Source organism: Ignavibacteriales bacterium (genome assembly GCA_026390815.1).
In the GTDB taxonomy this organism is placed as follows: domain Bacteria; phylum Bacteroidota; class Ignavibacteria; order Ignavibacteriales; family SURF-24; genus JAPLFH01.
In genome coordinates this window covers 1-57,671 of sequence record JAPLFH010000015.1, presented here as the reverse complement: position 1 = coordinate 57,671, position 57,671 = coordinate 1, and the positions used below count along the sequence as shown (strand labels likewise).

General features: G+C 33.2%; 44 protein-coding genes, 1 tRNA gene and 1 pseudogene (1 of these 46 running past the window's edge). 2 read left to right on the top strand and 44 right to left on the bottom strand.

Annotated features, from left to right (window positions below):
* From NTX22_06385 to NTX22_06355, 7 genes are all read right to left on the bottom strand, one after another.
* Positions 1–1,537, bottom strand: partial view of a T9SS type A sorting domain-containing protein gene (locus tag NTX22_06385; protein ID MCX6150131.1) — the 5' portion only. The gene continues 1,499 nt to the left of window position 1, outside the view; 1,537 of the gene's 3,036 nt are visible here — the first part of the coding sequence; the start codon lies at positions 1,535–1,537; its stop codon lies beyond the left edge, outside the window.
* A 5-nt stretch (positions 1,538–1,542) separates the two neighbouring features.
* On the bottom strand, positions 1,543–2,754 hold the full coding sequence (porV, locus tag NTX22_06380) for a type IX secretion system outer membrane channel protein PorV (protein ID MCX6150130.1): 1,212 nt from the start codon (positions 2,752–2,754) through the stop codon (positions 1,543–1,545).
* A 36-nt stretch (positions 2,755–2,790) separates the two neighbouring features.
* Positions 2,791–6,780, bottom strand: a complete 3,990-nt coding sequence (gene porU, locus NTX22_06375; protein MCX6150129.1) for a type IX secretion system sortase PorU — start codon at positions 6,778–6,780, stop codon at positions 2,791–2,793.
* A gap of 164 nt (positions 6,781–6,944) precedes the next feature.
* A complete protein-coding gene (locus NTX22_06370; protein ID MCX6150128.1) occupies positions 6,945–7,511 on the bottom strand; it encodes an HDIG domain-containing protein in 567 nt (188 codons plus the stop codon).
* An 8-nt stretch (positions 7,512–7,519) separates the two neighbouring features.
* Positions 7,520–8,179: an endonuclease III gene (gene nth / locus NTX22_06365; protein MCX6150127.1), complete on the bottom strand. Its 660-nt coding sequence runs from the start codon at positions 8,177–8,179 to the stop codon at positions 7,520–7,522.
* Positions 8,169–8,507 carry a (2Fe-2S) ferredoxin domain-containing protein gene (locus NTX22_06360; protein MCX6150126.1) on the bottom strand — a complete coding sequence of 113 codons (339 nt, stop codon included), beginning with the start codon at positions 8,505–8,507 and terminating at the stop codon, positions 8,169–8,171. Before NTX22_06360 ends, nth begins: the two co-directional genes overlap by 11 nt.
* An 81-nt stretch (positions 8,508–8,588) precedes the next feature.
* Positions 8,589–8,662 (bottom strand) — tRNA-Glu (locus tag NTX22_06355).
* Positions 8,663–8,815: 153 nt separating this feature from the next.
* Here NTX22_06355 and NTX22_06350 point away from each other — a divergent pair.
* Complete coding sequence (locus NTX22_06350; GenBank protein ID MCX6150125.1) at positions 8,816–9,748, top strand: SMP-30/gluconolactonase/LRE family protein; 933 nt, start codon at positions 8,816–8,818, stop codon at positions 9,746–9,748.
* Here the strand turns inward: NTX22_06350 and NTX22_06345 are convergent.
* The 22 genes and pseudogenes from NTX22_06345 to NTX22_06240 form a co-directional block, all read right to left on the bottom strand.
* Positions 9,717–11,153 (bottom strand): HAMP domain-containing sensor histidine kinase, encoded by a 1,437-nt coding sequence (locus tag NTX22_06345; GenBank protein ID MCX6150124.1) that lies wholly within the window; start codon positions 11,151–11,153, stop codon positions 9,717–9,719. The two genes, NTX22_06350 and NTX22_06345, sit on opposite strands and share 32 nt — an antisense overlap.
* Positions 11,154–11,318: 165 nt before the next feature.
* Positions 11,319–13,196, bottom strand: a complete 1,878-nt coding sequence (locus NTX22_06340) for an NADH-dependent [FeFe] hydrogenase, group A6 (GenBank protein MCX6150123.1) — start codon at positions 13,194–13,196, stop codon at positions 11,319–11,321.
* The gene (locus NTX22_06335) at positions 13,186–14,400 is read right to left on the bottom strand and encodes an iron hydrogenase (GenBank protein ID MCX6150122.1); all 1,215 of its coding nucleotides are present in this window, start codon (positions 14,398–14,400) and stop codon (positions 13,186–13,188) included. The genes NTX22_06340 and NTX22_06335 overlap by 11 nt, the downstream gene beginning before the upstream one ends.
* Positions 14,401–14,408: 8 nt before the next feature.
* Positions 14,409–14,882 (bottom strand): NADH-quinone oxidoreductase subunit NuoE, encoded by a 474-nt coding sequence (gene nuoE / locus NTX22_06330; protein ID MCX6150121.1) that lies wholly within the window; start codon positions 14,880–14,882, stop codon positions 14,409–14,411.
* A gap of 3 nt (positions 14,883–14,885) precedes the next feature.
* The gene (locus NTX22_06325; protein MCX6150120.1) at positions 14,886–15,269 is read right to left on the bottom strand and encodes a response regulator; all 384 of its coding nucleotides are present in this window, start codon (positions 15,267–15,269) and stop codon (positions 14,886–14,888) included.
* Positions 15,270–15,353: 84 nt separating this feature from the next.
* Positions 15,354–16,832, bottom strand: coding sequence for a response regulator (locus NTX22_06320; GenBank protein MCX6150119.1), 1,479 nt, complete (start codon positions 16,830–16,832; stop codon positions 15,354–15,356).
* 117 nt (positions 16,833–16,949) lie between these two features.
* Positions 16,950–17,366: a response regulator gene (locus tag NTX22_06315; protein ID MCX6150118.1), complete on the bottom strand. Its 417-nt coding sequence runs from the start codon at positions 17,364–17,366 to the stop codon at positions 16,950–16,952.
* Positions 17,367–17,379: 13 nt separating this feature from the next.
* Entirely contained in the window at positions 17,380–19,371 is a 1,992-nt protein-coding gene (locus NTX22_06310; GenBank protein ID MCX6150117.1) for an ATP-binding protein, read from the bottom strand.
* A 152-nt stretch (positions 19,372–19,523) separates the two neighbouring features.
* Entirely contained in the window at positions 19,524–21,260 is a 1,737-nt protein-coding gene (locus tag NTX22_06305) for an NADH-dependent [FeFe] hydrogenase, group A6 (protein ID MCX6150116.1), read from the bottom strand.
* 25 nt (positions 21,261–21,285) lie between these two features.
* Positions 21,286–22,794 carry a 4Fe-4S binding protein gene (locus NTX22_06300; GenBank protein ID MCX6150115.1) on the bottom strand — a complete coding sequence of 503 codons (1,509 nt, stop codon included), beginning with the start codon at positions 22,792–22,794 and terminating at the stop codon, positions 21,286–21,288.
* A 396-nt stretch (positions 22,795–23,190) separates the two neighbouring features.
* A pseudogene (locus NTX22_06295) lies at positions 23,191–23,271 on the bottom strand (hypothetical protein).
* Positions 23,268–23,759, bottom strand: coding sequence for an NADH-quinone oxidoreductase subunit NuoE (gene nuoE / locus NTX22_06290; protein MCX6150114.1), 492 nt, complete (start codon positions 23,757–23,759; stop codon positions 23,268–23,270). The pseudogene NTX22_06295 and the gene nuoE (NTX22_06290) overlap by 4 nt, the downstream one beginning before the upstream one ends.
* 233 nt (positions 23,760–23,992) lie before the next feature.
* Complete coding sequence (locus NTX22_06285; GenBank protein ID MCX6150113.1) at positions 23,993–25,798, bottom strand: O-antigen ligase family protein; 1,806 nt, start codon at positions 25,796–25,798, stop codon at positions 23,993–23,995.
* A gap of 105 nt (positions 25,799–25,903) precedes the next feature.
* Complete coding sequence (locus NTX22_06280) at positions 25,904–29,530, bottom strand: right-handed parallel beta-helix repeat-containing protein (GenBank protein MCX6150112.1); 3,627 nt, start codon at positions 29,528–29,530, stop codon at positions 25,904–25,906.
* 65 nt (positions 29,531–29,595) lie between these two features.
* Positions 29,596–30,717, bottom strand: a complete 1,122-nt coding sequence (locus NTX22_06275; GenBank protein MCX6150111.1) for a hypothetical protein — start codon at positions 30,715–30,717, stop codon at positions 29,596–29,598.
* Positions 30,718–30,729: 12 nt separating this feature from the next.
* Positions 30,730–31,887 carry a hypothetical protein gene (locus NTX22_06270; protein ID MCX6150110.1) on the bottom strand — a complete coding sequence of 386 codons (1,158 nt, stop codon included), beginning with the start codon at positions 31,885–31,887 and terminating at the stop codon, positions 30,730–30,732.
* Between the two features lie 12 nt (positions 31,888–31,899).
* Positions 31,900–33,003 (bottom strand): hypothetical protein, encoded by a 1,104-nt coding sequence (locus tag NTX22_06265; GenBank protein ID MCX6150109.1) that lies wholly within the window; start codon positions 33,001–33,003, stop codon positions 31,900–31,902.
* 328 nt (positions 33,004–33,331) lie between these two features.
* Positions 33,332–34,036 (bottom strand): ubiquitin-like protein Pup, encoded by a 705-nt coding sequence (locus tag NTX22_06260; GenBank protein ID MCX6150108.1) that lies wholly within the window; start codon positions 34,034–34,036, stop codon positions 33,332–33,334.
* Positions 34,037–34,146: 110 nt separating this feature from the next.
* On the bottom strand, positions 34,147–34,536 hold the full coding sequence (locus NTX22_06255) for an endonuclease domain-containing protein (GenBank protein ID MCX6150107.1): 390 nt from the start codon (positions 34,534–34,536) through the stop codon (positions 34,147–34,149).
* A gap of 65 nt (positions 34,537–34,601) precedes the next feature.
* Positions 34,602–34,763, bottom strand: a complete 162-nt coding sequence (locus NTX22_06250) for a hypothetical protein (GenBank protein ID MCX6150106.1) — start codon at positions 34,761–34,763, stop codon at positions 34,602–34,604.
* Positions 34,764–35,524: 761 nt separating this feature from the next.
* The gene (gene purE, locus NTX22_06245; GenBank protein ID MCX6150105.1) at positions 35,525–36,022 is read right to left on the bottom strand and encodes a 5-(carboxyamino)imidazole ribonucleotide mutase; all 498 of its coding nucleotides are present in this window, start codon (positions 36,020–36,022) and stop codon (positions 35,525–35,527) included.
* A gap of 341 nt (positions 36,023–36,363) precedes the next feature.
* Positions 36,364–37,011 (bottom strand): DUF2807 domain-containing protein, encoded by a 648-nt coding sequence (locus tag NTX22_06240; protein MCX6150104.1) that lies wholly within the window; start codon positions 37,009–37,011, stop codon positions 36,364–36,366.
* Between the two features lie 313 nt (positions 37,012–37,324).
* Between NTX22_06240 and NTX22_06235 the strand changes: the two genes are divergently transcribed.
* On the top strand, positions 37,325–41,197 hold the full coding sequence (locus tag NTX22_06235; GenBank protein ID MCX6150103.1) for an AAA family ATPase: 3,873 nt from the start codon (positions 37,325–37,327) through the stop codon (positions 41,195–41,197).
* Positions 41,198–41,212: 15 nt separating this feature from the next.
* On the opposite strand, the gene NTX22_06230 is transcribed toward NTX22_06235, so the two are convergent.
* From NTX22_06230 to NTX22_06160, 15 genes are all read right to left on the bottom strand, one after another.
* Positions 41,213–41,719, bottom strand: a complete 507-nt coding sequence (locus NTX22_06230) for a hypothetical protein (GenBank protein MCX6150102.1) — start codon at positions 41,717–41,719, stop codon at positions 41,213–41,215.
* Positions 41,720–41,771: 52 nt separating this feature from the next.
* Positions 41,772–42,560, bottom strand: coding sequence for an SDR family NAD(P)-dependent oxidoreductase (locus tag NTX22_06225; protein MCX6150101.1), 789 nt, complete (start codon positions 42,558–42,560; stop codon positions 41,772–41,774).
* Positions 42,561–42,577: 17 nt separating this feature from the next.
* A complete protein-coding gene (locus NTX22_06220; GenBank protein MCX6150100.1) occupies positions 42,578–43,810 on the bottom strand; it encodes a PP2C family protein-serine/threonine phosphatase in 1,233 nt (410 codons plus the stop codon).
* 95 nt (positions 43,811–43,905) lie between these two features.
* Positions 43,906–45,174, bottom strand: coding sequence for a M64 family metallo-endopeptidase (locus NTX22_06215; GenBank protein MCX6150099.1), 1,269 nt, complete (start codon positions 45,172–45,174; stop codon positions 43,906–43,908).
* A gap of 76 nt (positions 45,175–45,250) precedes the next feature.
* Positions 45,251–45,832, bottom strand: coding sequence for an orotate phosphoribosyltransferase (gene pyrE, locus NTX22_06210; protein ID MCX6150098.1), 582 nt, complete (start codon positions 45,830–45,832; stop codon positions 45,251–45,253).
* Positions 45,833–45,973: 141 nt separating this feature from the next.
* Positions 45,974–47,770, bottom strand: a complete 1,797-nt coding sequence (locus NTX22_06205) for a hypothetical protein (GenBank protein MCX6150097.1) — start codon at positions 47,768–47,770, stop codon at positions 45,974–45,976.
* A gap of 485 nt (positions 47,771–48,255) precedes the next feature.
* Positions 48,256–48,603, bottom strand: coding sequence for an endoribonuclease MazF (gene mazF / locus NTX22_06200; protein ID MCX6150096.1), 348 nt, complete (start codon positions 48,601–48,603; stop codon positions 48,256–48,258).
* Complete coding sequence (locus NTX22_06195; GenBank protein ID MCX6150095.1) at positions 48,597–48,839, bottom strand: AbrB/MazE/SpoVT family DNA-binding domain-containing protein; 243 nt, start codon at positions 48,837–48,839, stop codon at positions 48,597–48,599. Before NTX22_06195 ends, mazF begins: the two co-directional genes overlap by 7 nt.
* Positions 48,840–49,181: 342 nt before the next feature.
* On the bottom strand, positions 49,182–49,355 hold the full coding sequence (locus NTX22_06190) for a hypothetical protein (protein MCX6150094.1): 174 nt from the start codon (positions 49,353–49,355) through the stop codon (positions 49,182–49,184).
* Between the two features lie 11 nt (positions 49,356–49,366).
* Complete coding sequence (locus NTX22_06185; GenBank protein ID MCX6150093.1) at positions 49,367–50,611, bottom strand: T9SS type A sorting domain-containing protein; 1,245 nt, start codon at positions 50,609–50,611, stop codon at positions 49,367–49,369.
* A gap of 416 nt (positions 50,612–51,027) precedes the next feature.
* On the bottom strand, positions 51,028–52,161 hold the full coding sequence (locus tag NTX22_06180) for a DNA-processing protein DprA (protein MCX6150092.1): 1,134 nt from the start codon (positions 52,159–52,161) through the stop codon (positions 51,028–51,030).
* 9 nt (positions 52,162–52,170) lie between these two features.
* Positions 52,171–54,207, bottom strand: coding sequence for a RecQ family ATP-dependent DNA helicase (locus tag NTX22_06175; GenBank protein MCX6150091.1), 2,037 nt, complete (start codon positions 54,205–54,207; stop codon positions 52,171–52,173).
* A gap of 214 nt (positions 54,208–54,421) precedes the next feature.
* Positions 54,422–55,117 carry a hypothetical protein gene (locus tag NTX22_06170; protein MCX6150090.1) on the bottom strand — a complete coding sequence of 232 codons (696 nt, stop codon included), beginning with the start codon at positions 55,115–55,117 and terminating at the stop codon, positions 54,422–54,424.
* Positions 55,118–55,365: 248 nt separating this feature from the next.
* Complete coding sequence (locus NTX22_06165) at positions 55,366–56,019, bottom strand: hypothetical protein (GenBank protein ID MCX6150089.1); 654 nt, start codon at positions 56,017–56,019, stop codon at positions 55,366–55,368.
* Positions 56,020–56,185: 166 nt separating this feature from the next.
* Entirely contained in the window at positions 56,186–56,908 is a 723-nt protein-coding gene (locus NTX22_06160; GenBank protein MCX6150088.1) for a hypothetical protein, read from the bottom strand.
* Between the last annotated feature and the right edge of the window lie 763 nt (positions 56,909–57,671).

The following is a 57,671-nucleotide window of genomic DNA, read 5'->3' as shown; positions in this document are numbered from 1 at the left end:
AACTCAACTTAAAACTCATCCTGTTGCTTATTGGAGAAAATTCTGTAAAACTAATTAAGCTATTTGCACCTGAGTATGAGTTTGTGTTTGGCTGTGTGTCTTTAGTAAACTTATTTTTATAAAGTTTTGCTTTGTTTCCTTTATACCATAAATCCTGCTCGGTTCCCTCTCCAATTACTTCATAACCAAAAATCGTTTGAAATTTTTCACCAATATCTTGTACTCCATCTGCTTCTTCTACATCTACTCCACGATGAAATTTATCTATATTGATTTTGTTATCAGCTAAATTTGCATTTATCACATTTTCATCAATATGCCAGATAATAATACCACTACCCGGCAAAGCCCAATCATATTCATCTACATCAGTAATTACTCCACTTAAGGAATCAATATTCCAGCTATAGAATCCCGTCATATCATTTGGAAATATTTTTGTTCTAAGTTCATTACCAACAACATAGGAAATCTTTGAGCCATCTTTATTTACATCCCGGTTTCTATTTTCCACAAGAAAATATTCTGTAGAGTTGATTGGCACTTTTAAAATGGTAGTATCGTTTAATGTTGCAGCAAGGTTTGCTACAATGCTAATTGATTTGCTGTCAATACCTGATTCAATCGGTTGCTCCCAGCCCAAATAAATTTTTTCCCAGGCAGATGGTTCCGGAGGGAATGCCCCGGAATAAGTAAAGATTGATTGTCCATCCATCAACCCAAAGCGCCCAATAGCACTTAAGCCTGTTTTTGTATCAAACAAATCCGGTAATCCAATATGGCTGGCAATGCTTGATACGATCAATCCATTAATTGAAAGCTGAAGTAGAGAACTAATATCAAAACTTGTACTCTCCCTGCTTTCAGTTTCAGGGATGATCATTGTATTATATTTTCCTTCCTTGTTTTGCGGAAGTCCTGTCAAATCACCATTAAATATATTTTTTAAAGCTTTATCGCTAAGATAAACTGAAGGTAAATCTTTTTCAGTACCAAGACTTCCGGTGGAAGATATATCTCTTCCAACACCAGAATGGAAGATTAAGAAAATATTATAATCAGAAAATTTAATTGAAGGATTAGAAGCAGCAACAATTTGCCAGATTTCTTTAGAGAAATTACCCAAAGCTGATAAATCGTCAGAATTAGTTGGTGGAGAATAATTTCTCATTGTTTTGGAAACAGTGAAAATATCCGGAAGCATTTCGTATCCAATTGTAACTTTACCTTTGGATACTTTTCTAAAATAATTTTTTGCAAATTCTAAATGATTCTGAAAGTAATTTTTATCGTGTGGTAAAGGATCTAATATTTTTGTTCCATAATCCGAAGAATAAATTGATCCGAATTTTCCAGTTCCATAAGTTGCTGCATCCTTATCTTCCTGGAAATCTGCCATTACTGCTAAAATTTTTAGCGTATCACCAAAAGATATTTTAGATGGTGCTGATTCCGGAAAAGGATTGATTCGTCCAATAAATGTTTGGGCAGATAAACTGCCCAAACAAATTAGAAAAGTTAGAATGAGTGATCGCATAATTATTATATTCCGCGTGGTAATCCTTTTGGTTGTACAGTTGCGCCCCAGCCTATTAGTAAAGTAAATCGCATTGTATCATTCAAAGGATGATTTTCTGCACCTTTAAAAACTGAAGTAGTTAGATAACTGAAATCAAATCCATACAAATCATAACGGATACCAGCACCAAATGTTATGAATTTTCTATTGCCATAAGCTGGATCTTCATAAAAATAACCGGCTCTTAAAGCAAAAAGAAAATCACCTGGCTTTCCATAATTAAATTCTAATCCCATCGAAGTTATAATATCTCTAAGTTCTTCACTAAATGGCTGGTCTCCCCAAGCTGTAAAAATAGCTTTATAAAACTCATCTCTATCGCCTATCGTTATTGTGGAATCTTTACCATCTACTCCCACACCAACAACTTTAGTTTTAATTTTATTTACCAGCAATTTGCTAAAGTCCAGTGTATAAATTAAGGAGTTATATTCATCATCAAGAATTTTATAAGCAAAACCTAACCTAAAATTTGTTGGGATTGGATCCGCCTGAGCTTTGTTGATGTAATAAATTTTGGGTCCAATGTTGCTTAAATTAACTCCCATACTAAATCGATTGCCAAGATCTTCATCAGTAAATGGAATAACTAAACTTGATGGTCTCCACATTCCTCCAATATCAAAACTAACTGATGTTGCACTTCCTTCTCCAAGCTGTTCGCCGACTTTAATTTTTCCGGAAAGCCTGCTGTGAATTACTCTGAAGTTTAAACCAAGTCCCCAGTCTGGGTGCAATTTTGTTGCATAACCAAGAGTTAATGCAGCATCAAAAGATCTGAACCTTCCAATTTCATCTGGTCCTGTTTCCCCGGTTTGAATGAATTCGCCAAAATTCATATAAGTAATACTGCCAGAAATTGTACCATCAACTTCTTCCATATATTGCTTGTAGGTTAAATAATCGTAAAACAAATCCAACTTAAATTGAGGAAGCCAGTTACTATGTGTTATGCTCAATTCAGTACCTGTCTGGAAAGCAAGTCCAGCAGGATTCCAGAAAATTGCTGAAGAATTATCAGCTAAACCAGCACCCGATTCGCCTAATCCACCAGACTTTGAATCCGGGGCAAGAAGCAGAAATGGGACTGCTGATTCTCCGCCTTGAGCAAAGGAAATTTTATTGAATCCAATTACAATTATTCCAACTAAAACAAGTCTTAATAAGACTTTCATATCGATCCTCCAATAATAATCTAAATAACAAATTAACTATTTAATAACCGCCAGTTTACCCAGCACTTCTCTATTTAATTTTCCGTCGAGAGTTTTAACAATAAGTTTATAAAGGTAAACCCCATTAGAAATTGTGTTTCCATCATCATCACGTCCATCCCAATCAACCTTTACAAATTTATCAGAAATATTTGATTCCTCCAATGCTTTAATTAATCTGCCAGCTACTGTATAAACTTTTATTTTTAGACTAACAGGTTGAGATAAATTGTGTTGAAAGGTAAACGTTGTGTTTGATCTGAATGGATTTGGATAATTAACAACATCTCTTAATACAAGGTCGCTGCCATTTACAACTGTAAAAGTTTTTTCTGCAGAAGAATAATTATTAAAAACATCCCAGGCTTTTACCTGAATTTTATAATCACCAAAATCCAATCCATAGAAGTTATATTTGATAAAACCTGATTTACCATTAGCATTCAAATCTCCAACAAAATAATTTGTAAAATCCAATGGTGCATTTTCATTCTCATTCAATATTCCAGAAAGTGTATGACCAATACCATTACCGGTTGTATTAAGTCCGGTTTGATCTTTAAGCTTAACCAACAAAGTGCAATCTGAATTTACTAAATAAGAATTTTCAGATGCAGCATTATCAAAGGAAATTTCCATTTCTGGTCCTTTTTTATCATCAGTAATTGAGTAATCAGTACCTCCAACAATTATACTGTCTGAAAAACTAATTGCATCGCTTGAAGAATTACTTAAATAACCAACAATTTTCCCAGATTTATTTTCGTAGGAAATATCTTTAGGAACTATGAACGAAGTTGAATATTTCCCGTTGATTACTGATACTCTTCCTTTATAAATCACACCACCCTGCACAGTCATCGGGTAATTATGCATATTTGTTAATAGTACTAACCTTTCAGAATCATAAACGCTTATTACTGCCTCACCATTAAAGTTATTATCCAATTGCCCGTGCGGAGTTCTAACAGTTCCATCAATTTTGATATTTGATAATGCTTTGATATTTATTTTAGAAGTTAATGCAGATCCATTTATAGAATCAACTTTTGACGGTAATTGCGGGACCAATAATCTTAATGTTGGATCACCAAATAAATGAAATTTTAAATCATTATTAGAAATTCCTGCGAAATATTCAAGTTTTGTAAGGTAATAAGCCTTACCAATTGTAGAGATGAGATTCAAGGAATCTTTCCGGAACAGATTTGAATAAAACTCCTGGTTGATGGCTGCATTATCTTGAGCGTAAACTGTACGCGCAGCACTAAAAGTACCAATAGAACCGCCATCAGGTTTAAGAATCATTAATTCTGTGGAGCTTTGGATTCCAGGGACATCATACCTTCCAAAATCGCAAGTAGCCGCTGTTAAAAAGAAATATTTATCGCTTAGCATCTGTGGAATAGTAACACTCTTTTCAAACACATATTCGTGAGCCCAAACATCGGGATTACCATGACCTATCCAATTCATAATAACAGTCCCTTCATTAGCAGCTTCTATTATAGCTTTATTAACAGAAGGTTTTCTTCTTCCAATTGCTGTTTCAACTGTTGGATAAACTGTCAAATAAATTTTCTTTTGATCATAAGATGAAGGAATGTAGGAAGAACTTAAAGATTCTGATTGACCTGTGTGAAGTGAACTTTCATCAGTTTTTTTTGCGCCAATCTCATCATCCGCCACCAGCGTAATAAGATTTCGCCATAAACCAAACTCTGATTGAGTTTCGTAACGGATTATCTTATCAACCATATCTTTGGCTTCTGATACAGTTGTTACATTCAGCCTTCCAATTGCTAAATCCACTTTCCTGTCGTTACCCGATACGTACACGTAAAAATCGTCTGAACAATATGAACCAATTGCGCTAAAAGAATCAAGTGATTCATAAGGAATTACAAAATTCTGACTTTTCTCTTCAACATTTTTATAATCATAATCGCCATCACCAAAAAGAAGAACATATTCCGGTTTTATATTCCAGTTATCATATGCATATTTAATAAAATCACGGATGGCGCTCACATCCTGCAAACCACCGGAAAATTCATTAAAAATCTTATCCACTTCCACTACAACTGTGGACATTTTTGTAAGAGAATTTGATTCTTTATAAACCTTGTATCTTTCAGCTTGCTCTTTAAATAAGCTATTTGTAATAATGATAAACTTTGCTCCATCTGCAATTCCATGCAAATTGGAATTATCAATTGAAGTAAAATTGATTGGTGTTTTGTAAACTGAATTACCAATTGCTAAATATTTGCTAATTGAATTATTAACTTCAGAAGATTGAAAAACGCAGTCGCCTCCACTAATGTGTGTTTCAGAAATTAATTTCGCGTCAGAAAAATTAGTTATATCAAAAATTTTAATGTCGCTTGATGGAAATCCGGATAAATGATACTCAGTAATTCCGGGAGTCGGTTGTGAATAAAATTGTAATTCATTATTTGCAGCAGTTAAATTCCTATTGTAATAAATTTCATAATAATTCAAGTATCCAATCGAAGGAGAACGGGTTGGTTCATAATCCATCCTAAGCAAACTTCTATCATCTGGTAATGCCCCGTGAAAAGAAGTATTGATTGTTAATTGAGTTCCATGTAATCCTTCTGCGTTTTCAAGATTCCCTATACCAAGTCCAAACAGAGTTCCAAAATAAATATTTGTTCCGTTCTCATCAATTTTTAATGGAACATCCAGTTCGGATCTGTTGGCAAAATTGAAACGATAAGAGACTGTTGAACCGCTTACAATACCATCCAGTTTAATTGGATATTGCCTCACTCTTTGAACCTCAGTAAATTCATCTCCAACATATAATCTGCCGCTAGGCAGTATTTTTGCTTTATCTTCTTCCCAACTGTAATAAGCATCTGTAGTTAGTTGTGTATTGTCCGGTGTGGAGTTTAAACTTGATTTGGATTCCATTCTTTTACCGGTATTACCACCATATGTAATCCAATAATAATTTTGCCTGGAATAATTATGATAAAACCGAATAACTTTTTTAGTAGTTGCATCATATTCCCAAAAATTTATTCCTCTGCCATAAAAAAGAATATAATCACCATCATCAAATTTCCCGTCAGATTCCCCATTAACAAAAATTGCATTTTCAACTAAATCCTGTGGGCGAGCTGTTAAAATATTTTCTGATAAAACCTTGCCACCGTTATTATAAATTTTTATTGTTCGTGGGTCCACTGTTGCAGGATCAATTCCAATTGCTGCCAGAGTTGTTTTGTTAATTATATAAATTCCTTCATCCGGGGTTTCAAACCGATACCACTTTCCGGAAGATAGCACACTGTTATTAACAATTTGTTTCTTTAATAATGAAGATGTTTCAATCTGCCAATTTTTAGCTACACCATAATTTATTACTGCATCTTTATTAAAATCATCTGTGCCAACATTAGCAGCAGATTTTGAAGCTGCAAAGTTTATCCTAAAAATAATTTTCGTATATAATCTTATTACATATTGTATAGGCTCAAATTGAACTGGAGAAATAGTGATTGATTGAACAGGAAGATTTCTTGTTAAACCAAAATCACTAAAACTAACTAATTCACTTGCAGACTTCTGAGAATAATTTTCCTTCACATCATAAGAATAATACAACAAACCATCTTCCATAATTGCTTTAGGAACTGGCGAAAGTTTTGCATTTTTTTCTACATATGAAGATCCAATAACTTGAATTGTATTTCCGGTTTCTGAAGGTACACCAACAGTCATTACCCTAACAGGTATTTCTGGCAAACCAGGTTCACTATTCAACTGTTGGTTGCCAATTTTTAAACTTAACTTAAGATATTTTTCATTGTTAATTTGAACGTAAGATGAATCGTAATGCGGTTTATATTCAATGATCAATGAATTTTTCGATGAAGATATTACTTTAAAATCTTGTTGAGCACAAAGAATAGTAAATAAGAATGGTAAAAATATTAAAGAGATTTTGCTTTTCATGATTATTACAACTATAATCCAATAACTTGGAGTTTTAGATGATAAACTAACTCAACTGTTGAAAGATAGTAGCAAAATTCTCTATGCGGTCCTTTATGTTTTGTTCAAAAATAGCAAACAATGGTAGTCAATGTCAAGTCATAATTTATAAATTCTAAAGAAAATTAAAGTCCCAACAACTCTTTTTTCCCCTTCATTGCATTTATACAGAATTGAATGTGCTCGTCAATCGGAACACCTAACTCTTCAACACCTCTCTGAATATCCTCCCTGCTGACTGTACGAGCAAACGCTTTATCTTTTAATTTTTTCTTAACAGATTTTACTTCCACTTCATCAATTGATTTGCTTGGTCTAACATAAGCAACAGCAGTTAAGAAACCGGAAAGTTCATCGCAGGCATAAAGTACTTTTGCTAATATAGTTTCTCTTGGAACATTTGTATAATCGGCATGCGATAAAATAGTTTTTCTGAAGTTTTCATCAAAACCTTTTTCAGCTAAAATTTCTGAACCTTTATATGGATGTTCAGTTGCAGATGGAAAACGTTCATAGTCAAAATCGTGAAGCAACGCAACATTCCCCCAGTACAATTCATCTTCATTATATTTAGCAGCATAAGCTTTAACACAAGTTTCTACTGCAAAAGCATGTTTCAACAAACTTTCACTTCTTGTGTATTCTTTTAATAATGATAAACAAAAATCTCTGTTAGATGCTGGATTTTCCAAATAAACCTCTATTTAACTTTTGTGGTTGGTAATGGATTAAAACTTGGACATATTTTTCCAATAATACAATCAACACATTTTGGTTTTCTTGCAATACAAATATTTCTTCCGTGTGTTACAAGATAATGTGAAGAATTTATCCAATCTTTTTCTGGGAGCATTTCCTTTAGTTTGAGTTCTATCTTCTCCGGATCATTTGTATTTACCAAGCCGAGTAAATTAGAAAGTCTGATAACGTGAGTATCTACAGCAATAGCAGGAATTCCAAAACCATTTCCAGCAACAACCGATGCAGTTTTTCTTCCAACTCCAGGTAACTGAATTAGCAACTCAAAATTTGCTGGAACTTTTCCTCCAAATTTATCGATTAAAACCTGGCAGCAATTTCTAATACTTTTTGCTTTTTGTTTGTAGAATCCAGTTGAGAAAATATCTTTTTCCAACTCCTCCTGCGGAGCAGATACATAATCCTTTGGTGACTTATATTTTTTGAATAGGTCATCCGTTACAATGTTTACTCTAACATCTGTACTTTGTGCGGAAAGTATTGTTGAAATAAGCAACTCGAAAGGATTTGCAAAATCGAGAGCAACTTTTACAACCGGATATTCTTTCTTTAGCTGATCAAATATTTTTTTTGCGTGAAGTATTTCTTTTTTATTCGCCATCTCTATTAAATCTTTTATCTATTATTTTTAATCTTTCAACAGGTTTGCTTTTCAAAATATGGCTTTGGATTATTTCTTCAACATCTTCCAGTTTAACTCTGCCATACCAAACCTGCTCAGGATAAATTACAACAGAAGGTCCAAATTCGCAAGCATCCAAACAACCGGAAGTATTGGCACGAACCGTTGCATTTAATCCCAATTCTTTCAATCGGGATTTAAATTTTTCTTTTATTTCGTGCGAACCTTTATCTGAACAGCAACCACGTGGATGATCAATTGGTCGTTTATTTTCACAAATGAAAATATGTTTTTCAAATCGTTTCATTTATCATCTATAAAAAAAAGATTCCTGCTTAACCCATAAATAAACAGGCATAAGCAGGAACAATAAAAGTTAAATACTTAGTAGCGCGTGCGGGATTCGAACCCGCGATCTCCGCCTTGAGAGGGCGGCGTCCTAAGCCTCTAGACGAACGCGCCAAAGACAAATGTTTGTCTTCTTCTTTCTTACGGGTGTAAAGTTAGTAAAAGCTATTTTCCTATACAACACCAATATAATATTTTTAATTTCTTATTATGCAACGCAATTCATATTTTTGCACTAAGTAATAATATTAATAAAGAAATAATTTTATGAATACAAAAATTCTTATTATGTTTTTAACCATAATAATATTTTCAATTACAATCTCATTTGCACAAGATAGTTTACCGGAAAACCACCATTTTATAAAAGTAGCTGATAGTTTAAAATTTCCTGAAGGACCGGCATGGGATGGAAGAGGAAGTTTATATGTTTCCAATTGTAATGGAAATTGGGTAACGAGAATAAGAAATGGAAAACCCGATACATTTATTGTGGCTCCCTCTTCCCCATTCAGTTTTGAAAAAACTAATGGATTAACTGTGAATAAAGATGGCTGCCTTTATGCCTGTGAATATGGAAAAGGAGCCATATTAAAATTTACAATGGATGGGAAATGTTTTTCATTAGCTTCTGGTTATAAAGGAAAAAAATTTAACCGTCCGAATGATTTAGCATTTGATAGTAAGGGAAATTTATATTTTACAGATCCTAAATCTTATGATAAAAACAATCCTGATGGAATTGTTTACCAGATTTCCAGGAAAACACAAAAGGTAAAACCTGTTTACACTGGATTATGTTTCCCAAATGGAATTGCTATTTCTCCCGATGCTAAATTTGTTTATGTCTGTGAATCCGCAAAAGAAAGAGTATTAAAATTTAGATTAAAAAAGGATGGTACTTTTGGTGAGCCGGAAGTTTTTATTATTCTTCCTGGTGGTGATCCGGATGGAATTGCTTTTGATGTTGAAGGAAATTTATATGTGGCACACTTTGGTGGTAAAGCAATTTACGTGGTTAAACCTGATGGTTCAATTAAACAAAAAATAATTACACCGGGTAAAAAACCCAGCAACCTGGAATTTGCAGATGCTGATATGAAAACTCTCTACATTACTGAAGATGAAACAAACGCAGTTTACAAAATTCGTGTGGATACAGCAGGGTTTAGATTATTTTGCTCTCCAAATTCAGATTAGAATTAGTAAATACTACTTCTTCTGATGGTAATTTTTTAACAGGTATTTTAATAGTAAAACAAGTTCCAGGTCTATCTTTGTCTTGAAGTCGAGAAGGACTTTGTACTGTAATATTTCCGTTGTGGCGTTTTACAATTTGATTTACAAGAGACAACCCAAGACCGGTTCCTTCATATCCCTTATGTTTAATATTTGAAGCACGATAAAACTCTTCGAATATTTTTTTCTGATCAGTTTCTGGGATACCAATTCCGTTATCGCAAACTTCAATAAGGCAATAATCTCCATCTGGTTTTAGACTTATTTCAACTCGTCCACCTGAACTTACATATTTTAATGCATTGTTAATGATATTTGAAAGCGCCAATTCCAGCAGCACAGCATCACCAAAAATTTTGGAATTATTATCGCAATATTTTTCAAACTCTAATTTTATATCTTTTGATTCTGCAATAATATTTTGTTTGGATAATAATCCTTCAACTATTTCTACAATATTTATTTCATCATCATAAATTTCATCAAGCAACTTTAGCTTGGATATATGAAGCACATTATTAATCATTTTGATAGCTTCATTTGTTCTTATTTTAACTCTTAATAGTTTTTCCTCTACTTCTTTGCTTATTGGACCAACATAATTTTTTAGTATCAATTCAATAAAAGATTCTACAGCAGCAATTGGAGTTTTAATTTCGTGCACAACTCCAATTACATATCTTTGTTTTGCTTTTTCTGCTTCGTTCAATTTATTCAGTGATTCTCTCAATTGCTGCTCCCTTTGGTAAAGTTGATGAGCGATCCTGTTGGCAATTGCTACACTCAGGTACATCATAATTGTAAAAACGAAAAGAATCATCAGCAAATAATTGTGATTGGTATAAATTGGTTGTGAAAATAGCCCAGCAATACCATGGTGGATTAAAATTCCATTATATTCCAATAATGCTATCATCCAAAGAGAAATAACAACTACTGTAGCAATTGTATAAATAACCGCCCCAGGTAGTATCAAGCTTCCTATGATCATATGAAATATATAAAACATATAGAGCGGATTTTCTATGCCACCGGAATAGTAAATTAGTAAGGTAAGAGCAAGCAAATCTAAAATCATTTGCATAAGTGAAAGATGCAGATTATTAAATTTTCCTGTTGGTTTTATCTTGGGTCTGATCTTATGAATCAAAACATTATAAATAAGAATGCAAATAGTAATTGAAATGATTGCGGTAAGCTGTGTTTCTGTTAATTGTAGTTGAAGAATAAATTTTACACCAATTAAAAGAAATACAAGAAGTACAACAGCACCATATCTTAGCTGAATAAACCATAGGTTACGTTTTTTTATGGCATTCCAAAATTCATCATTATGTTTCGCCCAGGATGGTACAAGTGAAACCATTTTCTACCTATTGCAATGAATTTAACAATAAAAGTACTAACAACTGCCAAAGAGCACTGGAATAATAGAATATTGGATGCAGCATGTCAAGTTTCCATCAATCGATAATTCATTTATTTTACCAAAAAGAAAGCCGGAAGATTTTTCTTCCGGCTCTTGTTAAAGTTAAGCAATATACTTTCCACGCTTAATATAATGCGTGTGCAATAGTTTATGCGATAAATGTCCGCAAGGTCCATCTGTTAAGAATGTCTCATAAATACTTTTTACATGTTCGTTTTCATGAGATTTTCTAAGTGCAAGAGATTCATCTTCTGCATAAATTGCTTGTGCGCGTTTCTTCCTTATCTCCATTGAAGTTGGAATTGGTTGACCCCCGCCACCAATACAACCACCAGGGCATGCCATAATTTCTATAAAGTGAACATCTTTCAATTCACCTTTTTGTAACATCTGCATAACTTTCTTGGCGTTCGCAGTTCCGTGAGCAACCATAAATTTCAAATCAACACCTTCAAGAAAACTCCAAGCCGGTACACAACCTTCTAACTTAACAGATGCCTGTTTGATTCCATCAAATCCACGGCAGGGTTCAATGTTAAGGTTCTTAAATGGAACTGGTCTGCCTGTTACAATTTCGTAAGCTGTTCTTAAAGCAGCTTCCATAACTCCACCAGTAGCACCAAAAATTAAACCTGCACCAGATGCATCACCAAATGGATCATCAAAATGACTCTTGGGCATTTCTGGTAAGTAAATACCAGCTTCTTTAATCATCTTTGCCAATTCGCGGGTTGTTAATCCATAATCAACATCTTTATAACCGGAAGCTGTCATCTCTGGTCTGTTGCATTCAAACTTTTTAGCTGAGCAAGGCATAAGTGCAACCGAAACAATATTTGCAGGATCAATCTTAGTTTCCTTTGCATAAAAAGTTTTTATTAATGCACCAAACATTTGCTGTGGAGATTTTGCAGTTGAGAGATAATCTAAATATTCTGGATAAAAATGCTCGATAAATTTTACCCAGCCTGGTGAACAAGAAGTAAACTGCGGGAGTTTAACATTGGAATCTTTTTCAACTAAAGCTTGCTTCAATCTTAAAAGAAGCTCGGTTCCTTCTTCCATAATTGTTAAATCAGCTGTGAAGTTTGTATCAAACACTTTATCAAAACCAATTCTTCTTAATGCAGTGTTCATTTCCATTGTTAGAGAGTTACCTGGTTCTAATCCAAATTCCTCTCCAATCCCAGCTCTTGGTGATGGCGCAGTTTGTATAACTACATGCTTTGTAGGATCATCAATAGCAGCCCAAATTTCATCAGAAGGATCGTTTGCTCTTAAAGCAGCAGTTGGGCAACGGTTAATACATTGTCCGCAATTAATACAAATTACATCAGCAAGCGGTTTATCCAGGAATGTACCAATGCGTGTTTCGTGCCCACGGTTAATAGCTTCAAGCACACCAACCTCCTGAAGATCGATGCAAGTTCTTACGCAGCGTTTACATAGAACGCATTTGTTCATATCACGAATAACTGAAGCTGAGGATTTATCAACTTCATATTTTTCTTTAGTAACATGTCCAAAGTTGTATTCATCAACACCATATTCTTTTGCCAGATCTTGCAATTCGCAATTCTGATTTCGGAAACAGGAATAACATTCACCATAATGCTCGCTTAAAAGTAAATCGATTACATGTCTGCGGGCTTTTCTTACCATCGGAGTAGATGTTTTAATCTTAATTGGATTTGTAATTGGAAAAGCGCAGGAAGCCTGGAGTGTTCTCATTCCTTCAACTTCCACAACACAAATACGGCAAACACCGGCTACACATAAATCCGGATGATGACACAATGTTGGAATATGAATTTGATTTTCCTTGCAAGCATCTAAAATTGTAGTACCAAATGGAACAGAAATTTTCTTTTCATTTATTTCAATTGTTACTTTACCGCCAATTGCACTGGTATCTTTTGGCTTTTCAACAATGTGAGCCTTCTGGCTAACCGGCGCTCTTAATTTATCTTTACTTTCCATTCCTGCCTCCGAATCCATTTTTGTTGAATAATTCTTCTTTAAAATTTTCTAAGATTGAAAGGAATGCATTTGGACTGGATTGCCCTAATCCGCATTTAGAAGCAACCTGCATTGTTTTGCCTAATTCTTTCATCTTGTTTATTTCGGCAAAAGTATAAACACCTTTTTCTATATTCTTTACACATTCAAGTAGTTTAACATTCCCAATTCTGCATGGTGTACACTGTCCACAAGATTCCTCTACAAAGAATTCAAGAAAATTTTTAAGAACTTTTAACATACTTCTGCTTTCATTAAAAATAATAATACTGCCACCTGTGGCAACATCTTCATAAGCAAGTGTTCTATCAAATTGAGATTTAGGAACACAAATTCCGGAAGCTCCACCAATCTGAACTGCTTTCGTATTCTTTGCACCAACTATCTCTAATAAATCTTTAATCTTTGTTCCCCATGGTAATTCATAAACTCCAGGTTTTTCGCAATCACCGGAAACAGATAACAACTTGGAACCAGTTGATTTATCAGTACCATGTTTTGCATACCAAGTTCCACCTTTAATTAATATGTGTGGAACTGAAGCAAGTGTTTCTACATTATTAACTGTGGTTGGTTTGCCCCAAAAGCCGGTATTAACAGGATAAGGTGGGCGGTTACGCGCTTCACCACGATGACCTTCAAGCGATTCTATCAATGCAGTTTCTTCTCCGCATACATAAGCGCCGGATCCAAGACGAATTACAATATCAAAACTATAATTAGAACCAAGAATATTTTCTCCAAGCAGGTTATCTTTTCTCATCACTTCAAGATAATCCTTCAGCGGTTGAAGCATATACTCGTATTCACCGCGCAGATAAAGTATTCCTAATTTTGCTCCAATTGTAAAGCCAGCTATTACCATTCCTTCAAAAACAAGTTCAGGATATTCAAGAAGCAATACTCGGTCTTTAAATGTACCGGGTTCACCTTCATCTGCATTGCAAACAACATATTTTGCATCTCCAACTGCGGCTGCAACTAACATCCATTTTGTAGCTGTTGGAAATCCTGCCCCGCCTCTTCCTTTTAATTTTGATTCGCGTACTTCGAAAAGGACATTTTCCCTTCCAAGTTCAAGTGCTTTTTTTATTCCTTCTCCACGATTATATTTTGTAAAAAGTACAACACCATCGCGTGGAGTTTTAATTCCTATATTTTCCATGTTAACTCCTATTTAATCTCATTAAGAATTTGAACAGCTTTTTCCGGCGTAAGATGGCTGAAAACTCTGTCGTTCACAATCATTGCAGGACCCTGATCGCACATTCCCAAACAATTTGCGTATTCAAGAGTAACTTTTTTATCTTTTGTTGTTTCGCCAAATTTAATTCCGAGTTCTCTTTCAACAGCCATTGCAACTGCTTCTTTACCTGACATATCGCATGTAATTGTTTGGCATAACCTAACAATGTTTCTGCCCTGCGGTTTTGATGAAAGAAATGAGTAAAAAGAAATTACACTGTAAACTTCAACAGGATGAATATCAAGCAAACGGGCAACTTCCTGCTGAGCAAAATCGGAAATGTATTTATGTTTTTTTTGAATTGCTTGAAGAATAGGAAGTAAGGAAGTTCTGTCACATCCAAACTGCTCAATCAGGCGCTCTATTTCTTCGGTTAAAGTATTTTTTTCTAATACTAACATATCTTACTCCTTCACGTGGTGGTGAATTAATAGTTTTTCTACTTTCTGGATGAGTTCTTCTGGTGAAATTGGTTTTTCTACAAAGTCATCAACAGGAACAAGCTCGCCAGCGGCGTAATCCATACCAATCGCCTTGGATACAGAAGTGTACATCAGGATTGGAGTATGAATGTTTTCTTTTCTGAATTTTTGTGCTAAAAAGAAACCATCATCCGGCTCGTCCATCATTACATCAAGAATGATTAAGTCGGGTTTGTTTTTAACTACAATATCATAACCATCCTTTGGATTAGAAGCAGTGATAACCTCGTATCCTTTCGATTTCAATACAAGTGTACTTGCATCGATAATATCCGGATCGTCATCAATAAGCGCTATAAGTGCCATAACATTTCTCCGATTTTTAATTTGTTAATTAAGTTTTATTTAGATGAATCTGTCTTTTTAGTTATTAAATTTTTTTCACAACCTCTATTGTGTAATTGGAAAATAGATTACGAATGTTGTTCCAGCACCATACTCGCTATCAACTTTAATCTTGCCGTTATAAGAATCAACAATTCTTTTTACAATTGATAAACCCAATCCGGTACCGCTGATGCTGCGTGTTTTTTCATTTTTCGCACGGTAGAATTCCTGGAATAGTTTAGCTTTTTCTTCTGATATCATTCCAATACCGGTATCAGCAATTTTTATCGTCAAATAATTTTCTGATCGGTCTACAATTATATTGATAGAACCATTTTCTTTATTGTACTTAATTCCATTGCTTAAAATATTTGTAAACAACCTTGTTATTTCATTTTGATCAGCTTTCAATTTTGTTGATGATGTATCAGTTACAAGATTAACCGTTATATTTTTCTTCTTTAGTTCAAATTCCATAAACTCAATTGTAGAATTGAGAACAGCAACTACATCCAGCTCTTTAATTTCTCGCTGCTTACTTTTCAATTCCATCCTGGAAATATCAAGCAGATCATTCACCATTGCAAGCAAACCTTGCAGGCGGTTGAAAGAACGGTTTAGGTAATCAACCTCCTGTTCCTTGGTAACACCAATACTATCATCAAGAATAAGTTTTATAAAACCAATTACCGCAGCCATTGGGGCTTTAAGTTCGTGCGCAACCATAGAAACAAACTGCGATTTTATTTCCTCATATTTTTTTTGTTCAGTAATATTTTTTATTACTGTTACAATTCCTGCTAAGGATCCATCAGCGTGTGGAACTGGTGAACAGGTTGCTTCAACAATTAATTCTTTATTTGGTTTTAATTCAATTTGTGTAGAATAGGAATTTGGAATGAAGGAATCAGATTCAATATATTTTCTGATGAGTTTTACAATTTCTTTCGGAAGAATGTCTAGAATAACATCGCCGATGAACAGAACATTCAGATCAAGAAATTTTACAGCACTGGAATTAAATAAAACTAATTCGCCAGTTTTATTAACAACCAGAACACCTTCGGTGATAGAATTGATTATAGTTTTTAATCGTGATTTTTCATAAGCAACTTCAAGAAGTCTCTCCTCTCTTTCCTTTTTCAAACGTTCTGCTTCCAATATCAACAATCGTTTTTCGTAACCTTTTTCAAGTTGTTGTAAAAGCTCTTCCGGTGTAAATGGTTTTGGAATGTAACTGTATGCGCCAAGTTTAGTTGATTCGATTGCTGTTTCATAACTGGCATAAGCTGTTGCCATGAAACAAACAATATTTGGCTGGATCTTTTTTATTTCTTTTAACACCTCGATGCCATCCATATCCGGCATTTTTAAATCTATTAAGGCTAAATCGAATTCTTTTTCTTTTGCAAGTTCAAGTCCAAGCATACCGCTTTCAACAGCTTCGGCAACATAGCCTTCACTTTCAAGAAGTCGCTTAGCACCGAGTCTAAGTCCTTTCTCGTCATCTATAATGAGTATGTGAGGTTTGCCGTTTTCCATTTTAATTTTATTCTAAGGTAAAGACTAAGTTCAAGGAAAAATTATTTTAATTTCACCACAGAATTAGACTTTGATTTTTTACATTGCAAATATAATGTAGTAGAATGTTATCTACTATCATTTTTTAACGTTTTCAAAGAATGCTTCCAATTTTTGAAGCAGTTCTTCTTCTACAATTGGTTTATTCAACAAAGCATCAGCTTTAACCCACTCTCTTTCTTCAGGAGTAGATGCGCCAAATTTAAAACCTGTTACATAAGTTGCAGAGGTTAATATGAAAACCGGAATCGTTTTACCATATGGATCTTTTTTAATTTTATGGCAAAGAATAAATCCGGCGTCATGTTCTTCCATAATCAGATCTAATATTGCTGCGTCCGGTTTTTCCTTTTTGAATGCAGCAAAACCATCTGCAACATTTTCTGCAGTAATAATTTTAAAACCTTTAGCCTCAAGAATTATTTTATGCTGTTCAAGTAAATCGATGTCGTCATCAACTAATAATATTTTTTTAACTTTTTCGTGAATATTCATTTATCGAACTCCCTTAGTTCATAATTATTTGATTTGGGTTTAAATTCATTGGAAGTTTAATTGTAAATGTTGTTCCATCTCCAACTTCACTTTTTACTTTAATATCACCACGGTGCATTTTGATTATACCGTAAGTAATTGGCAACCCTAAGCCGGTTCCCTTTCCCATTTTTTTAGTTGTAAAAAAAGGAGTAAAAAGCTTTGCCATATTTTCTTTACGAATTCCGTTTCCATTATCTTTTATATCAACTGTAAGGTAAGCATCACTTTTGTAAATGCTAACTTCAATTTTTTTGTTTTGTATTTCATCCAGTGCTTCGCACGCATTATTGATGACATTCAGAAATACTTGTTTAATTTGATCAGCATCTGCCTGAATAACTGGCTCATCAATATCCACGTGTAGAGTTATTGATATTCCTTTATACTGTGGATTGATAAAAATTGTTTTTACAATTGAAGATATTATATCAAGCACATTTACTTCGGTAAGTTTTAATTTACCTTGCCTTGCAAAGTTAAGCAGATTTGCAACAATATTCTTGCAACGCTTAGCTTCTTCAATGATCAAATTCAAATCATCTGAATGCTGGGCATTTTGCTCATTTTTGGAAAGCTCTTTATTCAGCATAGAGGAATAGAGCATAATCGTTCCAAGTGGATTATTAATCTCGTGAGCAACTCCTGCTGCCAATTGTCCAATGGAAGCAAGTTTTTCTGTTGCGTGCAATTGCTCCTGGGTAGTTTTTAATTCATCATAAGCTTTTTCCAGCTTGTCGATTAAATAAGGTAAACACATATCATCTTCTGCCAAATCTTTTGCAATATTTATTGCATATTCGCGGCAGGTTTCATATCCGCACGCTGTACAATTCAATTCATCTTGCTTTGTAAACTTATTTGAACGTGCAAGAATCTCAATTATCTTTTCTTCTGTAGGCATTGGCTTTCTTTGGTTCTTCGGAACGAATTGGCGTCTTAAATTTATGTTACGGCTGTTGTAAATGTTACTTTTCCAAATCTGCTTATCTGCAAGATTAATTTTCTCATCAATGTATTTAATAACTTTTTCTCTTTTGGAATAGTAATTCAAATCGCTTGCTATTGCGGGACCGCTAATGCATCCTTCACAGAAAAGAATATCAATAAGTTTAGAGTTGATGTTATTTGCAGCAACTTCATTTATTATTTCAACAACTTTATCTTTACCTTCAACAACAATAATTTCTTTTGCAAGTATATCATTTGAAATATTTGCAGTCTTTAGCAAACCACCTGCAAGCGGAAATGATTTACCCATAAGTGAATGCGGAGGATCAAATTCCATTTCATTCAATTCTGAAAGATTGATCATCTTTTGCTGAAATACATTTTTCAATTCGGTAAAAGTTAATACTACATCAATTGCGCCTTTAACCTGTTCATCCGTGTACTCACTTTTTTTTGCTACACATGGACCAATAAACACAACTTGCGTATCCTCGCCAAAATTTGTTTTTAGGTATCTACCCATCGCAATCATCGGTGAAACTATTTTGGCAAGATTTGGAACAAGCTGAATAAAATATTTCTCAATAAGATTATAAACAGCCGGGCAAGCTGAGCTGATTATAGTTTTTCCATCTGCTTCTTCCAAATCCTTAGCATAAAGTTGGCTGACTAAATCAGCTCCAAATGCAGTTTCGATCACTTGTATAAAACCAAGTTTTTTTAATGCTGCAGGAATTTTAGAATAATCATCCGGAAATGAAGCTGCAAATGAAGGTGCAACAATTGCAACAGCTTTTTTTGTTGCAAGGATCGATTCAAGGAATTCAACATCACTTTTTATTTGTTTGGCATGTTGAGAACAAACTTTTACACAATGACCACAGCTAATACATCTTTCTTCAATAACAACAGCCTGTCCATTCTCCACCCGGATAGCTCTTGCAGGGCATTCTCTAATGCATGAATAACATCTTTTACATCGCTGACTTATTGTTGTTACAATGCTCGTGTTCATTCTAAAATTATTTGTTCTCCAAAACTTTCTAATATTTAAAGGAATGATAATTATTGAACAAGGAATGTTGAACCCCGAAGTATATACTCCGAACTTCGAAATTCCTTGCCTACCAACCAAAGGCTGGTTCAAAAAAAGAATTTAATTTTTTATTAACCTATTTTCTCTTTCAACAATTTCTTTCTATCCGTATAAGAAGTATGTAAAATCTCATGAGCTTTATGACTGTTTGGTTCAATAAAGAATTCTTTGTAAATGATTTTTACTGCTTCATTTTCATGGGATCTGCGATGTGTAGAATGTGAATCAATTTCATATAAAGCTTTAATTCTTTTCATCACTTTCTCAGGTTTACTGTGGATTGGTTGTCCACCACCGTTTATACAGCCACCGGGGCAAGCCATCACTTCAATAAAATCGTATTTGCTTTCACCTTTCTCTAATTCTTCCAGAATAGGTCCCACGTTTCCAATTCCATTTACAACTGCAATACGTAATTCCAGTCCATTAACCATTACAGTTGTTTCCTTAATACCATCCAATCCACGTATATCTTCGAATTCAAGTTTTTCTAAGTTTGTACCTGTTAGTTTGAAGTATGCAGTTCTTAAAGCGGCTTCCATTACACCACCTGATGTTCCAAATATAGCTGCTGCACCAGTTGATTCACCAAGCGGATTATCAAATTTATCTTCAGGTAAATCATTAAAATCAATTCCAGCCATCTTAAAATATCGTACTAACTCTCTTGTTGTTAGAACCTGATCAACATCCTGTAAATGCTGTTCAGCTAATTCCGGTCGAACTGATTCAAACTTTTTAACAGTGCAAGGCATAATTGAAACTACAAAAACATCTTTAGGATCTAATCCCATTTTTTTTGCGTAATAAGTTTTGCTAACTGCTCCAAGCATTTCATGAGGTGATTTGCAGGTGGATACATGTTCAAGCAAGTTTGGTTTATTTTGTTCAATATACTTAACCCATCCAGGACAGCAGCTTGTGAACATTGGCAGTTTTTTCTTATTAGTAATTCTGTTAATCAACTCAGTACCTTCTTCCATTATGGTTAGGTCTGCAGCAAAGTTTGTATCAAACACTCGATCAAATCCTAATCGTCTTAGACCGGTTACTAATTGTCCTGTTGCATTTGTGCCCAAAGGCAAGTTGTACTCTTCACCAATAGAAGCTCTAACTGCAGGAGCAACCTGGGCTATAACAAATTTCTTTTTATCCTGAAGCGCATATGCAACTTCCTTTAACGAGCTTTTTTCCCTGAGAGCGGCTGTTGGACAAACAAGAATACATTGCCCACAAAGAATGCAATCACTAATATTTAAACCTTTGTTGTATGGTGTTGTAACTATAGTAGAAAATCCACGGTTTGTAAAATCTATTGCACCAACTTTCTGAACTTCATTACAGGTTCTTACGCAGCGACCGCAGAGAATACATTTTGCAGGATCTCGTTCCATCGAGGCAGAAGAAATATCAATAGCGTGTTTCCTGGTTTCACCAACATATCTGTGCTCTCTTAAACCATATTGTTCTGATAGATCCTGAAGTTCACAATTTTTATTTCTAACGCATATCAAACAATCCTGTGGATGATTTTCTACCAATAATTCAACAATAGTTTTACGGGAACGGCGAACCCGCGGAGAATTTGTTTCTACAACCATTCCTTCATAAACAGGGTATGCACAACTTGGAATCAAACCTCTTTGCCCTTCAACTTCAACTACACAAATTCTACAAGCACCGGTTGGGGTTAATCCTTTCATATGACATAAAGTAGGAACGTGAATACCAACTGATTTAGCCGCATCTAATATCGTCATTCCGTTTTCAGCATTTACTTTTATATTATTTATGGTTAATTGAACCATTCTAAAACTCCTGAAATTATCAAACTTAGTTAATAGAAATAGCTTTTAAGCGGCAGGTCTCAAAGCACATACCGCATTGAATACATTTATCCTGAACGATGTAGTGAGCCTGACCTTTATCACCAACAATTGCATCATTCGGACATTTCTTTAAGCATAAACCACAACCACTGCATAAACTATTATCAATGGTAAATGTTAATAATTCTTTGCAAACACCCGCCGGGCATTTTCTATCGTAAAGATGAGATTCATATTCATCCTTGAAATAACGTAATCCGGAAAGAACTGGATTTGGAGCCGATTGACCAAGTCCGCAAAGCGAAGTATCGCGAATTACATCAGCCAATCTTTGAAGGTGCATTGTTCCTTTAAATCTTTGAAGCTGATCTAATTTGTCTTTTGTGTTTTTGTAGCTGGTTGGAATGCGTTCAATTATTTCAAGCATTCTTTTTGTTCCTTCTCGGCAAGGAACACATTTACCGCAAGATTCATTTTGAATAAATGTTAAAAAGAATTTTGCAATATCAATCATACAAGTATCTTCGTCCATAACTACAAATCCACCTGATCCCATCATTGCGCCAACCACTTTAAGTGATTCATAATCAACCGGAGTTTTAATTACAGAATCCGGTAAACAACCACCTGAAGGACCACCAATTTGAACTGCTTTGAATAATTTGTTATTTGGGATTCCACCACCGATAGTGAAAACTATTTCTTCTAGAGTAACTCCCATTGGAATCTCAACTAGTCCGGTATTTTTAATATTCCCGCTCAATGCAAAAACTTTAGTTCCTTTACTTTTTTCAGTTCCAATTGATGAAAACCAATTAGCACCTCTTTTAATTATTGTAGCAACGTTTGCAAAAGTTTCAACATTATTAATGATTGTTGGTTTGCCAAATAAACCAGATTCGGCAGGAAATGGTGGACGAGGTTTAGGCATACCACGCTTCCCTTCTATCGACGCCATCAAAGCTGTTTCTTCACCACAAACAAATGCACCAGCTCCTTTTTTAACCTTCAGTTCAAAATTAAAACCGCTGCCTAAAATATTTTTTCCAAGCAGGCTATACTTTTTACATTCAATAATCGATTTCTCTAATCTCGCAATAGCAAGAGGATATTCTGCACGGCAATAGATGTAGCCGTGTGTCGCTTCAATTGCATAAGCCGCAATGATCATGCCTTCAACTATCCTATACGGATCGCTTTCAAGAACAGAGCGATCCATAAATGCACCAGGATCACCTTCATCAGCATTGCATATTACATATTTAACTTCAGCTTTTTGTTTAAGAGCTAATTCCCATTTTTTTCCGGTTGGAAATCCTGCACCACCTCTTCCGCGTAATCCACTGGACAATACTTCCTTTACAACTGTATCAGGTTTCATCAATCGGAGAACTTTGCTTAATCCCTTAAAACCGCCGGAAGCTATATAAGCATCAATTGAATCCGGATTAATTATACCGCAATTTTCCAGCACAACTTTCAATTGATGTTTAAAGAAAGGATCTTCGTTTATATTCGGAACTTCATCGGTAGATTTGCCATGTGTCCCGAGTAATTTTTCTCTGAAAATTCCTTTTTCCACGATTGTTCTTTGAATTAATTTAGAGACAATTTTGGGAGTAATTTCGCAATAAGAAATTCTATCCTGACCGGGCAATTTTATATCAACTATAACTTCTTTTGCACAAAATCCAATGCATCCGGTTGCTTCAATAACCGCTGTGATATTTAATTTCTTAAGTTCAGCAATAATTGCTTCTTCCACCTTTTTAGCACCGGAGGCTAAACCGCATGTTCCCATCCCAATCCAAATAATAGGAATATCATGCTCTTTGTAACTTAGCTTGCTGTTTAATGTTTTAAATTTCGCACTGCATTCTTCGTTATGATGACAAAGCGGTCCTTCTGTGCAGCATGCTACAAATTGATCGCAAGGTTTTTCCAAACTATGCCAGCATTCGTTACAGCATTTTTCTAAGAATGTATTCATTGTTCACTCACAGTTTGTTCTTCTTTCTTTTCACTAACATTTTCACTGGAATATTTCTTTAATATCTTTGGAATGTCCTTAACTTCAGCCCTGCCGTAATAATCACCATCAACATTTATTACTGGTGCAATACTACATGCACCAATACAAGCTACTGTTTCTAAAGTAAAATTTTTATCACGAGTAGTATTTCCGGCTTTTACTCCTAAAGCGGTTTCCATGGCAAATAAAATGTTAGCTGAATTTTTTACATGGCATGCTGTTCCGCGGCAAATTCTTATTACATGTTTACCAAGTGGTTTCAATCTAAATTGATTATAAAATGTAGCCACACCGTAAATTCGGCTAACTGGCATTCCTAAAAATTCAGAAATTTCCTGAAGTGCAGATTCTGGAAGGTAGCCATATATAGTTTGTATTTCTTGCAAAAGTCCTATTAAATTGCTTTTATCTTTTGGAGGATAGTGACTAAATATTTCTGAATGCATCTCTAATTCCTTAATTATGATTCATTATATTTTGCCAACAATTATGCCATTCTGCGTTTTTGGCTTATTTTACGATAATTCAATTGTTTTGAGATATTTTGGGCTTTTTTTCCTATCTGTAAGAAAAGAATTTCTATGAAGAGTTTAAATTTTGAAATCAAAAATGGCTTATTTAATTATTGCAAGGAATGATCTTTTCTGCATTAACTAACCCGAAGATAAAATCAATTTATTTACTTATAAAATTTATTCCACAGAATCTGTGCATCATTAGAAATTTTTCCTGTTTCATAAGACTGAATTTCCGTTTGCCTGTTTATACATTTCAACAATGAAGCTTTCGATTCTTCTATTCTTTTTTGATAAAAATAGATTTCTCCCAGCAGTAAATGCGGTGCAAGATGATCCGGGAACATAGATAAAGCTTTCTTAGCGTATTTTTCCGCTTCTCCATATCCACCTGTTTTCAAATATCCATAACTAATCGAAAGGTAAATATTCCTATCGTTAAAGTTGCTTAAAGATTCCTTTAACAGGTTTATTCCTTCCACATAATTTCCATCCATAACAAAAGCGGAACCAAGATGAAATTGTAGTTCGCCTTGCTCTTCTAATTTTTCCAGCGCTTTTTGATATTGAATTTCTGCAGTATACCAGCTTCTGTATCCAACTGCCTGTACTCCTTTCTTCCAGTGGTAATAACCTTGATACTGATTAATACTTTTATACAAAACAATGCTTGTGAATATGATTAACAGACTAACAACTAAAAATCTTAGATTAAATCTGCGTAGCTGTAATTCATAAGTAAATTTTTTTGTTGGGATAAGACCTAAAATAATATATGCAGCAACAGAAATTGGGAGTACGTGCAACGTTGTATCCACTAAACCATGGACAAGTATTGTTAAAAGCATTGCAGTTGACCCGATGTATATAAATGTATTTGTGCCGGACTTCCCTCCGATATTTTTAAACAATTGCCACAACGCAAATAACCAGATTGCAAGGAATATTATTCCTCCAAATATTCCGGTTTCACAAAATGCCTGAAAGAATTCATTGTGTGCCTGCTTTAAATTTGCTGCTTTATAAAAATATATTCTGTTTTCAGATCGATTAAAAAATTTTGCCTGGTAATTCAGATATTCAATTGCAAATTTTCCTTGACCAACACCTATGGCTGGATGCTCAACCAGCATTGGCAAAGATACTTTCCAGACGAACAATCTTCCTTTTGTTGATTCTGAATTCTGAATGATTAATAGGAAGAGTACTGTGGTGGTTATAGTTAATAAAATTAGGCCGGTTATTACATACAAATATTTTTTCCTTTCTGATAATTTACCTGAAGCTTTTTCTTTTGTAATGATGAGAAATATTACAATAAGCATTGCAGATGCAAAAAGCCCAAGCATTGCTCCCCTGCTTCCATTTATGAATAAAGCAGTTAATAACAATACGATAAAAAACAAAAGTATCATCCTGTAAATCTTTTCTTTCTGCATTATAAATTCAATTGCCAATGCAGCTAAAGAGAGCGCTAAGAATAATCCATACCCGTTAGCGGTGCCTATTGTCCCTGCCAGCGGGGTTTTCATAAACTGCGGCGCATAAGGCGGAGATATTAATAACTGCCAGTAACCTATAAGCGCTTGTATTATTCCCGTTACCCATATTGTTCTGATAAAATATTTTATTGGTGTATCATTACCTTTTGCATTTATTATCTGTCTTGTTAACAAAGTAAGCAGAGTTAAAGAAAGCAATATCCAAAAACTTAAATTGCTTGGGTGAGTTAAAAATTGCGGGTTAGTTACAACCATCCATACCAATCTTAAAACCAATAAAGCTTCTATGATTGAAAAAGTTATTGCTTGTTTTTTATTCTTTATTAAAAACCAGACGAAATAAAATGTAAGTAAAAGCGGGACTAATGTTATTAGCGCAAAATTCTTTGGAGTGTGGTTGGATAGATATACACCATTATCAAATAAGAAAGCTATTGTTGATATAATAATTATTAAAAAATAGTTCATCTAATTTATCTCTGTGTTACTCTGGGTTTTCTCCGTGGTTCTCTGTGTAAGTATTAGATCACGTTACACAGAGTGCCACAGAGTACCTCAGAGAACCACTGAGTTTTACTTCATCAACATTATTTTTTGTGTGAAGTTATATAATTTACCGCTTGCTTGTTTTGAAGTAATCCTTGAGTTAACAAGATATACTCCACTTGCAAGTCCGCTTCCATCAAATCTTGTAAAATGTTCTCCTGCAATGTAATCTCCTTTTGCTAATAAACTAACAAGCTTTCCTGTCATATCATAAACCTCAATTACTACATTACTCTCTTCCGGTAGACTAAATGTTATTGTTGTAGTTGGATTAAATGGATTTGGAAAGTTCTTATACATGGCAAATTCAAGTGGAATATCCTCCTTTTCTAAAGTTGCTTTGCTAAAACCGGTTGTATTTTTTACAAACATTGTATTTTTAGATCTGCCTGTTCTGGATAACAACTCATTCTCTAATACATTAAGCATCGGTGTATTGAAATCAGTTTTTACATGTATTGATTTCATCATTTCCTTCAGCTCATTTATTACTTCTAATCCTTCATCAAATTTTTGATCTCTTTGCAATGCGTCTAATTTTAATGACTTTAATGCATACTGGTTATCAAAATTAGTAATGTATTTTTCAAATTGTTTTGATTTGTTTATAGCTTCTTTAAAACTTTTAGTCTTTATCATATCGTCGATCTCTATTAACATAGAAACTTCACCTGTTAGTTTAGCGCTTAATATTTCATCTTCAGTAAGAGTTATTTTTTTATCAATAAATTGCTCAAACCTTTCTTTTTTATTCTTTGCAATGTTCATTATTGTTTTTTTAACTTCCGGGTGTTCTTTTACTTCTAACTGGTTTTGCAAAAAGTAAATTTCAATTAATCTCTTTGAGTTGAATTTTGAATTAGGAAAATTATTAAGCATACTTATTGTCAGAAGAATTTTCTCATAAGATTCTATACGTGTTTCATTTCCTAATGATTTTGCAATACCTTCAGTCAAAATTTCCTGTATAACAGGAGAAGTATTTTTAGAAATATTCTCAACAACCGATGCTACCCTATTACTTACAGGCGAGGTACAATAATCAGAATAATCTATTGTCCATGGCATGGGTGCAAACAAGTACCATGTGTACATGTCCTCTATTTGGCTCCTGCCCCAATAATTAGATCGCCAATCCTGCGTTACATAACAAAATTCTTCACAATTATATGTATATGCAAAATTACGTATATAAGCATTCGGTGGGTAATCTATCTGATAGCCATCCACATAAATATTATTATTACTTCCGCAGGCAGTACTCCAGCCATTAATGTATACTTGCGTTCCACCATTATTAATTATATCGTTGCACCAAATAGCCTGTGAACTATAATCAATACAAATACCTGAACTATAGTTATTGCGGATATAATTATTATGAAAATTATCGAACCTTGATTGACCCATATACAGACCAAAATCATTGAGCTCAAAAAAATTGTTTGTTATTGAACCGCTTGCATACTTGGCATAAATGCCTATCCAGTTGCCAGTGAAGGAACAATTATCTACTGTAAAACTTACCGGCGTTGCTGAACCCTGATAAGTATAAATTCCAGCTGTAGCAGCATTTGTAAAAGTACAACCATCAAAATTATTATTAGTATTACGATATACTTTTACATGATTATACGCTCCATCAAATGTACAATTACTAAAAGAATTACCATAATTATTATTTAAAATTATACCGCCCCATTTGCTGGTATCCTTTGGGATAAACGAAGCACCTATAGCATGGATTGCAGCCTCTTCTATTATTGTTATTGTTTTACCTGGTAAGATCTTTACAACTGCAGTTCCATCATCAAAATGAGCAGTACAATTGCCAGAGAAAATAACATCATCAATAACTTCTATCTCACCTCCAAAATGCATTTGACCTTGATTGTATACACCGCTTAAATACGTCTTTGAAAAAAAAGATACTTCTTCGCTGCACCAGCCATCACCTACATTTTCATAGGGTGGTCTTGGATAAATTGACTTATACTTTATTATCCATTTATTCTCTCCCCCAATCATATCTTGTTTCGAGACAGAAGTAGTATGGTATTCACCTGTACCTGAAGTTGATTGTTCGATTAGTAACTGATCACCACCTGGTGTTTGTATGTACACTTCATAATAACTCTCACCTGTAATCAAATAATTTATATAAAAATTATAATCATCTTCATTTTTGGTTATATCAATTACATTGGAACCAGGCATAACTTTTCTTATTCCCAGGTTATAATCCCATGGCGCATATATATAAATTCCAGTTACTATTCCAGAAGAATTTGCCGGGGACTTAGAACAAAATATTGGATTATATCCTGAATAAATTGTATTTGAACAGATATATTCACCGTATGCGTTTAATTTGTGGAGCAATCCATTATTTGGATCTGCAATAATGAAAGAGCCTGTACCGTCCTGTCCAATGTCTTCTAACCGGTATTGTGGTGGAAATATTGTTTTTTGTATACAATTTATTACACTTGTTCCTGGTTGCCAAGCGCCATATATGCAGATATTTCCATCAATATACACTATATTCATTCCATCAATACATATTTTTTGAGGATTTCCTATTGGTTGCTGCTGACCATTGAGCATTAGATATTTTATTTCATTGTAAAGACTTCCATCGTTTGCATTAAATACTAAAATTGATTGACGACCTGCGTCGGAGACGAATATATAACCATTGCTATATTCAATATCTACTGGTGATGAAAGATAATTTTGATTTACAAAGTTTGAATTTGCTAAAGACAGTAATCCACCTGAATAGCTTAATTTAACTACTCTTGGATCATAGTCTGTTCTATCTAAGACAAATACACAGCAATTATCACTAACACATAATGCTTGTGGGCGGTTGAAATACCAGTTACCATTTCCATCACCAAAAGATTTTATAGCCCCATACGAACCATAGTTATCTTCCGCATAGACTATTCTTTCCCATGATTTATCCAAATAAAAAGTTACTGCACTAACTTCATTTCCATTATAACCCATTAAGTAGCCGCCCATGTCTAAGCTTGCACCAGGAGCAAATAATGTTCTGTCAAGATAATTCTCTGTAACATACCTATCTATTTGCATTATATCTTCCCCCTCATATTCATATAGAGGCCAACCACGGTATGTATAACCTGTTACTTTTATCTGTGCTTCTGTTACATCGTTAATATTATTTATGCCCCGTGTTTTATAAGTACTGCCTGATGCTACAATTTTCTGGTTTTTAATTTCGTTTAATATTTTATTGTTTACGCTTTTCCAGTTTTTGTTTTTATCAAATGATATTGTTGCTTGCTCCTGCGTTCGGTGTCCTTCTATATTGTATATTACCCTGCAATTTACTACGTATCCTTTATCTTCTTTGTTATAGCTTATCAACTTAATCATTTTTATATCGTCATTAAGATTTTGTATATTAGTAATATCCGCTTCACTCAAATGAAGATAACTATTAGAATTACTTTTTTGTAGAGTCTTTTTAGAAGATCTCTTCAATAAATAATAATTTATCTCTTCAATTTTTTTTGTAATCAATACTCTTTCATCGTCTGCCGGTATTATTCCGCTTACATCAAGTTTTTGCCCAAAAAATATGCTTGATATAAGTATCAAACTAAAAATTATTTCTTTCATTACGCACCTGTTTTTAATAAATTATTTAAAAAATATTACGCTTTAGCTTTCAATTTACTCTTTAATTATTTTTTCTGTACCCATTTTTGAATTTCAATATGATCGCCTTCGGTGAATTTCTTGGGTGTTTGATAAACAATGTAAATGGCGTATATATTCCCCACTGAATCTACAAGGTAAATTCCGACTCTTGCGGACAAATCTATCTTTGCTAACATTTCATTGTTTGGAGAATATTTATATATCATTGTAGAACCCGAGCCTACTGTAGCTTTGTCAATTTCTCGTTCTTCACATCTCCTGAGCAAGTAAAGATTATTTTCTTTATCAAACCCCAGGAATTCAAGACGATCATTTGTGTTTTCTATATTAAATTCTTTCATTTTACTAAGCTGTCCCTGATTCACAATAAACTCTTTCTCTCTATTTTTTTCATTCGTTACTTTATATTTAAGTATAGTATAGTTAAAGGTATGCCCGAGATTCATTTTTGACTTAAACTTCACAATATCATTATTATAGTTCTTATAAAAAGATTCGTCAACTTCCCCTATCAACTTTCCATCTTTGTCAATTCCAAATATTTTCTCCTCGTTTTTTGGAAATCCATATTGGTCATTCTCTGTCTTACTATTATAACGATCCTTAATATAAATTTCTCCACCCGGTGTAACCCATAATTCCTTTATGCCATCCCTATCGGTAATTTTTTGCCTTATTTTATTATGCTCAAAATTAAATATTAATTCCCCTGTTTTATTGAACTTTTTTATTGAAGAGCTTGCTTTTACTAAGCCGGGTTTTAAAGCCTTATCAATATCAAGAACATAGATTGAATTACTGCTATCAACAACTATTTTATAGGGATAATTTACATTAGCCTCGTTCATACCGTCTATTGCTATCGTAGTTAAATACTTCCCATCGTCGTCAAATTTCTGGACTGCGTCTTTCTGTAGCCGGCTACCAATGATGAAATTACCTTCATTATCAACTGCCATTGCATCCGGAAAACCAACACCATAACCAAGTATAAGATATTCTAAATTCACTTTTCCGGCACCTTTACCAATTGGTATTGATATCTTCTTTTGTAAGTTATATCCTCCCGAAACTATTTGAGGCAACATCCTCTTCTGGCATAAGATGCTGATAACAATAATTAATAAAAATAAATACTTTTTCATTTTCACATCTCCTTATTGTAATGGTAATCTTCTATAAATACATGTTGGTTGTTGAAGTAACTCTTGCTTAATAGCAAGCTTTGTTTGTCCTATAGTAGCATCAGTTGAAACTTGGAATTTAAATGGATCATAATAAACACCCAAAGCCTGAATAAGTTTTATATTAGCTTCATCCAGTGCTGAAGCTGAAATTATTGCGACATGAGAAGCAACAACAAGAATTCCACTATTATCCTTTTGCTCAAAATAAACAATATCTCCTGGTTGTGCCTCAAAAGCATTAATTTCTGTTCCTATATTTTCCCACTCAGCTACATCATTTTTATACTTTTCATCAGAAGTAAAACTGTAACCGGTTGCTTTCGCACAGTTGTAAATAAATGCCTGACAACTAGTTCCGGTCCAATTGGACCTTTCTTTTGGCCACGGATAATCCTGATCAGTAAAACAATATTCATAATCATACAGATTGAATCCTATTTTACCAGGAGTGTAGTCATACCAGTGGGATTGATTCATTTGTTGCCAATTATTTATCTTATTTACTATCTCATCCAGATTATCATAGTTTATGTAGCTGTATGGCAAACTTTGCGTCCATGTTCTGGTCTTAGTTGCATCGTTGTTTTGGTCATCGTCCTTTAAAACATTTCCATTACGATTATACCAAGTAATTTCATAATTAACATAGCGTTGGGCTTCTTGTACTAAAAGAAACTTTAGGTCTGCTGTATTACCTGTTATTTCTAAATTTTCGGCTTTTCCTGTCCCTTTGTCGCCCCAGGGTTTCATCCCTTCAGAACCAGCCCCAGCCCAAATATCATAATTCCCTGCTTGTGAAAAGTTATGTTGGAATGTATATGGTCCTATTATATCAGTATTTGAATTAGGCAATGAATAATCTATATAAATAATATCCTCACGGGTACCATCTATTAATTTCTTTTGGATTCCAATCCATAATTTTTTTCCACTAAAACTTTTATCCAATACATATTGAACTGTAAAACTAACGTTCCCTGTGGGTTGTGTATTTGGGAAATTTTCAAATCCAACAAAAACATGATTATTATTTGTTACATCAGTAGTACATTTATTAAATAATATTCCACTTAATAAAAAAGTAATTAAAGTTATCTTACTTCTTATCTTAGGTTTAATTTTCCTCATATAATTTTTCTCCTATATTTTTATGCAATAACCTTTAGTTTTTATATTTGCATTTTCAAATTCACCTTGTCCCGCTCGCGGGATAAGCTGTTTATTAATATTTGTTACAATGCTCCATTTCACCTCTTTAATATTCATCGGTACAATCACTGCGGTTTCATACTCGTGTGTCTTTACTCTAAACAAAGGGTTTGTTAATACTTCTTTTCCGTCAAGTAAAAGTTTTATCTGCAGTACGTCTCCTTTAAGCGGTTTAAATTTTCCTTCACGCTCAAATTTTTCTGTGTTAATTATAAACCGCGCTACACGGCTTATGTTATCAAACTCTGTGTAAGCAGCTTCATTGCCTTCGCTCCATATATTTATTGTGTGCGTAGTTTTTTCTAATCCTTCGTTAGGCAGGTAAGCATTACGTTTTGTAAGTATTTTATATTTGTACTCAACAGGTTTGTTCTTATAATACTTAACCGGCAGTTTTATTTTGTAAATGTCATCACCGTCATCGCCCATTATCATCCCATTTTTAGCCCAGTTACAAAAGCTGCCTGTAATTGCAATCTTATCTCCTTCTTCGGGCTTAAAAAAGCCAAGCACTTTCTGGTTGCTTGTGCCAACAGTAAAAGTAACCTCCGCAGTTTCACGTACATCATAAACTTCATTAAATACAAGCACAATTTTTTTTCCATCTACTCCTGCTTTGTACAAATCATTCAACGCAATCTTCCTTATAGCAATACTTTCTGTTGTATCGCTTTCCATCATCCATCTTCCATCAACCATCCTCCATTTTTCTATATTAAATCTAAATTCTAAAGAATCCATCGGTTTCTTTGCAGCATCAGTAATTTTCTTCAGGTCAATCTTAAAAATAAAATCTTTGTCCTCATCAGTAAGCTGCAACCCTTCTTTACTCCAATTATTATAATTACCTGTTATAAAAATCTTAGCCCCTTTTTCAGGCTTGCCTGCCGGGGCAGGCTGGAACAATCCGCTCTTATGCGCCTTACTCATATCTACATAAATAGCATACTCCGGTTTTACCTTTCTGCTGCAAGCCGTAAATGTTATTGTAATTAAAATTAAAGCTGCCGTATTTATTAGTATTTTTCTTTTCATAACTCCCTTTTATTGCCAGTGATAATCTATAGCTACTCAGTGTAAATTCTAAATCCGAAATAATAAACTCTAAACAAATTCAAAATCGCAAATTCTAAACTCTAAAAACATTTCTAAAATGTTTTGCGCCTTAGTATTAGAATTTGTGTGTTAGATATAAATTCTAAATCCGAAATAATAAACTCTAAACAAATTCAAAATCGCAAATTCTCTAACTGTAAAACTCCTTCAAGAAAGTTTTGTACTTTGTATTTTGAATTTGTTTGTTATTTAGAAATTCGAATTTAGTATTTTTCATAAAACTTTTTCTGCCTCCACTTACAATCTTTCATTTATTATCTGTTGTCGTTTCCACCGTTTTGTTTCCCTCTTCTACACCGTGGCTTCCGCCTAAATCCTTTATTACTCTTGCTGAGTAATACGCATTATAAAAATTCGGCTCTTTCTCTCTTAGCATTTCAACAAAGCTATCAAGGTGCTCATTTAATATTTCATCTATCTCATCAAATAATTTATCAACCTCATCTCTTGCGCTGGATTCCTGCGACTCTCCTCCACCCATTTTATCAATTGCACCGCTAAATAAATCGGATGCAGACTGTATTCCGGTTATTACATCCGCGTCAATTTCATAATCCGCAAGTTCCGTTAATACTTCTTTAGCAGCCACAAGCACAGAACTTATCCTGCCAGTTAATTGTGTATCATTCATTTTTTTTAGATCCGATTCAGATATCTTTACTAATGCAAGTATATCGTTCCTTTTCTTTTCCGTTCCATAGGAATTTAATACTGCTTTTAACGGCAGGAATGTTTTTATAAGCTCAAGCTTAAGATCATTCTTAGTTTTAGTTACGCCTGCAGCAGCCTTATTTATTATTACCTCTGCTTTATCAAGCTCTGTTAATTTACTCTGCAGCTTTTGATGATATTCCTTTAATTTCACCTTTGCATCAACAATAACAGAATTATCTTTTAAAGTACCGTTAACAGCAAAGTACATCCGCTTTTTGTTTAATTGTCGCCTGTTCATAGTAACCTCTCTCTTGTGATTATTTATATTGTTTATTAAACCCCTCCTTCCTTTCCTCCCCTTTAGTCAAACCTGCCTGCAGTAGGCAAGGGGGAGGAGACAGGTGGGGTTCATTTATTTTTTTGTTTTTCTTTTTGTCTTTTTATTACTTCTTCTTCTATTTTCTTTAATACCTTATCTAAATTTCCTTTTACTTCATCATCCGTATATCTTAGGAATTTAATGTTATAATTTTCCAAATAACTTTGTCTTCTTCTGTCATACTCAATTGCTTCATTATTTTCAAAATGAGTCGGTCCGTCAATTTCTATTGCAAGGTGTAAATCAGGACAATAAAAATCAATCACATATTTATCTACGCTATACTCACGCAAAAACCTTTCGTCACATACTTGTCTTTTACGGATGTACACCCACAATAATTTTTCTCCATACGTTGAGTTATTTCTTAAACTCCTTCTCTTTTCTTTTTCTGTGCTTTTGTTGTAGTGTCTAGTCATATGTATCTACTAAAAATTAGCATTGTTGTCATTATATTTTATCGAACCCCTCCTTATCCTCCCCTTTAATTAAACCTGCCTGCAGTAGGCAGGGGGGAGGAAACAGGTAGGGTTTGTTTTTTCTTCTGTTTTCGCATTTTCTGCTTTGTAACTCCATTTTTCGTTGATGTAATTACGTTTTCCTTCAATGTAAATGTGCTTTTCGTCAATGTAACTGCTCTTTTCATCAGTGTAACTCTATTTTTCGTTTATGTAATTGTCAATTCGGCAAATGCAACCGCCAAATTCTACATCGTAACTCGGGTTTTCGTCGCTGTAATTCAATTTTTCCATACTGTCATTCGATTTTTCTTCAGTGTAAATTTCATTTTCTTTTATGTAAATCTCTTTTTCTCTTCTGTTAATATTATTTCTTGCATTGTCAATCTTCTTTTCATAATAGAAAATATTTATCCCTTTAAAGCAAATACTAATTCCCTCTCTGCTAAAATCAATTTCAGCAAAACGGGTATAGTTTACCTAAGAGTAAATTATATGTTCTTTTTTTTCACTGGATTTTCCCCCATCGGAAGATCAGGTGGTTTTTAAGTTAACTTTACTTTCATTACAGTTAACTATCAAGTAATAATTGTCAGTCATAAAGATCCCCTCTTTTAATTGAAAATAAATTCTTACAAATACTAAAAATCTATATTAAAAAATAACTGACTAATTGATATGAGATAAAGTTTAAATGAATAAATCTAAAACCCGACACAAATATCGTAAAAAAAAAATCACATTGTCAAGTGATTTTTGAAATATTTTTCATTCTTGTAATAACTTTCCTGTTTTGTAATCCCTGACCCATTTAATGCAGGATAACCTCCGGTAAGAAATTAATGGTATGAACCTAAATCCTCTTCCACAATATGTGTAAGAGAACCTTGTCTTCGGGATAAAGGTTATACCCCGCATTCTCTTCCGTCTAAACGAATGTGGAGACGGATTAAAGATTCTCCAGACTCTTATTCTTTGCTTTCGAATCCTCCGCTAATTTCTTTTTATAATCATTCAACTTTTCAGAAAGTGCGTTATCACCTATTGCAATAATTTGGGCTGCAAGTATACCTGCATTTTTTCCTCCACCAATTGCAACTGTAGCAACAGGAACACCTGTTGGCATTTGAACAATTGATAGCAAAGAATCTATACCATTTAATGATTTACTTTGAATTGGTACACCAATGATAGGTAAAGTTGTAAAAGCTGCTACAACACCAGGTAAATGTGCAGCACCGCCTGCGCCGGCAATTATCACTTTAATTCCTCTTTCTTTGGCTGATGTAGCATATTCTGCTAAGAGGTTCGGTGTTCTGTGGGCAGAAATAATTTTCACTTCATATGGAATTTCAAACTGTTTGCAAATTTCAGATGCTTCTTTCATTACTGGCAGGTCTGAATCGCTCCCCATTAAAATCCCAATAATTGGATTTTTAATTTCCATACTTTCTCCATTAAAATGAATTAAAACTTCTATGGCAATCTAAATCTAAATTGATATACAGTTCAAGCAAAATCGTAAATTTATTTCACAAAAATAATTAATAATTAGAATGGAAACTCATTAGAAAAGCAAAACGACTAATAAAATCAAATTAATTGAATGAGTCTGATCTATAAAGTTTATTCCGGTGAAAACCTGCTTGCAGCAGGCAAGCGGAAATCTAAAGAACCTAGAATTTTGAAAAGATTCCCACCCCCGCTTACCGCTGGCAGGTTCGTGGGAATGCCAATTTGAGTATATAGGCTTTTCAGATTGGACTTATGAATAAGAATTTTTAGTTATTACTTTTGATTTATAGAACCCAGCCCGGAAATACTTTTTTTAACATCTTGTGGATTACCATAATAATTAATATTACCGACCCCGGAAATTTCAGCACGTAATTCTTCAGAAGCATATACATCAGCACTGGATGCTCCGCTAATTTCAACGGTAACTTTTTTTGCTTTCAATTTATCGGCTTTAATATTGGCAGCTCCGGAAAGATTAATATTTAAATACTCAGTTTTACCTTCCAATTTAGTTGTACCGGCACCGCTTACTTCAACTTCCAGTTCATCATTATTAATATTTTGAACTATTATTCTATTAGCACCGGAACTATTTAATGAAGAGATATTATCAGTAGTAATTTCAAACCTAATTTTTTTTCTTGGCGAAATATTTTTTTTATTCCAGATGTGTAATGTTCCATTTTCAATATTTGTTTTGATAAGAGGAAGAATGTTATCATCACCAATAATTTTAAGACCTGGTTTTTCACCGCATTGAATATGAATATCATAAAAACCGCTTACTTCTATCCCATCAAACGATTCCACATCTCTGTATTCATCTTTTATTATACCACTTCCATGCACACCAATTCCATTGCATCCTACAAAGTAAAGTAATGTAGTAATTCCAAATATTGCTTTCAAAATTTTCATAATAACTCCTAATAAACCAATCTTTGAAAAATTAGACGACTTTATTACGATAAAAGTTCATCTTTGCAAATCTTCTCTTAAAAGTAGTTAAAAACATTAACTTGGATTTTTCTATTTAATAGAAGAATTTCTCCAATTACACAGCCCGCTATTTTAATTAATAGGACAGATCCAAATAATATATTAGAAATATCTTTTTACATAAGCCAAAATAATTTATTTTTAGAAAGTGCTTTATTTCCTGATACTTATTTCAAAAAATATATTAAGGAAATAAAATTCTTTTCGATAATAAATAAAACTTGGGTTTATATTGAGTCCGGAAGAAATCACATCATTATTGGCAGAAGCTTTTGAACATCTTTGGCATGGAAGATTTAGACTGGCATTAATAGCCTCTCAAAAAGTTTACGACGCAAAACCGGATGATTATAACGCGGCATTATGTCTCGCCTGGTCTTTATTAGAAAATGGTGATCCCGTAAAAGCTCTTGAATTAGCGAATCTTGCTGTTGAACAAAGCGGTAATGCTATTCAACCTCGCCTATACCGCGGTTTTTTCTTAAGCCGAATGAGCATTTTTGAAGGCGCACTTTCTGATCTGAATTCTGCACTTGAACAAGAACAATCATTAATAACCTGGACTTATTTAAATAAAGCAAGAAGTCTTGCTGGACTCGGAAGATTTTTTGAAGCACTCGAAGAAATTGATAAAGCTATTTCTGCAGATCCAGAAAAAAATGCAAATTTAAATAATCTTAAGAAGTGGTATAAGATTGCCGGTGGTTTTGATAAAGATCTAGTAAATGGCAAATCCAATAAGCCAGTAAATCTGCTGGATGAAGCTGAAGAAGCACTAAAACAAAAAGAATTTTGGTTTACTTTGTTAGCTACGCGAAAAATTCTGGATAATCCAAAACAAAAAAAAGAACACAAAAAAGCTTTGCTGCTTGAACTAGAAGCAATGTTTTTGATGTATCAATACCGCCCTGCATTAGAAAAAGCTAATGGACTTAAGGAGATGTTTAGTGGAAATAATAAATTCGAAAATATATATAATTCATTAGTAAAGCTTGAATTGAAGGAGACCCAGGAAGAATCTATTTCTGAAAAAATTATTAATATAGAAAAGAGAATTGATTTTGTAAGCATTCCGAATAGCTTTGCATTTTTTACGGATACAAAAGTATTTAGCTTGCCGGAGATTGATGAAACTAACCGAAAGTATTTAATTCAATTTGATGAAAAGAAAACTTCCTTTGTTGCTGCAGAAATAATTTTTAAAAATCCGTTTTTTAAAAAGAAGGACCAAAATGTTTCGCCAGGTATTGTGTGGTTCTTAAATAATAAAGAGGTAGGTAAAAATAATTTTAATTTAAGAATTGATAAGAACTGGCAGTTGGTAACTGCTACACAAAGCTGGGGAACAGATTTTCCGGGCTTTTGGAAAAGAGGTCAGGGTAAATTAGAATTATATATCGATAACGAAAAAGTACTGGAAAAATATTTCCTGGTTGGTGATTCTGAAATTATTTATACAACTGAAGCTGAGAATATATTAATACAAGAAGAAAAATCTAACAATACAATCATTCATCAAATTGAAGAAACAAAAACAGAATCTTTTCAGCAACCAGTGGATGAAACATTACAAGCATTACTTATCAATTTAAATAGCTTTGTTGGTTTAGATAATGTTAAGCAAACAGTAAAAAACTTTATCAGTTACCTTGAATTTTTAAAAGAAAGGAAAAAATCCGGTTTACGATCTGAATCCGGACAATCATTCCATTGCGTATTTCAGGGTAATCCTGGAACTGGAAAAACAACTATTGCACGAATGCTTGGCAGAATTTTAAAGGCGATGGGTCTTTTAGAAAAAGGTCATGTTATAGAAGTTGATCGGAGCGGTCTTGTTGGTCAGTATATCGGCGAAACTGCTATCAAAACAAACAAAGTAATTGATGAATCGATTGGTGGAGTATTGTTTATTGATGAAGCTTATACGCTTTCAAAAAAATCAGGTGCGCAGGATTTTGGACAAGAAGCAATTGAAACTCTGTTAAAAAGAATGGAAGATAAAGGTAATGAGTTTGCTGTAATTGTAGCCGGTTATCCGGATGAAATGACAACATTTCTCGAATCAACACCTGGATTAAAATCACGCTTCAATCATATTTTTACTTTTGATGATTATAATCCTGATGAACTGCTGGAAATTTTCAAACTCGTTATTAAAAAAGAAGATTATAAAATTGATGAATTGGCTTCTGATCTTGTTAAAAAGGAATTTACAAAACTCTACCGGCGGAAAGATAAAACATTTAGTAATGCACGCATTGCAAAAATGATGTTTGATAAAGCGAAAATGCATCTTAGCAAACGATTTTTAAACACGCATCCGGATAAAAGAACAAAAGAAAATCTAACAACAATACTTTTTGAAGATATTGAAGCAGCAATTTTGTCCGAAGACAAAAAAGATTTTGCTCCTCCAATTGATGAAGAAAATCTTTCCAAAGCCTTGCAAAAATTAAATGCAATGGTTGGAATGGAAAATATCAAAAAGGAAATTGATGAGTTAGTAAAGATTGCAAAGTATTATTCTCAGCAAGGAGAAGATCTTCGAAATAAATTTTCTTCTCACATCGTTTTTCTTGGCAATCCAGGAACAGGTAAAACTACTGTAGCACGTATCTTTAGCGAAATATATTCTGCAATTGGAATTCTTTCTAAAGGTCATTTAGTGGAAGCAGACCGACAGGGATTGGTTGCAAGTTATGTTGGTCAAACTGCAAAACAAACAACTGAATTGATCAATAAAGCAATTGGTGGAACACTATTTATAGATGAAACTTATTCTCTGGCAAAAAAAGATGAGGGAAAAGGTGATTTTGGACAGGAAGCTATCGATACGCTTCTTAAGCGAATGGAGGATGACAGAGGAAAATTTCTTGTTATCGCTGCTGGCTATACTGATGAAATGAAATCATTTTTAGAAAGTAATCCAGGCTTGCAATCAAGGTTTAATAAAACTTTTTTCTTCGAAGATTATTCCCCGGATGAATTGTTGAAGATTACAGAAAATGAATTAGCAGCAAAGGGGTTAAAACTGAATGAAGAATGTTTTGAACCACTTAAAAAATATTATAACGAGCTATATCGTAATCGCGACAAAACTTTTGGCAATGCTCGACTTGTTAGAAACATGACAGAAACTGTAATTAGAAATCAACTTTTACGAATTGTTGCAGAAGCCGGTACAGAAAATCAAACTGCGGAATCGACGGAAATTATTATTAAAGATATTGAAGATATTATTTCATTTAAAAAAGAAAAGAAATTTGTTAAAGTTGAAGGTGATTCGAAATTGCTCGACTTGCACTTAATTGAACTTCAGGAACTTACTGGACTTGAAACGGTAAAGAAATCTGTTGAGAAATTAATTAATAGCTTAAAGGTAACTCAGCTTAGGCAGCAACGCGGATTGTCGATCATTGAAAAAAATCTTCATTCAGTTTTTACAGGAAATCCCGGGACGGGTAAAACAACAGTTGCCAGACTTCTTAGCAAAATTTATAAAGAGATGGGCTTGCTGGAAAAAGGTCATTTAGTTGAAGTAAAACGATCTGATCTTGTTGCTGGTTACCAGGGGCAGACTGCAATAAAAACTGAAAAAATTATTAAGCAAGCTCTTGGTGGCACTCTGTTTATTGATGAAGCATATACTCTTTCGCGTGGATCATCCGATTTCGGTCAGGAAGCTATCGATACATTGATAAAAGAGATGGAAGATAACCGCGATAAGTTTTTAGTTATCGTTGCTGGATATCCTGACGAGATGAATATATTTCTAAATTCTAACCCCGGTTTGCAATCCCGTTTTTCTAATTATTTTAAATTTGAGGATTACACTTCGAGGCAGCTTTTGGAAATAGCCGCAGCCATCGCTTTGAACAATGGTTACCGTCTTGATGAAGGAGCTTTACAATTTCTATTAGAAATTTTCTCCAATCTCTACTTAAAACGAAACAAAACTTTTGGAAATGCACGCACGGCAAGAAATATTCTTTACGAAGCTATCAGCAACCAGGAGGAAAGAATTTCACAAATCTATGATTGTAGTGATGAAGACTTAACAACCATCCTTCTGGAAGATGTTGAAAAGATTACTAAGTTTGAATAAAGTGATTATATTAAATCATTTTTTTAATGGTTCCGAAAAAGTTAAAATATATCCATTGTTGTCTTTGATAGTAAATTCTTTTGTACCGTATAAAGTTTGGTGCAGTTCTTTTATAATAATTGATTTAGAAATTGCTTTTTCATACACCATCAATATTTCATTTACCTCAAAATATAAATTAAATGTACCGCCTGCTTGCTTATCTCCAAATTCATTTAACTCATCAACAAAGCTCTCCTTTTTCTGAAGCATCAGCTCAATATTTCCTTTTGCCAGAATAACAAATTGAATATTTAGTGAATCAGGGTAATAAAGAACGGGTTCTAAACCAATTATATTTTTGTAAAATTGGACGGAGGAATCGATATTGTTAACCATCAAATTGGGAGTAAGCTTTTTCAAATTAATTTTTTCTAATGTACTCTTATTCTTTATCCTTTTGTTTAGTCCTTGATCGGAATGACGAATGCATCCGGTAAAACCGATAAACAAAATGAAAATAATTATTATGGATTTTCTCATCTTTCACTTTCCTATAATTTTATATTACAATAAACAGAGAAGAATCTATTTTTCAATTAATAGAATTTCTTCTTTTTGCAATTGCCCCAGCCAAACTTACTGCAGTTTTTATTGGCAGAATCTTCACGATCCCAGCCAATACTTTATTCCTTTTTCCATTTACAACAGACGATTTTTTCCCAAGTGCTTTCATTGCTGTCTTAACAACATCTGAAGGTTCAGCAATAAAAATATTTCCTGTACCTTTTGTCATCCTTTCAAACTCTGTATTTGTACTTCCTGGCGATAAAGCTAAAACATCAATATTATATTTTTTTAATTCATACCAAAGCGCGTTTGCAACAAAAATATTGAATGTTTTGGTTGCAGAATATGTTGTTAAATATGGTGTTGGTACCATACCAACAAGTGAACCTAAAAATATTAGTGCACCTTTCTTTTGCAAAATCATTTTCTCAACTAAAAGATGAGTAAGCAATACTGGAGCAATACAATTTAATTTTATCAAATCAATTTCTTTTTTGCAATCTATATTTTGGAATTGACCGATAGAACCAACACCAGCATTATTAATTAAAAGACCAACTTCCCTATCCCCGATTTCTTCCATTATAGCTGGGAATGATTCTTCCTTTGTTAAGTCAGCTTTTATTGGAATTACTTCAATTTCATTTTCAGAAGATAATTTTTCAGCAATCTTATTTAGTTTATCTATACGACGGGCAATAATAAATAAATTAATTTTTTCTTTAGCAAGATACTTTGCAAACTCTTCACCAATTCCGGAAGAAGCACCGGTAATTACAGCCCACTTTCCATATTTTTCCCGGAGATTCTTCATTGAAATTATTTTTTTAATTATGAAGTTCTTTTTACAATCACTAAAGTTCTATCATCCGAATAAATCCCATCCTTTGAAAAGTGAATAACATCATCAAGAATTTTATAAGCTATTTCTTTTGGATTTAGCTGTCTAACCTCCTTAACTATTTTCTCAAGCCGATGTTCTTCATAATAATCTTCCGCACCATTTGATGCTTCTGTAATTCCATCAGTATAAATTACTAACAAATCATTAACCTGAAAATTTAAACTGTCTGTGTCATATTTAGCTTTTGGTGAAGGACCAAGCAATGGACCGGTAGACATTAAGTAAGTCACTTCTCCTGTTTTAGCCCGTACAAATATCGGTGGATTATGTCCTGCACTCGAGTAAAGGAATAAACTATTTTTATCTGTTGAAATTTCTCCGTAAAACAATGATGCAAATTTTTCTTCGCTGAATATTTTATGGACAAGCTCGTTCATTCGTTTCATTAATAAAGATATTTTTATTTGAAACGTACAAGCCATTCTGATAGCACCCGAAATGTACATTGCTTCCGCTGCGGCACTAAGTCCTTTACTTGCTGCATCACCAACAACAATCCCAAGGCGTTCTTCATCATCTCCTATTTTGATGTAATCAAAAAAATCTCCGCCGACTATTTCTGCGGGAATCGTTAACCCAAACATTTCATAATTATTAAATTTGTATTCATGTTCAGGTAAAATACTTTTCTGCAATTGCTTTGCCTTGTCGATATCAGCTTTTAAATGCTGTTCACTTTCTGTAATTCTTTTTTGTTTCAATTGTGAAGTTAAAACTGTTGCCACAATATTTAGCGTATAACGTAATTCGTCATCTATGTTATCACTATTCAAAGCAAAAAGATATTCGTAATAAGCTTTACCATTTAACTTACGCTTTGAGCCAACACCGGATGCAGAATATTTAAATATTCCCTTCTGCCGTAATATTGCGCTGGTTTCATCGGCTAAAATGGTTCTTTCATTTGCAATTAAATCAAAAAGAGGATAATCTTTAATGTAGATTACAAAATCTGTTTTTATCTTTTCAACTGATCCTGTTTGATAAATTAACTTGTAAGATTGGTTAGTAATATCAAGCTGCCATATTCTTCCACCAGTAATTCCAACTTCATCGGTATGTAAAATCAAGTTTAAGATGGAAATTAGCATTTCCTCTTCAGAAGCATATTTATTTGATGCAACTGCTTCAATAGTTCTGTAAAGTCGTTTGTGCTTCATTTATTATTAATCAATTTATCTTTGTTTAATTTGTCCAAATATTTTTTCGTCTTCCGTTAAATAGCAAACATTACACGTTACGGTGTTAAAAAATACTACTCAGAATAAAAGTCTATCATTTCAAGAATTGCTTTTTTGCAAACAGGGCAAAAATTATTTATTGAAATTGATTTCATTGTGCAATCGAACTTTGGTCTGAAAACACCTTTGGCAACATAACCTCCACCTTCAAATAATCCAACAACATCCTTGTACTTTTCTTCATTTGGAGTTGGTATTGGAGTATCCGTTTCTATCATATTTGCCCACTTCAATTTAAAATTGACACGAGTAGTAATATTAGCTTCCCAGGGTTCTATATCAAGCGGATAAAAGTTTTCATATGCTACATCTGATGTATAATATTCATCGGCAAGCCCAACAAATCCATGTCCAAATTCGTGAGTAAAGATATATTCGCTGTATTTGCTATCGCTAACGCAAACTGAATAATGATTATAGATAGATCCTCCACCATATTTGTTTGTATTAACTAAAATATAAATTTGATCATACGGTGCATTAGCTGCAACATCTCTTACACTTTTATTATCTGAAGTCATACAATATCTATCTAAATCAAACGAGTAAAAAGTTGTATTAAGAATTGTTCTCTTCCAAATATTATTTTTGGGAATGTCAGTTCCGGAATCCTCAGAAGCTGCTTCAATTCCCCAAAGATTAAATTTATCCTTGTTTTCCTTATAAGGAGAAGCATTAAATAAATAAATGGCAAACCTTGTACAATCAGCTTTAAACTTTGGCAATTGTTCTTTTGTATATCCATCTGGAATAATAACAATATCAACTTTCTTATCCGGATCGCCTGAATGCACAATTTCAAATTTATCAAACTTCATTCTACTTTCAGGATTTATAAAATAATTTTTGGGATTTATAAAATATTCAAATTTTTTCTGGAAAATGTTTTTTCCCTCGCGTGAATAAAACTCAACTTTAACATTTGATTTTGGATATGGTATTACCACAGTTTCACTAAAAGATTTTGTTGTATGTTTTGCTTCTTCTGTAGTCTGCCATTCGCTGAATAAAGTGGAATAGCAATGAGAGTAGATTAGATCATTTGATGTAGAATCAAGTACCATTACTTTATACTTTCCAAATTCAAATTTGTCAATCAAATTTACTTTGGAGCCACCCCAGAATTGTTCACCTCGTAATTCATCAATTGAATAAAGTTCTGAATCTTTAGTTCCGGTATGGTAATAATCAATTCGGAGCGTTTTGGATTCAAAATACTTTTCAAAATTTACCTGAGCGAATAACGAAGTAGAAATTGTTATAATCAAACATATCACTTTCATTTTTACCTTCCCTTAGGTTGAATTGCTTTATTGTTAAATTGTTTTTAGCAATTTAACAATGCATCAATTTAACAATTTATTTTATTTTTCTGGAACCAGGTTTTACAACAGGTATTCCTTCTTTACATAGTGGGCATTCTTCCGCAGAATAAGAAACTACATCCAGCTTAAGTGCACTTACTTGCGGAAATCCAAACTGGACTTTTCCGTTACTGCGATCAACAATAAATCCAACTCCAACTACCTGACCACCAGCTTTTTTTACAATTTCTATTGTTTCAAAAACGGAACCGCCTGTAGTTACTACATCTTCGCACACTAATATTTTTTCGCCAGGTTTAATTTCAAATCCTCTTCTTAACGATAATTTCTTCTCTTCCCTCTCTGCAAAAATTGATCGCTTACCTAATTGACGAGCTACTTCCTGTCCAACAATTATCCCACCCATTGCAGGTGATATTACTGTTTCAATATCAAATGTTTTAAAGTAATCTGCTATTTTTTTGCAAACTTGCTCTGTATAATCTGGATACTGTAAAACCTTTGCACATTGGAAATATTGATTGCTGTGTCTTCCAGAAGTTAAAAGGAAGTGTCCGTTTAGTAATGCTTCGGTTTTAAGGAAGATATCCATTATTTCGTTTTGGTTAGGAGACATTTACATTCCTTTATAAGTTAAATTACGGATATAAAAATAAAGATAGCATTTAAGTGTTGCAAGAAGTTTGAGGAAATAACTCAGACTGAATGTTAATTAATCAGTCAAGAACAGAAGATTCGGTAACACTGAAAACATTTTTTACTGATGTGGCGTTACAATTTCTGATAGCGGTCTTCGCCAGATTCCCATACGGAAAGTCCCAGCATATAAATATTTATTATCAGAACCTAGTGCATACACGAATACAGATGGTAATCCATTATTAACATCATTCCAGTTTGTTCCATAATCACTTGTAACAAATATTCCTCCGGCAGTTCCCACAAACAAACTCGTACCTTTTGCATATATACACCATACTCCTTTATTTGTTAAACCGTTATTAACAGCGTTCCAGTCTTCACCATTATTTGTTGAAAGATAAACACCCTCACCAGGTATTCCTGCAAATATCTTTTTTTCAATCACTGCAAAACCATAAATAGTTTTTTTCGTTAGTACATTAACTTTTCTCCAACTTTTATTTCTTTCCATTATATAAATACCATCTGAAGTTCCAGCAATAAGGTTAGAACCACTTACTAATAATGCCTTTATATGTATTGCACTTCCTTCTAATCCATTATTTAATTCTATCCAACTTTCTCCATTATTTGTTGAATAGTAGACACCAGAATCGTTAGTACCTGCAAAAACACATTCATCTTTTAGAGCTAACGATTCAATATGAACACCGTTCAATCCTTTGTTAGCTTCCTGCCAACTTGCACCTTTATTTTTAGAACGAAATACCCCTCCAAGATATGTACCTGCGAAAATGACTGTATCCTTTACAGTTAGACATAAAATATATAATCGTTTTAATCCTTCATTTGATTGTGTCCAAGTAAATCCATTATTATTTGAAATAAGTATTCCTTCATCCCATGTTCCAACAATTATTTTTGTATCAACTAAAGCAAATCCACTACCGTATGAATCCGTAAATCCAACAGATGACCAACTTTTGCCATCATCAGGTGAGCTATAAAGTCCGCTATCTAAACCACAAAGCATAGTTGAATCCATTTTAGCAAATGAATATGCAGAAGACATATGATGAACACACCCTCCTTTATATAAAATGTTAATTTCTTTCCAACTGAATCCGTTATCGGTGGAACGATAAAGGCCAAACGTATATGTACACGCATAAATTATATTCCCGAAAACACATAAACTATTAATTTTTAAGTGTTCTAAACCAATTGGAGCCCATATATTTCCATTGTTTGAATATTTATATATCCCATCATTAGTTCCAGCAAATATGCATCTGTTGTTCACAACTAAGGAATTAACATTTTTATTTTTCAATCCAGAGTTGAAAAAATTCCATTTTATTCCATTATCTGTAGAAACCAATACTCCTTCTCCTCTTGTTCCAGCAAAAATATTTGAATCACTCTTAGTAAGTGTCATAATATAGGCTGAATCAGTTAATTCCGATTTTACTTTTTTCCAACTCTTACCATAGTCAACTGATAAAAAGAATCCTTCTCCCTTCGTTCCTGCATAGATATTTAAACCATTAAGAATCAAGCTACTTACAGCTTTATTGTTTAAGGAGAAACATTCTGGATTCCAGCTTGCACCTTTGTTAATCGAAATAAAGCATCCCTTATCTGTTCCAGCAAGGACAGTATTGCCGTAGACAAGAAATGAAAAGATATTTGTAGTAGGCATTCCCTCATTAACTTTTTTCCAATCAATACCATAATTGGAAGAGATGTAAATATTTCCTTTATCGGTACCAGATAAAAAATAAGTATCATCTATAATGATAAAAGAACAGACCGATCCTATTAGTCCACTTGGTTGAATCCATTGAGCGTTAGAGTTTTGAATAAGTATTGGACTTGAAATGATTAATAAAACTAAACTAATGAATTTCATTTTTTCTCCCGTTTTCGACCGTAGACTAAAATGTTTTAGTATATTATCAACATTGTCTTATCTCTGTTGGAATTGATAATCCTGGATTCTAAATTAAATATCACAACTATAGCTAGCAAGAAAATAGTTAAGTAAAAAGTAATAGGGTATCTTTCTCGGCTGTCAAGGACCACGAGCCTGTCCGAGAACTAGTATTGCAAGAATAAAAATCCAATAAGAGGGGGTTATAAATTATTTAAATGCAATATTGTGAAAATTAATTTAACAAATCTAAGTTCTCGGACAGACTCCCACACCTTGACAGGAATAACTATATTATCAGCCATACTACATCGGTTCAGAAAATAACATTAAGTAAAAATTATTACAGAAAAGGTTTTTCTGTGCTAACAAAACCATAGCAAAATAACAATTCTGTAAAGGAAAGGTCCTTTACAACCAAAGCAATCATTTACTTTAATCGGAATAACTGGTTAGCTATGGCATTATTTGGTTAACAAAGCATTTATTTTATTTAATGTTTCTGTTAATAGCGATTTTGGCAATTTGCAGATGTATTCAGCTTCTCTGGTTTTCCAATCAAGGTTTTTGATCTGATCAGATAATATTACACCAGCAATTTCTAAATCATCTGGAAGCTTTACTTCAAAGGGATATCCTTTTACTTGACTTGTTATTGGACAAAATAGTGCAAGCTCGGTTTTACTATTGTATACCAATGGAGAAATTACCAAAGCTGGTCTTCTTCCTGATTGTTCGTGGCCAGATTGTGGACTAAATGTTAACCAAACAATATCTCCACATTCAGGAACATACTTTTTTGCTTTTACCAATGTTCTGCTCCAACTTTTTTCCCAAAGTCAATTTCTCTATGAAGATTCGATTTTTTAATTCCAGAAACTAATTCTTCCAAGCTATATTTTTTTTCTTCTATTGGCTCAACAATAATTTTATCATTGTCCAGTGTTAAATTTACATATTCATCTTGTCGAATTCTTGATTGGAAAGCAAAAGCCTTCGGAATTCTTAGAGCTAAACTATTGCCCCATTTTTGAATTTTGATACGCATATTTTAACCTTTCCTTTGTTTCTACAAGAAAGATACATAAGTCAAACAATCTTTACAATAAACAAAATAATAAGAGAACAATACTTTTATGAAAAACGATTTAAGTACCCAACGGCGAGGCAACTAAGCCGCCATCCAACACAGCAATGCAGTTTTAAAACCAATGCCAATAATTTATTAATTACTTCGTTTACTTAACTACATTTAAAGAGCAACTTTATCTTTTTTTTATTTTTTTTCTCGGCTGTCAAGGTCCACGAGTCTGTCCGAGAACTTAGATTTGTTAAATTAATTTTCACAATATTGCATTTAAATAATTTATAACCCCCTCTTATTGGATTTTTATTCTTGCAATACTAGTTCTCGGACAGGCTCCCACACCTTGACAGGAATAACTATATTAGCAACTATATTATATTTGTTTGGAAAAAATATTAAATAAAAATTATCGTATAAAAGTTTTTCCTGTGTTAACAAAACCATAGCAAAATAATGAGAGGGGGTAAAGTTTTTCATATTGTCTCCTTTCATCTAAGCAAAATCATCTTCTTTGTTTCAATAAAACTTCCTGCATTAAGTTTATATAAATAGACGCCACTTGAGAGAATAGCAGCATCAAATGAAACTTGATAAGTCCCGGCAGGCTTTTCTTCATTAACTAAATTAGCAACCTCTCTTCCAAGAACATCATAAACTTTTATGTTTACGAATAAAAATTTTGGAACCTGAAATTGAATAGTCGTAGTTGGATTAAATGGATTTGGATAATTTTGTTCAAGTGTATAGTTGGAAGGTAAATTATTTTTTTCATTCCCGATTGCAGTAATAATTTCGGTTAAAGACCGGCACCAAACTCCATTTCCACCTGTTCCAACAAATATAACTGTATCAACAATAACTAATGTATTTATGTATTCATCGGGAAGGCCATAATTTACTAAAAACCAGTTATCACCATTATCAGTCGATAGATATATCTCCTTATGATTCGCCAGAAATATATTATTACCAAACATTTCAAATATTGGTGAGGCAAACTCAACAGATTTGATTCCTTCACTTACCTGCACCCATTGTTCTCCATCATTTATAGAACGAAACAATCCTTTATCAATATCCCACTCCTGTGAAATAAATATGCTATTTCCACAAAGTGACATTGAACCGACCTTCCAAATAAAAGGAGGATAAATGTAATAGGAATTCAAGCCATTTATTATTTGTTTCCAATTCAAGCCATTATCAGTTGTTACAAAAATCCCATCGTAAATATCAGATACAAATCTTTTAGTTCCTTTAAATAATATTGAATAATTTTGTTGACCTGGAGTAGTAATATTCTCCCAATTTGTGCCGTTATTAGTTGAAAGAAAAATGGCGCCACCAGTCCCAACTGCATATAAATTATTTCCATCTACATGTAAAGAGCGGAAATAGGTTTCTTCTAATCCATTATTTAATGAATTCCAATTGGAACCATTATTAGATGAAATAAAGATTCCACTACCTTCGGAAGCTACAAAGATATTATCACCAATAATTGCAAATGCTCTAATCTTACTTCCTGTTAATCCGATATTTATTTGTGTCCAGTTTTCACCCATATCAGATGAACGAAAAACTCCATTCCCATTAGTACCTGCAAAAATATAATTCCCATTTGTTATTAAAGTAGTAATAACTTCTTGGGTTATACTATTTTTTTGTACCCATTGCGCATGAATATTAATATTCAGGAAAACTATTACAAAAAAGAATAAATATATTTTCATTTTATCCTCTAATTAATTTATAACGACGATATTTTAAGCCGCCATCAATAACAACAATGTAGCCTTGAAAATAAATGCCAATAATTTTTAACACATTTATATTAAATCCCTAGATTTTAAACACAAGAGATATCAATTATTCGATCCTTTTGCTCCTGTATCTCGTAAGCAAAACAAAAAGCGCCTGTCCGCCTTGGCGGGAGAGGAACAAACGAAGTCCCACAACGGATAACTCCGTTATTTCCGGGATCTTTCATTTGTCCTCTCTTTAAGTAGGCAAGTGATAAAATATTATCATTATGGCAAAGAACATTTTTGTTCTTGTTGGGATAACCCTATCTCAACCTTATCATTTTTTATTTCTTATTTCTTCTCTCATTCATTGACTTCGATCGGAATAACTGGTTAGCCACCTTTTAGTTAAATAAAGATAATTCTTCAGATTGTTTCATAGTAAACTTTAACGGTTTTTTGTTTATAGTCTGAACCTTCGTATGAGATTTTAGAAATGAGGTTAATTTTCTAGAGTCCCAATCAAGATTTAATATTTTTATAATCTCTTTTGAAGTATACGCTCCTTTATTGAGTAATTCAGAAATTATCGTTTCAAAGGACTCGATCTTTGGTTCTGATATAACTTGAATTGTTGTTTCAAATTGCTCGTACTTTGTTTGTTCAACAATATTACCAAGCAAATCAACGGACAATGCTCCTTTTTCAATAAGTAGATTATTTGCATTCTTCTCATCAATTTCTGGTTTTCGTACATATATCTTTCTTCCTTTACGCAATCCATCCATTACACCAGACCAAGTTCCTCCTTGTTCGCTTGATTCCGCGACATATATTTCCTCAGCTAGACCATATATTATTGGATTTCTAGCCATTGCTAATTTAACATTCCAGGGAGCTTTCGGGAAAAAAGTACTAAGCACTAAAACATTCCCATCAATAATTTGTTTGTAATATTTTTTAAAACCCGAATCGAAAGTCATAATTCCTTGAGGTAAAACTATTATGCTTTGACCATTATATTTGATTGCAGAGTCTAAAGCTTGCTTGTCAATACCTTTTGCGAAACCACTTACAACAACTTTAAAATTTTTGCTTGCATCTAGAGCAATGTTGTCTGTAAACTTTAAGGCTATTTCAGAAGCATCCCTTGAACCAACAATAGCTATTGATTTTTCTTTTAAGATTTGTTTATTACCTTTTGTATATATGACGAGGGGCGAGTAAGCACGCTTTAAATTATTTTTAAGTATAGATGAATATATTTCTGATGTAATTGGGGTAATTTCATATCCTTGCTCAAGTAAATCTTCAACAATGAAAGCATAATTGGCCAAATCGTTTTTAGATTCTTCTAATAAGGTTACCTCATTATCATTTAGAAGATAATTAGTTTTTAGAGTAATTTTATCCAACTGAAATATATCTATAATAGAAAGACCTTCTTGGAATGTTTTTACTATTAATTCATTTTTTATTTTGTTGCTCAATTTTGGTAGATGCGCTAAAGCCATCCAATATGCATATTCTTGTTTCATAATTAATTCCTAAATATCTCCGCCAACAGTTCTTGCAATTACTATTGGTGCTATTGTATTTGCCCCATAACTTGTTAATAAATTTCCAATTTCTTTAATGGTAGCACCGCTATCAAAAATATCATCAAATATTAAAACAGACTTATTTCTCATTTCTGATGGATTTTCATATCTAAATGCATCTTTTACGTTGTCCTTCTTCAAAAAACTATTTTGAAAAACTTTTTGAGATTTTGTAACCGAAATCTTTTTCAATTTATGCGAAATCGGAATTTTTAAAACAATAGAAAGTTTCTCAGCAAAATTTTTAACTAAATCCCCTGACTCAGTAGGTGGTACATAACAAATGTAGTCAAATTTTTGTTGAACATATTTATTTCTAAATGCTTTTAATGTTAATTTTAGTAAGAAATCCGGGAAGTCACCACCATTTTCATATTTACACCTATGTATAGCTGCCCCAACACTTGAAACACCATAGTATGACGATGCTACACCGTTCACAATATTTGAATCTCTAGATTCAACAATCAATTCCGGAAAATACGTTTCTCTAAATTCCAATAGTTTTTCTGACATTTCCTTGTTCAGCTCAAAAATAATTTTTTTGTGATTAGTATTGTCGCAATTTGAGAAGCTTTTATTGTTTAAATCACCTAAATACTCACATAGAAATTGCATCCTTGATTGCTTAGTGAATATGTACTCAATCATAGAATCTAATTCTTTGAGCTTCATTTCTCTTAATTCTTGGAATGCCTTTGTATCTAATCTAGGAGCGTTAAACTGATATTCGTATTTTTTAGAACGTCCATATACTACTTCTTTAACAATCCCTTGTTCAATTAAATCTGCTTTAATTACTCTTATCTGAGTCTGTTTCATATTTGTTACTTTGATAAGTTCTCTTTCTCCAAGCGGTTGAGTTTTTAAAGCTTCAATTACACTTTGATATTTTTGAATAGACGGTCTTCCTCCTTCGATGAAAGCCAATGGAAGTTGTGCATCTTCATAAATATTATTTTCAACTAGTGTTGAGTTAAAAAATAAAATTATATATGTGGGTTTTCCATCCCGCCCAGCTCTCCCGACTTCTTGATAATAGTGTATTGGTGAAGCAGTAATTTGAGTATGAATTATAAACCTTATATCAGGCTTATCAATACCCATTCCAAGAGCATTAGTAGAGATAATACATTTCCATTTATTCGACATCAACCCTTTTTCAATTTCTTTTCTTGAATCACCGTCTAAACCCGCATTATACTCAACTGAGCTAACCTTTATGAAATTTAGCCATCTTGAATAAATTTCGGTATTAACTCTAGTCCCAGTATAGATTATTCCACTTCCTTGAAGCTTGTTAATATTATTGCCTAGCCAGACAAGTTTATCATCCTCTGATTTAACATCTATTACAAAGAGATGTAAGTTTTCCCTCATTAAATTACCTCGAATTGTAACAATATCTCCAGAGATTTGTTTTTCAATATCTTTTTCGACTCTTTTAGTTGCTGTCGCTGTAGTGGCTAAAATAGGAAGGTTCTTTGGTAACAATTGAACTAAATTTATAATTCTTCTAAATGCGGGTCGGAAGTCGTGCCCCCAAACTGATATGGTATGAGCTTCATCAATAACAATCATTGATAAATTCATTTTCCGCGTAGCGTCTATCCATTCTTGATTTTCTTGTCTTTCTGGTGCTATGTATAAAATTTTTATTTTCCCTTGAATAGCTTCTTGAATAGTGGATGAATTTTCTTCTTTAGTTTGTTCAGAATTTATAAATTTTGCCACGATTCCTTTTTCATTTAAACTTCTTACTTGGTCTCGCATTAATGCAATTAAAGGTGAAAAGATTACAGTAATCCCACTAAACTGCGTTGCTGGAAACTGAAAACAAAGTGATTTACCATAGCCAGTTTTCTCAATAAGGAGTACTCTTTTACCTTCAAATAATAATTTGATAGTATCCCATTGTTCATCATAAAATTTTTCAAAACCAAAAATTGCTTTTAATTTTTTCTCAGCTTCAGTAAGATTCATAATTTATCCATATTTACTAGGATGGCTAACGGCGTAGCTTTCCACCCGTCCGCCCAGAATAGCAATGACGAACTGAAAAACTACTGCCAAATATTTTTAACAATTTTATTTAATAGAACAAACTTACTTGCAATATTTACATTTTTCACTAAACCCGGAATTTTGAACAATGCCGTATTGAAAATGCGGTCGTGTGGAAAAGCTGGTTAGGCATCTATTTAATATTTATTCTTTTATTAAAATATTCATCTATAAATTTATCCCATTCTTTATCGTTAACGTTATCTAATTTATCAAGCATTTCAATAAAAAATTTTTCATAATCACGGGGTTTTAGGACAGTTAACATCCGACCTGTTACATCAAAATATTCCTTCCCTAAATTTGTTTCATAAAAATTAAAATCTTCTTCGTTTATAAAACCGATTACCTGAAGTTGTCTTTTATCTCTTTTTAATTCACTTTTAGCTAATTCTTCCCAACCATCTTTAAATGAAATATTTTTTATTTCTTTTTCCTTTTCTTCAATTAAATTCGATAAAATATTTTTAACATTCGTTACTTTTTTATTTTCACTATTAGAGTAAAAATAATTTTGTTTTATATTAATATTATCATCAGCTACATTTAAAGCATATTTAAAAGCATTTAACATCATTGTATGCCCAATATTAAATTCATTTTCATTATCTGCATCTTCAATAATTTTTGTTGCCCTATTAAACTCAACTATTGTTTTATGTCTTTCACCATATAATTTTTCTAAAAAATCGCGTGCTTTACCTTGCCATTGCATAAACTTTGCTGCCTTAATTAAATTTTCAGTATTATATTCACCACTAACATCCTTAAATGTAAAATATTTACCTTCTGATACTAATTCTTGAGATTTACTAAGAACTTGTTTCATAATTTTTCCTTATTATTTTGGTTATTGTATTATTATAATATACTAAAGCTATATGCCTATCGTTGCTACTAACCGGCAGCTCAAAACAAGAATGCCGAATAGTTGCAACTACTTTTATTTATAAAAATGTTTCTATGAACAAAGTAACTTAAGAAGCAACTTAGTTTTGTAAACACAACTTTATAATTACATAAATGCCACACTCAAAACGCTGTCCGTGTTGAGCTGCTGGTTAGCTTTCCATCATCTTATAATTCAAGTTTCTGTTTAGAACGCAACATATTCAAATAAATTATAGCCGGTATTAATTTTTTGTAATTTGGACCAGTCAGTTTCCAAATAGCAAATAGTCCGGCTCCAATCCAACCGGCAGGACCGATTATTACTGAAATAGCAGATGACATTGTTGTATAAATTGTAAATGGTAATGCAATACCAATTGCACCGGATAATGCACCAAGGGAAGTGGATGCTAATAAATATACGCCAAAGCCAGATAGCTGTGCAGCTGATAACGCACCTAACATACTAACACTTCCAACCATTGAACCAGATTTATCAAATTTCTTTGCAACTTCTTGCATTTTTTTATCTAACTCTTCTCGTTGTTCATTTGTCATCTTTTTCCACATAGTCTGAAATACTTTCTGGGAAATTTTTGTTTCTATTGTTTCAACTCCATCTTTTTCCTCATATTTTACTTTTAATTTTTTAGCAACTTGTTTTGCAATATCCACATATGTTGGCATTTTTCTTAAAAACATTCCAAATATTGAACGACTATTCCACCATAACATAGCCATTACCACTTCTGGCTTTGAATCTTTTGTCCCTAATATTTCAGCCAAACCTTTTAATTCCTTTTCATTTGATGATTCCAGAACCGATTTTAAAGACTGCATAATGAATTCCTTATATTGATGAATATTAGAAAGCTAACATATTGATTAGACGCCAACTGGCGCCAAAATTTGTTTTCTATTATTACAAAAAAGTTTTTCAATGACAACTTAATGACCACCTACCTGTCCGCCTTGACGGAACGACCATTTAATTAACTTCCAACTTCTATATTCCGTTATTACCAGTCCCGCTTCCATCACCAACAACAGGAACGACAGGCTCCTCTTTTTTTCTGTGCCTTACACCCAGGTTTTTAATACCTAGTGGGGTTATGTATTGGTTATAAAAATCGGAATTTTCATCTTTGAACGATTCAATCAATCCATCAATTTCCTCCTTAAGCAGCAGGCTTGCCTGCTCAAAAAGTACATTAAGGGATTTTCTTGCTCCACCCCGCTCGCTATACCCGGTTCCCTGCTCACCGATAGTTAATTCAAACCGTTTAATTTTAGCATCAAGTAAATCAATATCTACTTGCTTAATGCCGTACTTTTCAAGCTTCGCAATGTGTTCAACAGCTTTCTTACGGATCGATTCTGCCTTATCAATTAATTCCCTGTCGCGCAGTTTTTTAATTTCATAATCCTTAAAAGCTATTAGCGCTTTAAGGTCCTCAACTGCATTCCTGCGGGCATAGACAAAAAACTTACGACTGAAAAGGATAACGTAATCTTCAAGATCCTCTTCCGCGGCAGTTTTTTCATCTGTCTTTCCGTTGGCGGCGTTTATAAGCATTTGGTTGGTTGTTTTAATATCGGCTATGAGCTGGTTTAACTCAGCTTCACTCTCAGCAAACTGCTGGATACCAGAAGTGATTCCCTGATTTTCTTTTAATAAACCGGAAACATTTTCGAACATACGAAGCGAGTTTTCTTCACTATTTTTCATTGCTACCCCTTAATTTGTTATGATAAATAGAATGCCATTTGGATTATTTACGTTAAAAAGCTCTGTTTTGTTGTAAAAATCGCATTTTTATAATAAAAAACTCGTTATTTCTTGTTTTAATCTCTCCATTTCCAGTTTTAAACTGTTCATTTCTAAATTCAATCTGATCATTTCCAATTTCTAACTATCCATTTCTAATTTCTAATTACTCATTTCCAATTTCCAATTACTCATTTCCAATTTCAAACTGCTCATTTCTTTATTACAATTCTCATCTTGTAGAATGAACTATATATTTCTAATTTTCAACTGTGCATTTCTAAAATTGAATTTAACATTTCCAATTCAAAACTTATCATTTCCAAATTTGCACTCATCATTTCTAACTTTAATCTTATCGTTTCTAAAATCGATTTTTACATTGTTTAAAACGAACCATCCATTTCTTAATAAGAAAAAGCTTTTAAAATTAATTCAGTAAGTAATCTCACACATACTTTTATTTTAATAACCCCGCCATTCATGACGGGGTTTAAACACACCCAAATAACTCAGGCTTTAGCCATAAAACAAACTTATTTACATGGCTAAAGCCGCATTTGTTCGGGTGAACCGTCCACGTCCTAAAGAGGCTGTGTGAAAATTATTAGTCAAGTTATACAAAATTAATATGAAAGCTCAAAATAAATTAATAATTTTACGGGAAAAGTTTTGGTCATAAAATGAAATACATACAATCGGCTGATAGATATCAATACCAACT

Excerpts from the sequence above, each read along its gene's own strand:
- porV (MCX6150130.1), bottom strand. The coding sequence starts at position 2,754 with ATGAAAGTCTTATTAAGACTTGTTTTAGTTGGAATAATTGTAATTGGA.
- NTX22_06270 (MCX6150110.1), bottom strand. The coding sequence starts at position 31,887 with ATGAGGAAAATTAAACCTAAGATAAGAAGTAAGATAACTTTAATTACT.
- NTX22_06225 (MCX6150101.1), bottom strand. The coding sequence starts at position 42,560 with ATGAAGAATCTCCGGGAAAAATATGGAAAGTGGGCTGTAATTACCGGT.
- NTX22_06265 (MCX6150109.1), bottom strand. The coding sequence starts at position 33,003 with ATGAAAAGAAAAATACTAATAAATACGGCAGCTTTAATTTTAATTACA.
- nuoE (MCX6150121.1), bottom strand. The coding sequence starts at position 14,882 with ATGTTAGTATTAGAAAAAAATACTTTAACCGAAGAAATAGAGCGCCTG.
- purE (MCX6150105.1), bottom strand. The coding sequence starts at position 36,022 with ATGGAAATTAAAAATCCAATTATTGGGATTTTAATGGGGAGCGATTCA.
- NTX22_06340 (MCX6150123.1), bottom strand. The coding sequence starts at position 13,196 with ATGGAAAGTAAAGATAAATTAAGAGCGCCGGTTAGCCAGAAGGCTCAC.
- NTX22_06350 (MCX6150125.1), top strand. The coding sequence starts at position 8,816 with ATGAATACAAAAATTCTTATTATGTTTTTAACCATAATAATATTTTCA.
- nuoE (MCX6150114.1), bottom strand. The coding sequence starts at position 23,759 with ATGCATTCAGAAATATTTAGTCACTATCCTCCAAAAGATAAAAGCAAT.
- pyrE (MCX6150098.1), bottom strand. The coding sequence starts at position 45,832 with ATGTCTCCTAACCAAAACGAAATAATGGATATCTTCCTTAAAACCGAA.
- NTX22_06250 (MCX6150106.1), bottom strand. The coding sequence starts at position 34,763 with ATGAAAAGAGCAGTTACATTGACGAAAAGCACATTTACATTGAAGGAA.
- NTX22_06185 (MCX6150093.1), bottom strand. The coding sequence starts at position 50,611 with ATGAAAATATATTTATTCTTTTTTGTAATAGTTTTCCTGAATATTAAT.
- NTX22_06165 (MCX6150089.1), bottom strand. The coding sequence starts at position 56,019 with ATGCAGTCTTTAAAATCGGTTCTGGAATCATCAAATGAAAAGGAATTA.
- nth (MCX6150127.1), bottom strand. The coding sequence starts at position 8,179 with ATGGCGAATAAAAAAGAAATACTTCACGCAAAAAAAATATTTGATCAG.
- NTX22_06240 (MCX6150104.1), bottom strand. The coding sequence starts at position 37,011 with ATGAAAATTTTGAAAGCAATATTTGGAATTACTACATTACTTTACTTT.
- NTX22_06215 (MCX6150099.1), bottom strand. The coding sequence starts at position 45,174 with ATGAAAGTGATATGTTTGATTATAACAATTTCTACTTCGTTATTCGCT.
- NTX22_06205 (MCX6150097.1), bottom strand. The coding sequence starts at position 47,770 with ATGAAATTCATTAGTTTAGTTTTATTAATCATTTCAAGTCCAATACTT.
- NTX22_06310 (MCX6150117.1), bottom strand. The coding sequence starts at position 19,371 with ATGAACACGAGCATTGTAACAACAATAAGTCAGCGATGTAAAAGATGT.
- NTX22_06180 (MCX6150092.1), bottom strand. The coding sequence starts at position 52,161 with ATGAAACAAGAATATGCATATTGGATGGCTTTAGCGCATCTACCAAAA.
- NTX22_06190 (MCX6150094.1), bottom strand. The coding sequence starts at position 49,355 with ATGAAAAACTTTACCCCCTCTCATTATTTTGCTATGGTTTTGTTAACA.
- NTX22_06195 (MCX6150095.1), bottom strand. The coding sequence starts at position 48,839 with ATGCGTATCAAAATTCAAAAATGGGGCAATAGTTTAGCTCTAAGAATT.
- NTX22_06260 (MCX6150108.1), bottom strand. The coding sequence starts at position 34,036 with ATGAACAGGCGACAATTAAACAAAAAGCGGATGTACTTTGCTGTTAAC.
- NTX22_06280 (MCX6150112.1), bottom strand. The coding sequence starts at position 29,530 with ATGAAAGAAATAATTTTTAGTTTGATACTTATATCAAGCATATTTTTT.
- NTX22_06320 (MCX6150119.1), bottom strand. The coding sequence starts at position 16,832 with ATGGAAAACGGCAAACCTCACATACTCATTATAGATGACGAGAAAGGA.
- NTX22_06220 (MCX6150100.1), bottom strand. The coding sequence starts at position 43,810 with ATGAAGCACAAACGACTTTACAGAACTATTGAAGCAGTTGCATCAAAT.
- NTX22_06315 (MCX6150118.1), bottom strand. The coding sequence starts at position 17,366 with ATGAATATTCACGAAAAAGTTAAAAAAATATTATTAGTTGATGACGAC.
- NTX22_06175 (MCX6150091.1), bottom strand. The coding sequence starts at position 54,207 with ATGAATCTTACTGAAGCTGAGAAAAAATTAAAAGCAATTTTTGGTTTT.
- NTX22_06325 (MCX6150120.1), bottom strand. The coding sequence starts at position 15,269 with ATGGCACTTATAGCGCTTATTGATGACGATCCGGATATTATCGATGCA.
- porU (MCX6150129.1), bottom strand. The coding sequence starts at position 6,780 with ATGAAAAGCAAAATCTCTTTAATATTTTTACCATTCTTATTTACTATT.
- NTX22_06170 (MCX6150090.1), bottom strand. The coding sequence starts at position 55,117 with ATGAAACAAGTTCTTAGTAAATCTCAAGAATTAGTATCAGAAGGTAAA.
- NTX22_06230 (MCX6150102.1), bottom strand. The coding sequence starts at position 41,719 with ATGAGAAAATCCATAATAATTATTTTCATTTTGTTTATCGGTTTTACC.
- NTX22_06360 (MCX6150126.1), bottom strand. The coding sequence starts at position 8,507 with ATGAAACGATTTGAAAAACATATTTTCATTTGTGAAAATAAACGACCA.
- NTX22_06255 (MCX6150107.1), bottom strand. The coding sequence starts at position 34,536 with ATGACTAGACACTACAACAAAAGCACAGAAAAAGAAAAGAGAAGGAGT.
- NTX22_06305 (MCX6150116.1), bottom strand. The coding sequence starts at position 21,260 with ATGGTTCAATTAACCATAAATAATATAAAAGTAAATGCTGAAAACGGA.
- NTX22_06275 (MCX6150111.1), bottom strand. The coding sequence starts at position 30,717 with ATGAAAAAGTATTTATTTTTATTAATTATTGTTATCAGCATCTTATGC.
- NTX22_06335 (MCX6150122.1), bottom strand. The coding sequence starts at position 14,400 with ATGGAAAATATAGGAATTAAAACTCCACGCGATGGTGTTGTACTTTTT.
- NTX22_06285 (MCX6150113.1), bottom strand. The coding sequence starts at position 25,798 with ATGAACTATTTTTTAATAATTATTATATCAACAATAGCTTTCTTATTT.
- NTX22_06345 (MCX6150124.1), bottom strand. The coding sequence starts at position 11,153 with ATGGTTTCACTTGTACCATCCTGGGCGAAACATAATGATGAATTTTGG.
- NTX22_06160 (MCX6150088.1), bottom strand. The coding sequence starts at position 56,908 with ATGAAAAATAGTGAAGAAAACTCGCTTCGTATGTTCGAAAATGTTTCC.